46 protein-coding genes and 1 tRNA gene (1 of these 47 only partly in view) are annotated in these 57,671 nt (G+C 38.4%); 13 read left to right on the forward strand and 34 right to left on the reverse strand.

Translation table 11 applies throughout. The features are described 5' to 3' along the window. Positions 1 to 68 precede the first annotated feature (68 nt). Entirely contained in the window at positions 69 to 911 is an 843-nt protein-coding gene (locus T8I65_RS00315; protein WP_322301537.1) for a DUF4437 domain-containing protein, read from the forward strand. An 80-nt stretch (positions 912 to 991) separates the two neighbouring features. Here T8I65_RS00315 and T8I65_RS00320 read toward each other — a convergent pair whose 3' ends face one another. The 9 genes from T8I65_RS00320 to T8I65_RS00360 form a co-directional block, all read right to left on the reverse strand. Continuing rightward, positions 992 to 1,477 (reverse strand): helix-turn-helix domain-containing protein, encoded by a 486-nt coding sequence (locus T8I65_RS00320; RefSeq protein WP_322301538.1) that lies wholly within the window; start codon positions 1,475 to 1,477, stop codon positions 992 to 994. After that, the gene (locus tag T8I65_RS00325) at positions 1,452 to 2,156 is read right to left on the reverse strand and encodes a sulfite exporter TauE/SafE family protein (protein ID WP_322301539.1); all 705 of its coding nucleotides are present in this window, start codon (positions 2,154 to 2,156) and stop codon (positions 1,452 to 1,454) included. Before T8I65_RS00325 ends, T8I65_RS00320 begins: the two co-directional genes overlap by 26 nt. Then, on the reverse strand, positions 2,157 to 2,606 hold the full coding sequence (locus tag T8I65_RS00330; protein WP_322301540.1) for a FixH family protein: 450 nt from the start codon (positions 2,604 to 2,606) through the stop codon (positions 2,157 to 2,159). It abuts the gene before it with no gap. Positions 2,607 to 2,618: 12 nt separating this feature from the next. Further along, positions 2,619 to 4,040: a cytochrome c oxidase accessory protein CcoG gene (gene ccoG / locus T8I65_RS00335; RefSeq protein WP_322301541.1), complete on the reverse strand. Its 1,422-nt coding sequence runs from the start codon at positions 4,038 to 4,040 to the stop codon at positions 2,619 to 2,621. A 12-nt stretch (positions 4,041 to 4,052) separates the two neighbouring features. Continuing rightward, positions 4,053 to 5,009, reverse strand: coding sequence for a cbb3-type cytochrome c oxidase N-terminal domain-containing protein (locus T8I65_RS00340; RefSeq protein WP_322301542.1), 957 nt, complete (start codon positions 5,007 to 5,009; stop codon positions 4,053 to 4,055). Then, entirely contained in the window at positions 5,006 to 5,218 is a 213-nt protein-coding gene (locus T8I65_RS00345) for a cytochrome c oxidase subunit IV (protein ID WP_026913726.1), read from the reverse strand. The genes T8I65_RS00340 and T8I65_RS00345 overlap by 4 nt, the downstream gene beginning before the upstream one ends. Before the next feature lie 11 nt (positions 5,219 to 5,229). After that, positions 5,230 to 7,425: a cytochrome-c oxidase, cbb3-type subunit I gene (gene ccoN / locus T8I65_RS00350; protein ID WP_322301543.1), complete on the reverse strand. Its 2,196-nt coding sequence runs from the start codon at positions 7,423 to 7,425 to the stop codon at positions 5,230 to 5,232. 2 nt (positions 7,426 to 7,427) lie between these two features. After that, positions 7,428 to 7,622, reverse strand: coding sequence for a cbb3-type cytochrome oxidase assembly protein CcoS (gene ccoS, locus T8I65_RS00355; protein WP_026913724.1), 195 nt, complete (start codon positions 7,620 to 7,622; stop codon positions 7,428 to 7,430). 78 nt (positions 7,623 to 7,700) lie between these two features. Next, positions 7,701 to 10,085 (reverse strand): heavy metal translocating P-type ATPase, encoded by a 2,385-nt coding sequence (locus tag T8I65_RS00360; protein WP_322301544.1) that lies wholly within the window; start codon positions 10,083 to 10,085, stop codon positions 7,701 to 7,703. 200 nt (positions 10,086 to 10,285) lie between these two features. Between T8I65_RS00360 and T8I65_RS00365 the strand changes: the two genes are divergently transcribed. The 6 genes from T8I65_RS00365 (at position 10,286) to T8I65_RS00390 (ending at position 15,053) form a co-directional block, all read left to right on the forward strand. Beyond that, complete coding sequence (locus T8I65_RS00365; RefSeq protein ID WP_322301545.1) at positions 10,286 to 10,864, forward strand: YceI family protein; 579 nt, start codon at positions 10,286 to 10,288, stop codon at positions 10,862 to 10,864. Positions 10,865 to 10,888: 24 nt separating this feature from the next. Beyond that, a complete protein-coding gene (locus tag T8I65_RS00370) occupies positions 10,889 to 12,187 on the forward strand; it encodes a hypothetical protein (RefSeq protein ID WP_322301546.1) in 1,299 nt (432 codons plus the stop codon). 95 nt (positions 12,188 to 12,282) lie between these two features. Further along, a complete protein-coding gene (locus tag T8I65_RS00375) occupies positions 12,283 to 12,852 on the forward strand; it encodes a YceI family protein (RefSeq protein WP_322301547.1) in 570 nt (189 codons plus the stop codon). Positions 12,853 to 12,898: 46 nt separating this feature from the next. After that, complete coding sequence (locus T8I65_RS00380) at positions 12,899 to 14,176, forward strand: acetyl-CoA hydrolase/transferase family protein (RefSeq protein ID WP_322301548.1); 1,278 nt, start codon at positions 12,899 to 12,901, stop codon at positions 14,174 to 14,176. Positions 14,177 to 14,375: 199 nt separating this feature from the next. Then, positions 14,376 to 14,660 (forward strand): hypothetical protein, encoded by a 285-nt coding sequence (locus tag T8I65_RS00385; protein WP_322301549.1) that lies wholly within the window; start codon positions 14,376 to 14,378, stop codon positions 14,658 to 14,660. Then, positions 14,661 to 15,053, forward strand: coding sequence for a group III truncated hemoglobin (locus tag T8I65_RS00390; protein ID WP_322301550.1), 393 nt, complete (start codon positions 14,661 to 14,663; stop codon positions 15,051 to 15,053). 130 nt (positions 15,054 to 15,183) lie between these two features. On the opposite strand, the gene T8I65_RS00395 is transcribed toward T8I65_RS00390, so the two are convergent. The 4 genes from T8I65_RS00395 to T8I65_RS00410 form a co-directional block, all read right to left on the reverse strand. Then, positions 15,184 to 15,951, reverse strand: a complete 768-nt coding sequence (locus T8I65_RS00395; protein ID WP_322301551.1) for a universal stress protein — start codon at positions 15,949 to 15,951, stop codon at positions 15,184 to 15,186. Between the two features lie 89 nt (positions 15,952 to 16,040). After that, entirely contained in the window at positions 16,041 to 17,081 is a 1,041-nt protein-coding gene (locus T8I65_RS00400; protein ID WP_322301552.1) for a response regulator, read from the reverse strand. A 24-nt stretch (positions 17,082 to 17,105) separates the two neighbouring features. Continuing rightward, positions 17,106 to 18,356 carry a PAS domain-containing sensor histidine kinase gene (locus T8I65_RS00405; RefSeq protein ID WP_322301553.1) on the reverse strand — a complete coding sequence of 417 codons (1,251 nt, stop codon included), beginning with the start codon at positions 18,354 to 18,356 and terminating at the stop codon, positions 17,106 to 17,108. 64 nt (positions 18,357 to 18,420) lie between these two features. After that, positions 18,421 to 18,645, reverse strand: coding sequence for a hypothetical protein (locus tag T8I65_RS00410; RefSeq protein ID WP_322301554.1), 225 nt, complete (start codon positions 18,643 to 18,645; stop codon positions 18,421 to 18,423). 152 nt (positions 18,646 to 18,797) lie between these two features. Here T8I65_RS00410 and T8I65_RS00415 point away from each other — a divergent pair, with 152 nt between their 5' ends. Further along, positions 18,798 to 19,097, forward strand: coding sequence for an HPF/RaiA family ribosome-associated protein (locus T8I65_RS00415; RefSeq protein ID WP_322301555.1), 300 nt, complete (start codon positions 18,798 to 18,800; stop codon positions 19,095 to 19,097). A 16-nt stretch (positions 19,098 to 19,113) separates the two neighbouring features. After that, positions 19,114 to 19,947: a universal stress protein gene (locus T8I65_RS00420; RefSeq protein ID WP_322301556.1), complete on the forward strand. Its 834-nt coding sequence runs from the start codon at positions 19,114 to 19,116 to the stop codon at positions 19,945 to 19,947. Between the two features lie 60 nt (positions 19,948 to 20,007). Here T8I65_RS00420 and deoD read toward each other — a convergent pair whose 3' ends face one another. The 15 genes from deoD to mce form a co-directional block, all read right to left on the reverse strand. After that, positions 20,008 to 20,706: a purine-nucleoside phosphorylase gene (gene deoD / locus T8I65_RS00425; RefSeq protein WP_322301557.1), complete on the reverse strand. Its 699-nt coding sequence runs from the start codon at positions 20,704 to 20,706 to the stop codon at positions 20,008 to 20,010. 113 nt (positions 20,707 to 20,819) lie between these two features. Next, positions 20,820 to 22,187, reverse strand: a complete 1,368-nt coding sequence (gene hemN, locus T8I65_RS00430; RefSeq protein WP_322301558.1) for an oxygen-independent coproporphyrinogen III oxidase — start codon at positions 22,185 to 22,187, stop codon at positions 20,820 to 20,822. 278 nt (positions 22,188 to 22,465) lie between these two features. Then, a complete protein-coding gene (locus tag T8I65_RS00435; protein ID WP_322301559.1) occupies positions 22,466 to 22,813 on the reverse strand; it encodes a hypothetical protein in 348 nt (115 codons plus the stop codon). Positions 22,814 to 23,106: 293 nt separating this feature from the next. Beyond that, a complete protein-coding gene (locus T8I65_RS00440) occupies positions 23,107 to 23,994 on the reverse strand; it encodes a carbohydrate kinase family protein (RefSeq protein ID WP_322301560.1) in 888 nt (295 codons plus the stop codon). A 15-nt stretch (positions 23,995 to 24,009) separates the two neighbouring features. After that, entirely contained in the window at positions 24,010 to 26,256 is a 2,247-nt protein-coding gene (locus tag T8I65_RS00445; RefSeq protein ID WP_322301561.1) for a GH32 C-terminal domain-containing protein, read from the reverse strand. A gap of 60 nt (positions 26,257 to 26,316) precedes the next feature. Continuing rightward, a complete protein-coding gene (locus tag T8I65_RS00450) occupies positions 26,317 to 27,474 on the reverse strand; it encodes a DUF4960 domain-containing protein (RefSeq protein ID WP_322301562.1) in 1,158 nt (385 codons plus the stop codon). A gap of 12 nt (positions 27,475 to 27,486) precedes the next feature. Then, the gene (locus tag T8I65_RS00455) at positions 27,487 to 29,316 is read right to left on the reverse strand and encodes a hypothetical protein (protein WP_322301563.1); all 1,830 of its coding nucleotides are present in this window, start codon (positions 29,314 to 29,316) and stop codon (positions 27,487 to 27,489) included. A 32-nt stretch (positions 29,317 to 29,348) separates the two neighbouring features. Then, positions 29,349 to 31,061, reverse strand: coding sequence for a RagB/SusD family nutrient uptake outer membrane protein (locus T8I65_RS00460; protein WP_322301564.1), 1,713 nt, complete (start codon positions 31,059 to 31,061; stop codon positions 29,349 to 29,351). Positions 31,062 to 31,070: 9 nt separating this feature from the next. Beyond that, positions 31,071 to 34,112 (reverse strand): TonB-dependent receptor, encoded by a 3,042-nt coding sequence (locus tag T8I65_RS00465; RefSeq protein WP_322301565.1) that lies wholly within the window; start codon positions 34,110 to 34,112, stop codon positions 31,071 to 31,073. Between the two features lie 19 nt (positions 34,113 to 34,131). After that, positions 34,132 to 36,324 (reverse strand): GH32 C-terminal domain-containing protein, encoded by a 2,193-nt coding sequence (locus T8I65_RS00470; RefSeq protein WP_322301566.1) that lies wholly within the window; start codon positions 36,322 to 36,324, stop codon positions 34,132 to 34,134. A gap of 33 nt (positions 36,325 to 36,357) precedes the next feature. Beyond that, on the reverse strand, positions 36,358 to 37,923 hold the full coding sequence (locus T8I65_RS00475) for a glycoside hydrolase family 32 protein (protein ID WP_322301567.1): 1,566 nt from the start codon (positions 37,921 to 37,923) through the stop codon (positions 36,358 to 36,360). Further along, positions 37,920 to 39,275 carry a sugar porter family MFS transporter gene (locus T8I65_RS00480; RefSeq protein ID WP_322301568.1) on the reverse strand — a complete coding sequence of 452 codons (1,356 nt, stop codon included), beginning with the start codon at positions 39,273 to 39,275 and terminating at the stop codon, positions 37,920 to 37,922. Before T8I65_RS00480 ends, T8I65_RS00475 begins: the two co-directional genes overlap by 4 nt. A 274-nt stretch (positions 39,276 to 39,549) precedes the next feature. Continuing rightward, complete coding sequence (locus T8I65_RS00485) at positions 39,550 to 42,141, reverse strand: substrate-binding domain-containing protein (protein ID WP_322301569.1); 2,592 nt, start codon at positions 42,139 to 42,141, stop codon at positions 39,550 to 39,552. Positions 42,142 to 43,591: 1,450 nt separating this feature from the next. After that, a tRNA-Ile gene (locus tag T8I65_RS00490) sits at positions 43,592 to 43,665 on the reverse strand. A 66-nt stretch (positions 43,666 to 43,731) separates the two neighbouring features. Next, a complete protein-coding gene (mce, locus tag T8I65_RS00495; protein WP_322301570.1) occupies positions 43,732 to 44,130 on the reverse strand; it encodes a methylmalonyl-CoA epimerase in 399 nt (132 codons plus the stop codon). A 100-nt stretch (positions 44,131 to 44,230) separates the two neighbouring features. Here mce and rbfA point away from each other — a divergent pair, with 100 nt between their 5' ends. Together rbfA and T8I65_RS00505 are read left to right on the forward strand one after the other, a co-directional pair. Continuing rightward, on the forward strand, positions 44,231 to 44,626 hold the full coding sequence (rbfA, locus tag T8I65_RS00500; protein WP_322301571.1) for a 30S ribosome-binding factor RbfA: 396 nt from the start codon (positions 44,231 to 44,233) through the stop codon (positions 44,624 to 44,626). 1 nt (position 44,627) lies between these two features. Further along, positions 44,628 to 45,830: an ABC transporter permease gene (locus T8I65_RS00505; RefSeq protein ID WP_322301572.1), complete on the forward strand. Its 1,203-nt coding sequence runs from the start codon at positions 44,628 to 44,630 to the stop codon at positions 45,828 to 45,830. On the opposite strand, the gene dusB is transcribed toward T8I65_RS00505, so the two are convergent. The 5 genes from dusB to murQ form a co-directional block, all read right to left on the reverse strand. Further along, positions 45,831 to 46,823, reverse strand: a complete 993-nt coding sequence (gene dusB, locus T8I65_RS00510; protein WP_322301573.1) for a tRNA dihydrouridine synthase DusB — start codon at positions 46,821 to 46,823, stop codon at positions 45,831 to 45,833. It lies immediately after the preceding gene. 50 nt (positions 46,824 to 46,873) lie between these two features. Further along, on the reverse strand, positions 46,874 to 49,279 hold the full coding sequence (locus T8I65_RS00515; protein ID WP_322301574.1) for an outer membrane beta-barrel family protein: 2,406 nt from the start codon (positions 49,277 to 49,279) through the stop codon (positions 46,874 to 46,876). A 157-nt stretch (positions 49,280 to 49,436) separates the two neighbouring features. Continuing rightward, positions 49,437 to 50,642, reverse strand: a complete 1,206-nt coding sequence (locus tag T8I65_RS00520) for an NlpC/P60 family protein (RefSeq protein ID WP_322301575.1) — start codon at positions 50,640 to 50,642, stop codon at positions 49,437 to 49,439. 2 nt (positions 50,643 to 50,644) lie between these two features. Next, positions 50,645 to 52,252 (reverse strand): glycoside hydrolase family 10 protein, encoded by a 1,608-nt coding sequence (locus tag T8I65_RS00525; protein ID WP_322301576.1) that lies wholly within the window; start codon positions 52,250 to 52,252, stop codon positions 50,645 to 50,647. Continuing rightward, entirely contained in the window at positions 52,252 to 53,073 is an 822-nt protein-coding gene (gene murQ, locus T8I65_RS00530) for an N-acetylmuramic acid 6-phosphate etherase (protein WP_322301577.1), read from the reverse strand. The genes T8I65_RS00525 and murQ overlap by 1 nt, the downstream gene beginning before the upstream one ends. A gap of 197 nt (positions 53,074 to 53,270) precedes the next feature. Here murQ and lepA point away from each other — a divergent pair, with 197 nt between their 5' ends. After that, on the forward strand, positions 53,271 to 55,067 hold the full coding sequence (lepA, locus tag T8I65_RS00535; protein ID WP_298527014.1) for a translation elongation factor 4: 1,797 nt from the start codon (positions 53,271 to 53,273) through the stop codon (positions 55,065 to 55,067). 261 nt (positions 55,068 to 55,328) lie between these two features. Beyond that, complete coding sequence (locus tag T8I65_RS00540) at positions 55,329 to 56,087, forward strand: YebC/PmpR family DNA-binding transcriptional regulator (RefSeq protein ID WP_322301578.1); 759 nt, start codon at positions 55,329 to 55,331, stop codon at positions 56,085 to 56,087. Here T8I65_RS00540 and T8I65_RS00545 read toward each other — a convergent pair whose 3' ends face one another. Next, a protein-coding gene (locus tag T8I65_RS00545) for a sodium:proton antiporter (protein WP_322301579.1) crosses the window boundary here: on the reverse strand, positions 56,088 to 57,671 show its 3' portion. Its footprint extends 288 nt past the window's final position; the window shows 1,584 of its 1,872 coding nt (coding positions 289–1,872); its start codon lies beyond the right edge, outside the window — the gene reads right to left on this strand; it ends in the stop codon at positions 56,088 to 56,090. It lies immediately after the preceding gene.

The following is a 57,671-nucleotide window of genomic DNA, read 5'->3' on the forward strand; positions in this document are numbered from 1 at the left end:
ATAGCTAACTTCAGAATTGAACTAACACTTCCCACTTAATGAAATCGATCACAATAAAATCATATACAATGACAAAAATTTTTATACTCATAGCTACTATCTTATTTGGGTTTTCGAGCTATGCCTATCAAACGACGCAAGAAAAGAATAGAGCTGAATCTGACGGACTTACAAATAAAATCACACTAAGTTCAGAAATTAAATGGGAAAAGATGAACCCTGCGCGAGGTGATCAGAGTCCATTAGCAGGAACCATCTGGGGAGACAGGAAAGCTGATGTCGCTACAGGCTATATTGGGAAATTTACGGATGGTTTTTCTTCTCCACCACATATTCACAATGTAACGTATCGAGCTATTGTAATGAACGGACTCATTCATAACGATGATCCGGAGGCTGAAAAAACGTGGATGCCTACAGGTTCATTCTGGACTCAGCCTGCTGGCGCCTCACATATTACTGCTGCTAAAGGAAAAGCGACCATGGCATATATTGAAATAGATCAAGGCCCGTACCTTGTTAAGCCTGTGGAAGAATCTTTTCAGAATAAAGAACGACCTCTTAACCTCGATATTTCTAATGTCGTTTGGCTTGATCATACTACAACAAACTGGATCTCTGAAAATAGTCTTGCCCAGCTAAGTTTCCTATGGAAAAACTCACAAAACGTTCAGGGCATCTTAATCCATTTACCTGAAAACTATCACGGAGAAATTCTAAGTGATGGAGATGTTTTTACAGGAATCGTGATTTCGGGGAATATTGAATATCAAATGCAAGGAGAAAATACGACGACACAACTGGATCAAGGAAGTTCTTTCAGTTCTACAACTAGAAGTTCTCATATAGTAAGTACTAGTGATGAAGTATTGATCTACATTAGAACCAATGCAAAATTTATGATTCTGTAGTTCAGAATCTTTAAGCATACCAGGATCTAGCAATTATCAGGTTTGAAGTTAAATGCCGAATGCATTCAGCGTTTAACTAATTAGTTCATTTTGTATTTCTCCCTGTACGCGGAAGGGCTAATGCCTTCTTTCTTCTTAAATAATCTGGAGAAGTAAGGTGGGTACTCAAATCCCAGTTCATATGCAACTTCAGAAATTGACTTCTCTGGATTCAGCAGAATATTCTTTGCCTCATCAATAAGATATAATTGTATATGCTCTGTGGAAGTTTTTCCTGTCTCTTTCTTTAATGTATCGCTTAGATAGCGTTTTGAAACCGAAAGTTTATCTGCAATATGCTGAATACTTGGAATCCCGTTCTCCTTTAGTTGTCCAGATTCAAAATAATTCGATAACTGCTCGTTAAATTGTTCTAACAGGTCGTGTGAAAGTTCTTTACGATTCAAAAATTGTCTTTCATAAAATCGATTCGCATACTTAAGAAGAACGCTCAATTGTGAAATAATGATCTCCTTACTGAATTCATCCTGATTCAGTGTTTCAAGGTTGGCACTCCATGACAGCACCAATTTTCATGATAGGTTCTCCAGGGGAGAGATAAGGAATACCTAGCCCCATTCCTCTAATAATGAATAGTACGGCGATAATGGCTATAAACACAGGGATTAGCTTACGAATGTATATCCTGTTTTTTACAGAAATCACGTTACTCAACCAGATCGCAATGGTCATCAACGGGATGGTTCCAATTCCAAAAATGACCATATATAAACTACCATATATTGCGCTACCACCGGCAACTGCTCCAAAAACTGCCATATACACGAGTCCGCAGGGTAAAAAACCATTCAAAAAACCAACGGTAAAGTAGGTGTCTGGATTCTTCTTTCTCAATTCCTTCCCAAGGTAATTTTTCAGGTCTTTCACTACTTTGAAATTAGCATTTTCAGGATTGAATCTACCTAGTTTTTTCTTCGGAAGAAATACAAGAAACAGCATAATGATCCCGATGATGATAGATAATTGCTGTTGGAGCCCAAAAAGAGACAGGCTTCTCCCGGCAACTCCGAACACCAGCCCTATAATTCCGTAGGAAAAAAGACGGCCGGAGTGATATAAAAAGATCTGCAGGAATTTTCTGAATTTATTTTCCCGGTCTAGTGGAAGCAAAAATGCAATAGGCCCGCACATACCAATACAATGGAAGCTTCCAAGTAATCCAAATATGAGCGCAGAAAACAGCATTTAGTAGACTATTTCAGTTTTATACATGAATTCCTTTTCATCATTCTTCCAGGTGACCTTTACATTCCATCTGCCATTCACAAGTTTATCTGCTGGGATCTCAAATTCAGAACTTTTAATTTCAGAAAAGGGAATACTAAAATCAAGTTTCTTGTTGGAAGGCCTATACAGGCTTACCATACCCATCGTGTTTTCCAGGTCAATCCCTTCAGGGAAAATTATTATCAAACTTTCACCCCTTCTTTCAAGGCTGATCTGTTCGTTGAGCGCAAAGGCATTTTCCTGCGCATCTATATCCTGTTGATAATGCAATTCTGCCTTATAATAATCCTCTACCACAAGATCATGGTCATAGTCTGAACTGCTCATCATAGTGACGACAAAGTACATGATGAAGCTAATGAATGCGAGCATTCCAATTACAATTCCGGTTCCCCAGTTTATCTTCATAATTTCTAGTGATTAATGGTAACTCCTTGGTCCCAGAAAAGTAGTACCGGTAGTTTCTAATAATTGTTCGCCGTTATAAACTTCGATAACGATCTTATCTTTTTCGTTTTCCAGTGCTGCCTGGTTAATTTCGACGAACAATGTTCCCTCGGCCATGCCGTTCGCAGGAATGCTAATGGATTTCCCTTTCACAGTATTTATAGTTCCGGGATGCGACTTGATTTCAAACCTCACATTATCGTAATCCACAGAAGTTTTATTAATAAGTTTAAAAGTGTACACATTGCTAATAATATTGCCATCCTTATGTTCATAAAGCTGGCCGGGTAGCCTGAGAATATTGGCTTCCACATCACTTCTCAAAAACAACATGCCACTTAATACCGTAACGAGGATAAACAAAACTGCAGCATAGCCCTTAATACGCGGGGTAAACCTGAATTTCTTTTGCTTCTCAATATTCTCTTCACTCGCATATCTTATCAATCCCTGCGGAAGATCCACCGCATCCATCATATGATTGCAAGCATCTATACAAGCTGTACAATTCACACATTCCAGCTGGGTTCCATTTCGAATATCTATTCCAGTAGGGCAAACCTGCACACATTGAAAACAGTCGATACAATCACCTTTCCCGCTAGCTTCTCGATCTTCATTTTTTCTGAATTTCGCTCTACCTTCTTCCTTTTCTCCACGTTTATGATCGTAGGCAACAACAATAGATTTATTGTCCAGCAGAACACCCTGAAGCCTACCATATGGACAGGCTATGATACAAACCTGTTCTCTAAACCAGGCGAATACAAAATAGAAGATTCCGGTAAAAAGCAGCAAGGAGATCAAGGTGCTAAGATGTGCCTGCGGTCCTTCCTGAACATAAAGAAGCAACCTGTCGCTGCCAATAAGATAGGCCAGGAAAACATTTGCAATTAGAAAGGAGATCACAAAGAAAATGAACCATTTTATAACCTTCTTCCTGATCTTTTCAGCATTCCACTGCTGCTTGTCCAGTCGTATCTGTTTGCCCCTGTCTCCTTCAATCCAATATTCGATTCTTCGGAAAACCATTTCCATAAAGATCGTTTGGGGACATATCCAGCCACAAAATATTCTTCCGAAGGCTACCGTAAATAAAACAACGAAAACCACTCCTATCAACATCATCAAAACGAAAAGATAGAAATCCTGCGGCCAAAAGATTGTTCCGAAGATATTGAAGCGGCGTTCCAGTACATTGAACATGAGAAATTGATTCCCATTGATCTTTAAAAAAGGAGCTGTAAAAAGTATCGCCAGTAAAAAATAACTTACCCACTGCCGATATTTATATAATCTACCATCAGGTTTTTTGGGATACACCCAGGAACGTTTACCTTCTGGAGTAACCGTGCCTATACTATCCCTAAACCTTTCGTGCTCCTCTTTTTCCAAAATATGTAGATTTTACTCTTCCTCGTAACTCATTTCTATTTCAATAGAAGCTGAATCTATTGCTTCTACCTTAACCTCATCCACTCTCGCATCTGGATCTACCCATAGTTCACCTTCAGGTTCTTTTGGGTCTAAAGGAGTTGTGGAATGCAAACTCAACACGTAACTGGCAACCTGGGCAATTTCTTCAGGTTGTAGATCGGTTTTCCAGGATACCATCCCTTTTCCAGCACGTCCTCCTTCAGAAATTGTATTAAAAACATTCTTGATACCACCACCCAGAATCCAGTAAGAGTCGGTTAGGTTAGGACCAATTCCACCTCCACCATCAATTTTGTGACAGGCAGCACAGTTTCCTGAGAAAATTGCTTTCCCGGCATTGATATCTTCAGTACCTGTAAGCAACTCCACAGTATTAGCATCAATAAGGCCTTTGGCGTTTTCTTTATAGGCTTCCACCGCTGCCTTAGCTTCTGCAACCTCAGCCAGGTATTCGTCTTTTTGAGTAGCACCATCGAAAACATGGTATCTTGCCAGATAAATTCCGGCGAAAATTATACTGGCGTAAAATCCATAAAGCCACCAGGGTGGAAGATTATTATCCAGCTCTTTGATGCCGTCATAATTATGATCAAGAATGATCTCATCTTCATTTTCAATTGGCTTTTTGTCCAGTAACTTGTCGTAAGTTTCTTTGAACCAGGCAAAACGATTCTTTTCCCTTACCGCCACGGCTGCATCATAAGCTGCACGATCATCGGGCTTTAAAGACATATATAAGGTCTTGTCCAGGGCTGCAACCGAAACTTCGATGGCAATCGCTAGAAGCAGGATCACTCCAAGAACAAGCCAGAAAATTGGATAGACTTCGAAAACAGATTTATCACCGGTATCAATGGTGAGTTCTGCCAGTATGATCGCCAGGGCGATTAGTCCGCTAATTCTTAATACTGAAAACGTATTTTTCATGATTTGTTATCTTTTACGATGATAGGCATCATTAGTTCATCTTCCTGGTCTAATGGAATGTCGCTCACTTTCCTGATATAATCCTTTTTAGCTGTAAACACCCACCAGAAGAGCGCAGTGAAAAAGATGAAGAATATAAGCAGTGAGATAATGGGATAGATCGCTACCCCTTCTATACTTTCCAGTGGACCTTTTACGAATTTCAACATGGTCTCAGGTTTTAGTTAGTTGATACTTGTTTTAAATCTTCGGCTTTGATATCTGTTCCCAGTCGCTGCAAGTATGCAATAAGAGCTACGATCTCACGATCTCTCATTTCTGTGAACTCCTCGCCATTCTCTACAGCAAACTTTTTATCTGCCTCATAACTCTTAACAAAATCTGGATCCTGATAAAGGTTCTTTTCAATTTCAGTTCCCTGTTCTGTCATCCACTGCTGGGCTCTTTCAATCTCCTCATCTGTATAAGGCACTCCTAGAGTTTGCATCGCACGCATTTTATCTTCAGTATCAGATTTGTCAAGTTCATCCTGAATTAGCCAGGTATAAGAAGGCATAATAGAACCTGAAGAAGTACTTTGAGGATCGTACATATGATTAAGGTGCCAGTTATCTGAATATTTCATACCCACCCTATGAAGATCTGGTCCGGTTCTTTTACTTCCCCAAAGAAATGGGAAGTCATACCTGTATTCACCAGCTTTCGAATATTCTCCATAGCGTTCCACTTCACTTCTAAAAGGTCGTACCATCTGAGAATGACAGGAAACACAACCTTCGCGGATATAAAGATCCCGGCCTTCCAATTCCAGAGGTGTGTATGGTTTTACACTGGAAATTACCGGCACATATTCATCTACCATTAATGATGGAACTATTTGCACAATACCTCCAATAAGAATAGCGATAGTAGCAAAAATGGTAAGTTTTACAGGTCTTCTTTCAAGCCAGCTGTGGTAAGCTTCACCGGCAGTTCTTTTACTGGTTACCGGTTGCAATGCAGCAGCTTCAGCAAGTTCATCTTCCACGGCACTACCCTGGCGTATCGTTTTTACAATATTATAAAGCATTACGAAAGCACCTACGATGTATAAACTTCCACCAATAGCTCTCATCCAGTACATTGGAATGATCTGCGTAACTGTTTCCAGAAAGTTACCGTAGGTTAGGGTTCCATCTGGATTGAACTGTTTCCACATAGAAGCCTGTACGAATCCCGCAACATACATTGGCAATGCGTAAATGATAATTCCCAGCGTTCCTATCCAGAAATGTGTGTTCGCCAGTTTAATTGAATATAGTTTTGTTTTGAACAATCTTGGTACCAGCCAGTAGATCATCCCGAAGGTCATAAAACCATTCCATGCCAGTGCTCCAACATGTACGTGCGCAATGATCCAGTCACTAAAATGTGCGATGGCATTTACATTTTTAAGGGAAAGCATGGGACCTTCAAAAGTTGCCATTCCATACCCGGTAATTGCCACCACCATAAATTTCAATACAGGGTCTACTCTAACTTTATCCCAGGCTCCACGAAGCGTTAGCAAACCATTGATCATTCCACCCCATGATGGGAATAGTAGCATTACAGAAAAGGCAACTCCAAGATTCTGTGCCCAGTCTGGTAACGAAGTATATAGTAAATGGTGAGGTCCAGCCCAGATATAGATAAATATCAGCGACCAGAAGTGAATGATCGAAAGTCGGTAAGAATATACGGGACGATTTGCAGCCTTTGGAACAAAATAATACATCAATCCAAGGAAAGGCGTGGTTAGGAAGAATGCCACGGCATTATGACCATACCACCATTGTACAAGGGCATCCTGAACACCTGAATAAAAAGAATAACTTTTCAAAGCGCTTACAGGAATTTCAATATTATTAACGATATGGAGTACAGCAACGGTTACGAACGTGGCAAGGTAAAACCAGATCGCCACATACAGGTGGCGTTGTCTCCTTTTAATCATCGTACCAATAAGATTGGCACCAAAGGCTACCCAGATCACGGCGATCGCAATATCAAAAGGCCATTCCAGTTCTGCATACTCTTTAGAGGAAGTATACCCTAATGGCAGAGTGATCGCTGCTCCAATGATTATAAGCTGCCATCCCCAAAAGTTGATATTACTAAGGGCATCGCTCCACATCCTCGCCTTCAAAAGACGCTGGGTAGAATAGTATACCCCGGCGAAGATCGCATTCCCTACAAATGCGAAGATTACCGCGTTGGTATGCAGCGGCCTTAATCTACCAAAGCTAAGCCAGGGTATACCTTCGGTTATATTTGGAAAAATGAACATAAAAGCGAGCAGTAAGCCAACGCTCATACCAATAATGCCCCAGAACATGGTGGCAATGATAAATTTCTTTACGATCTTATTATCGTAATAGAATTGCTGTAGATCCATAATTAATTAAATTTCTCTTTATTGACGGGTTGATTTTCTTTCGCTGGAGATTTAACAAGTTCATCTTCAAAAAGCATTCGTACAGAGGGTGTATACACATCATCATACTGGCCTTTCCTGACTGAAACTATAAAGGCTACGAAAAAGATGATGGCCACCACAACACTAATAGCCAGTAACATGTAGATAATGCTCATTATTCTGTTAATCTGGGTGTAAAAGTATTTCGCGGAAAGGCTCTAAAAAATGACGATTGTCAGCTTTGAGATTTTATTTTATTTTTTAAGCTTTTTTGATAGAATTTGAGTGGCCAGCGTTGTAAAGATCACGATGCTTATGGAGCTTAGCGGCATAAGGATCGCAGCGACCACGGGCATAAGATTCCCGGTGACTGCAAAGGCAAGTCCGGTAATATTATACACGAGAGATAGTATAAAGCTCGCCTGGATGATACTGACTCCCTTTTTAGCCAGATCAAAATAATCGGCTAAATTCGATAATATGGAGGCATCCATCACGCCATCACAGGCAGGAGAAAATACATTGATATTTTCTGAAACTGCAATTCCAATTTCACTTTGCGCAAGGGCTCCGGCATCATTCAGGCCATCTCCAACCATCATTACCTTGCGGCCTCCATGCTGTAGTTGTCTAATGAACTCAAGTTTATCACCGGGCTTCTGGTTAAAGTGTATTCCCGATTCCACAGGAAGTAAACTTTGCAAACGATCGCGCTCCCCCTCATTATCTCCGGAAAGTACAATGATGTATTTGTCCCTGGAAAGTTGCTGGAACAGGCCAGACATTCCTTTTCTATAAGTATTTCTAAAACTGAAGCAACCTTTATATTGCTCATTCGAACTTATATGAACTGCAGTTTTCCCATTACTAATTTCTTCGGAATCACTTTCTCCGGTAAATCTTGCTGAGCCGATTTTTATACGATTTCCTTCGAAATCGCATTCAATTCCTGCGCCCACATATTCTTTATAGCTATCGGGCGTTCGTATACCGTGATGCTGAAGGATCGAATACAATGATCTACTTAAAGGATGTGAAGAGGCTTTTAGACTACCACCCAGCATTTGAAGTTCTTTATCACTTAGTTCAAGTCCCTCATATTCAGCAGTGGTTTGTCCCGTCGTGGTGATCGTTCCAGTTTTATCAAAAACTACTGTATCAATTGCCGCCATTCTTTCTATTACTGAAGCGTCCTTTAGATAGATTCCTTTCTTTCCGAAAATTCTAAGCAGGTTACCAAGAGTAAAAGGCGCAGCAAGGGCGATCGCACAGGGACAGGCAATAATTAATACCGCGGTGAATACGTTCCATGCTTTTGATGGATCTGCGAACAGCCAGAAAGTGGTAGCCAGGACTGCAATACTTAGCACGGCAATGGTAAAATTTTTACTAATCCTGTTGGTAAGCGACTGGAAACCGAAAGATCTGTCCTTCTGGAACACCTCATTACTCCACAATTCGGTTAAATAGCTCTGCTCTACCGGCTTGAGAACCTTCAGTTTAATTATGCTGCCTTTTTGCCTTCCTCCTGCGTAGACTTTATCTCCTTCAGCTTTATTCACAAGGTCTGCTTCCCCGGTGACAAAACTATAGTCAATGTTCGCCTGTCCTTCCAGAATTTCAGCGTCCATTGGGATAAGTTCTTCATTTCTAATGAGCACAGTATCACCTTTCCTGATCTTATAAACCTGAACCTGTTCTTCAATTTGTTCTTCTTCAGAAGAGATACGGGTAACAGCAATAGGAAAATATGATTTATAATCTCTTTCAAAAGAAAGAAACGAATAGGTTTTTTGTTGAAAGAACTTTCCGAAAAGAAGGAAAAATACGAGTCCGCTAAGGCTATCGAAAAATCCCGTTCCCAGGTCGAGTACGATTTCTGCGGTACTTCTCACGAATAGCACGAAAATTCCCAGGGCAATAGGAACATCAATATTCAGCATTCCAGATCTAAGTCCTTTATAGGCAGAAATGAAATAATCCTTACCCGAATAAAAAACCACCGGCAGTGAAAAACTGAACATCAACCAGCGAAACAAATATTTGAACTGATCCAGCCAGAATTCATTGATTTCAAAATATTCAGGAAACGAAAGAAACATGATATTTCCAAAAGCAAAACCAGCAACCCCGAGTTTATAGATCAGGCTTCGATCATGCTCAGATTCTTTTTTCTCGAAATTGTCCAGAGAAATATTCGGTTCGTATCCAATCCTGCTAAGTAGGATTACCAGGTTTTTCAGGCTGATCTCTTCAGCAGTAAAACTCAGCCTGATCGTTTTCTTCGGAAAGTCGACCTGGGAGCTTTTCACTCCGTCATGAAGTTTATGAAGGTTTTCAAGGATCCAGATACAGGAACTACAATGTATAGATGGAATGCTGAATGATACTATTTGTGTTTTCTCATGATCGAATTCCAGAAGCCTGTCTACAATCTCTGCATTTTCGAGGTATTCATATTTATCATCTTTTAGCTTTGGAGAAATTCCGGGCGCTTCCTGCAGGTCATAATAATAGGAGAGATCATTACTATTTAAGATCTCGAAAACAGTTTTACAACCAGCACAGCAAAATGATTTCTTCTCAAAGGTGATCAATTCCTCCAGGCAATCCTCGCCGCAATGAAAACATGATTCCATATATCACATATAAAATTAAGGCTACAAAACTGCCCAATTTGATCTCCTTAAAATATGACGGGCGTCATCGAATACATTCTTTAACACTATAAGGTTTTCGCTAGCTCACGAGGTTTTAAAATATTCCAAAACCTGACATTCATCATAATTTACGTCCTATCCCTACAGCATCTTTGTACAGATTTAAAAATGTAAATGATATGAGACCTTACCAAACCATTAAGATGTTTACAGCTTTACTACTTATTAGCCTGGGAGTAAATGCTCAATCTTATCAATTAAATAATCGGGCTTCAACTTTATTTATTAATGGGACCTCCAATATCCATGACTGGACGATCGAAGCTGAAAATACCAGCGGACTTCTAATTACTGAATTTGACGATGGTTCACTGGAGGATATAGAACAACTCGAATTAAATGTGATCGCAGAAAGCCTGGTAAGTGGAAAAAGCGGAATGGATAAGAACACCTACAAGGCTTTAAACACTAATAAGTTTAAGGAAATCAACTTTAAACTGAAAAAGGTAGATCATATAGAAAAGCTCTCAAATAACACATATAACGTAAAGGCTACTGGAAACCTGATGATCGCTGGCTCTAAGAAGGACATCCAGCTACAGTTTTCTTTAAAAGCCGACTCTAATAAGTTGCTATTAAGTGGCCTTCACGAAATCAATATGACAAATTTCGGGATTGAAGCACCAACTGCCATGTTCGGGACCATTAAGACCGGCGATAAAGTGACCATAAAATTTGAAACTCAATTTAATAAGTAGACCTAACCTTAATCATTAGAAATCATGAAAAATTCAATTAAATATCTCGTAATACTGCTCGTAGCCACTTTTGGACTACAAATGCAGGCCCAGGATAATAGTTTCTTCAAAAAATCACTTTTTGACCGTGACTTTGAGAACTTCAGGCATCCAGATCAAAGAGGAATTAATGACTTTGAAGCTGCGAAAGATACCCTCACCAGTTTTGATGGGATCAATGTAAGAGTAGGTGGAGCTTTTGCACTACAATTTCAGGAAATAGATCATGAAAACTCTGGAAACGAAGCGACACCTGCATTACAGGATATAGGAGGAAATTTTAACCTGGCAACTGCCAACCTGGATTTTGATGTACGACTGTATGATGGAGTGCAATTGCACTTAAGAACTTATCTCTCTTCTCAAAATCATGAAGATACCTGGGTGAAAGGTGGATACCTTCAAATAGACAAGCTGGACTTTATTAGCGAAGGTTTTGCTGAAGACCTTATGAAGCACATGAGAATTAAAATAGGTCACATGGAGAATAACTACGGGGATGCTCATTTTAGACGGTCTGATAACGCAATGGCGCTTTACAACCCGTTTGTTGGTAACTACTTGATGGATAGTTTTACTACAGAGGTTGGTGCTGAGGTGTACTATTTTGACAAAGGATTTTTGGCCATGGTAGGTGCTACCAATGGTAAACTTAACCAATCTGTGACCAATCCAGAAAATACGAGCCCATCTCTACTTGCTAAAGTTGGTTATGACAGCTATTTAAAAGAAGACCTGAGGTTTAGATTAACAGGTTCTGTATACCATACCAACCAGACTGCCAGTGCTTACTTATATAGTGGTGACCGCGCAGGATCACGTTACTACAACATATTTACAGATGTAAATGGCGCGGGAGACGGTTTTAGAGCTGCCCGGGTAAACCCAAACCTTAAAAATGAATTGACCTCTTTTATGATCAACCCATTTGTAAAATATGGCGGACTCGAATTCTTCGGGATCTACGAAAGAGCTACCGGGAAAGCAGCTGAAGAAAGCGATACTAGAGCATGGAATCAATATGCCGGAGAACTGCTATACAGGTTTGGTAATAAAGAGCAACTCTATGTTGGAGGAAGATACAATTATGTGGATGGAGAATTAGCCACTGGAGAAAATGTAAGTGTAGATAGATTTAACCTTGGTGCCGGCTGGTTTATGACTAAAAATATCCTGGCGAAGATCGAATACATGAACCAGACTTACGACGACTATCCGGTATTTGATGTTCATAACGATGGTGATGCTCATGGAATCGTATTCGAAGCCGTGATTAGTTTCTAGCATTGCTATAGTGATTTCGGGTAGTAAACTAAAGTTCATCTTAAGATTTTAGTCTACTGCCCGAAATTTTTTATAAACCCCCTAATTGGCAAATCATGATACGTTCTTACATAATGGGTCTAGCATTAATGATCTCCAGCAACCTTATGGTAGCACAGGATTCCTATAGAAATGAGATCATCTCGATCCAACCTCATAGCGAATTGATCATTGCTGGTAGTACTAACGTTAATAAGTTTGATTGTACGTTTGATATCGAACTCATATCCTCTCCAATAGCGATCGCTTACCAGAGGAAAGAGGATCTTGTAAAGCTCAAGGATCTCAAGCTTTCCTTACGAACCAGTGGCTTTGATTGCGGTAATAAACGCATGAATGCAGATTTTCAGGATCTACTCATGTCCCATAAATATCCTGCAATAGAGATCGAAGTGAAACAACTGGAGCTTATCGCAGGAGACTATCAAAAAGCCTTCCTCCAGGTAACAATGGCTGGAAAAAGTAAACAGTATGAGCTACCGGTCCTGGTGAAAGATGACTTTTATAAAGGGAAACTTAGATTGAACATTAGAGACTTTGGACTGGAGCCACCACGCAAAGCACTTGGTCTAATTGAAGTGAATGAAATAATAAAAGTACAATTCGATCTTAAAGTTGCTCGCTAGAATAAGTCTGTGATTTTTATTAAATTCTGAAATTAAATAACATAGTATGCATCATCTCAAAGTAGTTTCAGCTCTGGAAGCTGTAGAACCTGTAAAAAGCAACCAAAGGATTTTTATCCAGGGCGCCGCCATGACACCTAATGTACTCATAGATGCTCTTTGCCATCGTTACCAGGATCTCAAAAACGTAGAGATCATACAAATCCATACTGAAGGGAAAGCACTTTATACAGAAGCTCCGTACCATGACTCCTTTAAAACCAATAGTTGTTTTGTAGGTGGAAATGTAAGGAAAGCGGTCAATTCAAATTATGGGGCGTACATTCCAATTTTTCTAAGTGAGATCCATGTACTCTTCCGAAGAAATATATTACCGTTGGATTTTGCTTTTATCCAGGTATCTCCACCAGATAAGCACGGGTATTGTTCCCTGGGAGTTTCAGTAGACATCACGCTGCCCGCCATCCAAAACGCAAAAAAGGTCATTGCTCAGGTTAACCCTCAGGTACCAAGAACTCATGGTGATGGTATTATTCACATGAGCCAGATAGATGCTGTTGTAGAGGTAGACCAGCCAATACATGCTGCTCATTTAGCAACTCCTACAGAGATAGAAAAAAAGATAGGAAGCCATGTAGCGGGTCTGGTAGAAGATGGGGCTACCCTGCAAATGGGTATTGGTGGTATTCCCAATGTGGTGCTTAGCAATCTTACCAATCATAAAAGACTGGGGATTCATACCGAAATGTTCTCTGATGGAATTCTACCTTTAATTGAAAAAGGTGTGATCACTGGCGAAGAAAAAGAGATTAAAACCGGCAAACTGGTTACCTGTTTTGCGGTTGGTTCCCCGAAGTTATATGATTTCGTAGATGATAATCCACTGGTGCATTTTAAGGAAGCTGCTTACACCAATGATACGGCCATCATTAGAAGGAATCCAAAGGTGACCGCGATCAACTCGGCGATAGAAATTGACCTAACAGGCCAGGTTTGTGCAGATACCATCGGGAAAATACAATATTCTGGAGTGGGTGGACAAATGGACTTTATAAGAGGCGCTTCATTATCTCATGGAGGAAAAGCGATTTTTGCGATGCCCTCTGTAACCAGAAATGGAGTTTCCAAGATCGTTCCGTATCTAAAAGAAGGTGCCGGAGTGACCACCACCCGTGCTCATGTACATTACATTGCTACTGAATATGGAGTGGTTGATCTTTTCGGAAAGAATCTAAAACAACGAGCCGAGGCATTGATCTCGATAGCACATCCAGATCACCAGGATGAATTAGCAAAACAGGCTTTTGAGCGGTTGAACGCCTAAAGCTTAATTAATTTTTATACCGAAAGCGGAACGAATTTATACTGAAAGCGTTCCGTTTCTTATTTTATATCTGTTTATAACTGAAGATCAATTACTTCAGAAATAATATTTCAGGGATAGAAGAGCTGTTTAATGACTGTGGTCATATTTTAGAAGAATGCCTGAGGCTATTTTTACACCATCATTAAAACTAGAAATCATGACTTTTTATCAAAAACAACTTTCAGAATTTACAAGAGATTTTTACGCAGGAGCATCTACAGGGATTATCGTTTCAAGTTGTCTTGGATCTATTGCAGCCATGCTTATACTAATGAATGGTCACGCACTGGCAGATATGATCCAGCTTGGAATGATCGTAGTGGCCTGTATGTGGTACAATGCTTCAGTCCTGGCACAGTTAAAAGCAAAATTCGTTTTTAATTCTTTAATTATTAGCATATTAATGAGTACTACCTTCATTCTTATCAATATCTTTCAGTAGATGCAGAAAGATGTAAAGAATCGTGAGGATATTTATAAACTGGTACTGGAATTTTACAGAAAAGTTCGAGAGAATGAGGAAATAGGTTACTTTTTCAATACGACCATCCAGGATTGGGAATCGCACCTGGAAAAGATCACAGATTTTTGGGAAAGTAACCTCTTTTTTACCGGTAGTTTTCAAGGAAATCCTGCTATTGCCCACGTAAAAGTTGACATGGCACATCAACATACCATTACCGAATATCACTTTGGTATCTGGCTCAACCTCTGGTTCCAAACTATAGATAAGCTTTTTAAAGGAGAAATGGCCTCCCGCCTTAAAAATAATGCTCGCAAGATGTCTACACACCTATTCCTTAGGATCTACCAGGGCAGACATTTAAAAAATTAAATATCTAATTTTTTATCTTAAAGGCTGGATTATTCAGTTCCTGCTGAGTCTATCGGCTTCATTCTTTTATACGCTGTGTAGAATACTAAGCAATTTGAAGCAGATTCATCAAGAAATGACTTTAGAAGTTTTAACCGTGGTACACGAAAATAGGGATCTCCACATTCATCTCTGACGAAAATCCATGCCTGGAATGAAGCAGTCTATCACAGATGCTCAAATTTTTCCCAACCACGAATATAATATGAAACTGTCTCTGAATTTCTCTGAATAGATCACGGGTAAATGGAACAGGAGTTTTAAAAGGAATATCCCTGTTATCCTCATTTGGATATTTAATATCCCCATCTTTAATCTCAAGCAGTGTAAATTGAGAAGATTGTAAGAATTGAAGTTTGTCCAGAATATTGTTCTGTTCCTGCACTGCTAAGACTGCGGGGTCTACTGGAAAAACCGTCTTTTCAGGTTTCTCATACGTACATCCTCCAGGTACGGCAATAATGTTGCACTTAATCTTTCTAACTACCTCATAGGCATGATCCCCAAGAATTGGATGGGCATGCTCATTCTGGCTTACTGCGCCAATAAAGATCAAGTCAATCTTCTTATCTATGAGTGCTTTTCTAATAGCACCTATAAGATTTTCTGAAGACAGAATAAGATCGAATTTATGCAATTTTGGTTTAGAATACTCGCCAAGAGAATCCACGGTGCTCTGTAGCGCATCGAGCGTGGAAACCAATTCCTTTTCCAGGCCTTTACTAGCAGATCTCTCAAAATTAAAGTTATGAATATTCAGAATATGAAAATTCACTTCCTTATCATGAAGGAAATCTACCGCATATTTACCTGCATTGGTCGAGGTTTCTGAAAAATCGGTTAGTATTAGAACATTCATCTATCTTCACTTAATACAGCGAAATTAGGCGAAGTCCTTCTGCAAAAAAATGATTAAAATCAGTTCTTACAAATTTAATGAGCTAGTGATCATTTTACCATTTTCAATGCCTGTGAATCCAGTAATTTTATATTCCTACCCTCGATCTCAATAAGTCCTTCTTTTTTAAATTCTGAAAGAGTTCTTATTAAACTTTCCGGAGCCATTCCTGCAACTCCAGCCAGGTCTGCTCTTGAAATTCTGATACTTTTCAGCGGATGTTTTTCGATCCTTTCAGCAAATAAAAGAATAGTGTTGGCCGTTTTCTTTCTTACTGAGCCGTAGGCCATATCCATTAATTGCTTTTTTAGCTCAGACAGGTTGTTGTTCAAAACCTCAACCAGTTGCATCGTGATCCTGGGGTTTCCAGCAAGGATCTTTTGAAATTCCTCTCTCGAAACCGTATACAACTGAGTCTCTTCCATAGCGGTGGCATAATCTTCATAGGATGACTGAGGATCATTTGCGTGGTTTCCGAAAAAATCATCTTCCTTATACAGCTCGGTGATCAACTCCTTTCCCTGGTTATCCAGGCGATGAGCCTTTACAATCCCACGTTTAACGAGATAGAAATAATTCGCGTGTTTATCTTTCTCATAAATGGTTTCTCCCTTTTTAAAATACTGGAGTTCCTGTTTTGAGAATAGCTCCCTGAGATCGTTCAGGTCCTTCAGCTTCTCCTCATCCTCAGGGGTTTCCTCTTTGATATAAGATTTTAGAATTGCCACTTTTGCGAGCCTGCTTTCAATAGCACTTAACAACTCTTCTTCTTCAAAAGGTTTGGTCAAATAATCATCTGCGCCCAGGTCCATTCCTTTGCGAATATCCTTATGTTCGGTTTTTGCTGAAAGAAATATAAATGGAATATTTAGAGTTGAAGGATTTTTACTGAGAGCTTCTAAAACTCCATAACCGTCGATCTCTGGCATCATGATATCACAAATAATGATATCAGGAATTTCCTGCTGCGCGGTCTCGATTCCAAGTTTTCCATTAGACGCGGTGATCACATCGTAATTGGAAAGTTCTAGCAATTCTGCCGTATTTTCCCGCACTGTGACATCATCCTCTATTAGCAACAATTTTTTCATAAGTCGGCTTAAAATTTTATCAGGTTAGGACTTATCCATAGGAACTTCTATGGTAAAAGTGGTTCCTTTATTTTCTTCGCTTTCAAACTGGATCGTTCCTCCCAGGTTTTCAAGATGAGTTTTCGCAATGTTCAATCCAATTCCTGTTCCCTGGTCCAGCAAAGCATTTTCTGCTCTAAAATATCGCTCAAAAATATGTTTTTGATCTTTCTTCGGAATCCCTCTCCCCTGATCTTTAATTTTGAAAACGATTAGATCATCATGGAAATCTACCATGAATTGAATGGAAGTATTTTCAGGAGAATATTTGATCGCGTTGCCTAATAGATTGGAAAGAATCAATTCAAGGATCTTTTCATCCATAAAAAGCTCTACATCTTCGATATCTTTTGGGTAAGAGATCTCCTGACCATCCTTGAGGGTAATATTTGCATTGTAAATGACTTCGTTAATAAGTCGCTTTAACCTGAATTTTGAAAATTTGTACTGTCCTCTTCCGCTGTCCAGACGTTCAATGGAAAGGAAATCATTCAGAATATTATTGAGGTAATGAACCTTATTCCTAATGGTCACGAGATGCTTCTCGCGCTTAGGCTGTTGTTCTTCTTTGGTATATTTTTCAGCAAGAGTAGCAGAAGTGAGGATTCCGCTCAAGGGAGTTTTAAATTCGTGAGATACCAGTGAAAGGAACTTGGTTTTTAGTTCATTAAGCTCTTTTTCTTTCTGAAGAGCATCTTTGATCTTTTCTTCAGCTTCTTTTCTACGATTGATCTCTTCGCCAAGTTCGACGTTCAGGTTTTTAAGATCTTCTACACTTTCACTTAGTTCCCGGGTTCTAAGTTCAATTTTCTCTTCCAGCTCAGTATTTAGCTCTCTAATTTGCCTTTGGGTCTCCTTACGGATCGTGATATCGATAATTAGCGACATCACATACTTTTCACCATCGATCTCAAATGGATTAAGACCTGCTTCCACAGGAAATAGTGAACCATCCTTTCGTACACCATAAAGATCACGGCCATGACCCATCTGGCGTTTTTCACTATTATCAATAAACTGATCTACGTGTTTATGATGCACATGATGGTAGTCTTTGGGTACCAGACGATCAAGATGTTGACTCAATAATTCCCCTTGCTTATAACCAAACATTTCTTCAGCAGCAAGATTAGCTGCAACTACGATCTGCCTAGAGTCGACTACAATGATACCTTCAGAAGCTGCCTGGAACAGTAAATTAAGAATGTTCTTATTATCGAAAAAGTTTTCCTGCAAAGTGGGTTTCGTTTAAGATCACTAAGTTAAAATCTTTTTTATGATCCCCCATAAACTTGAGGCCTTATTCGTCTAGACCTGGAGTATGATCCTGATATCCATCCTTGAATGTTTTGCTGGTTTTATAATCATCGGTAAGGACTTTATAAACTGTAATGAGAAACAGTGCCTGACCTGCGATCATGAGGTAAAAAACCGGTGCGAAACCAGTTCCTGTAGAAGCCAGTATGGTGAGAAGCAATAGCATCACACTGGTAATGATCAAAAAAGTTATTCCTGTAATTTTCATTGTTTTCTATTTAATTTACAGAAAATTAGAAGGAACGATTCATAATATTTATCTAAAATAGTTGAAGATAGATCAATATTTTCATGATTTCTGTCATATTTTTTCACGCATGTATCTTTTAGCTTTACGTATCGACCAAAAATTGTGATATTATGCTCAACCAGATACACTATGTGAAAATTCCTGAAAGTCCCGCACTGAGCAACTTTACGAACCGGAAATTAGATCTGCTTCGTCGAAGATATGATACCATACAGAATTTGCATGTTCATTTTAAGCTGGAAAACACCAGGCAGGGAAATGCTAAAGTTTGCGCGATAGAATGCACAACTCCGGGCTTCAGGATTCATGCCAGCGCTACCAGGGAATATTTTGAACACGCATTAAAGACGGCTATGAACGAGTTGATAAAACAGCTTGAAAAGAGAAATGCCGTATTACAGATTGTCTAATTAAAAGCTAAGTATCATGAAAACTATATTCGTACCCGTAGACTTTTCAAAATATTCTGAAAACGCCCTCGAAGTGGCCGCCGACTTGGCGAAAAAACATGGTTCCCGGATCATTCTCGCACATATGCTTGAAATAGCTAACTCCTACCTCACCAAGGATCAACAGCAGGAAGTATTTAACGTGATGTATTATATAAAGATCGCAGACCAGCATTTCAAAGAACTTCGGAAGAAGGAATACCTTAAAGGGATTGAAGTAGTGGAAGTGATGAAGCCCTATCGAATTTTCTCTGAAATTAATACCATCGCTGCGGAACATGATAGCGATTTAATCGTGATGGGATCTCATGGAGCGACGGGTATAAAAGAGGTTTTTATCGGTTCCAATACCGAAAAAGTGGTGCGCACAGCAGATATTCCCGTACTCGTTATCAAGGAAAGAAGTCCAGACTTCCATATTGATAAAGCAGTGTTCGTAACCGATTTTGATGATAGCAACCAGGATACTTTTAAAAAGGCCAGGAAGTTCTTTAGTTATTTTGACGTTGAGCCTAAGTTGCTATATATTAATATTCCTGAAAAATTTATGAGCACAGCCGAAATAAAACGTAACGCACATAATTTTATGAGTACTGCAGGTATTGATCCTTCAGACTTCGACAAACACGTAGTATTTTATGCTGATTATACCGCTGAAAGAGGTGTCTTCAATTATTGTGAAGAAGCGAAAATTGATGCTATCGCTATTTCAACGCATGGTAGAAAAGGTCTGGGGCATTTCTTCTATGGCAGTGTAGGAGAAGATGTTGCAAATCATGCTAATGTTCCAGTCATCACCTTTAAGATCTGAAAAATGAAGAAGGGAGCTACAAGTTATTGGCTCCCTTTTTTATTCTGAAACTAGAATATACTAGAAAGAATTCAGTGCTATGTTCACCATATCGCTGAGTTTTTGCTCTCTCATTTCTGCGGAAATTTCTTCAGTAGTTACCAGTGAATCAGAAATAGTTAAAATGGATAATGCTTTCACTCCAAATTTGGCAGCCAGCGTGTATATTGCCGCAGTTTCCATTTCAGCACAAAGCACTCCATAATTAGCCCATTGTTTAAAATAATCAGGGTTCTCATCATAAAAGAAGTCAGATGAGAGAACGTTACCGGCATGAAACGTAATAGTGCTTTTTTCCGCAAAATTTATGGCCTTTAGTAAAAGGTCGATATTGGCGGTTGGAGCAAAGTCGGCACTACCAAATACAGCTCTGTTCAAGGAAGAATTTGTAGAAGCCGACATGGCGATCACAATATCCATCAATTTTAGCTCTGGCTGGAAAGCACCGGCGCTACCAACCCGGATAAGGTTTTGAACCTTATAGGTCTCCAGCAATTCCTGACAATAAATGAGCGTAGATGGAATGCCCATTCCCGTTCCCTGTACCGACACCCTTTTTCCCCGGTAAGTTCCTGTAAAGCCCAGCATCCCCCGAATATTATTATAGCAAAAACTATCTTCGAGAAAGGTTTCAGCGATCCACTTTGCCCGTAAAGGATCCCCGGGAAGTAAGACCGTTTCGGATATATCACCTTTTTTCGCTTCTAAATGTATACTCATTTTGTTTGTATTGCTTTAGTTTCTGATGTGATTCAGAGATCGATCAATTCCTCTTTTTAGTAATCTATGTTGTAAAAACTGTCGAATAGTGGAATAAAAGTATCGCTTAATATCTATACTGTCATTGAAAATAATTTCGCATCAGGTTTTTTCCTGATTAACCTGAGATCAAAAGCCATACACACATTTCTAACAAATGGCCTTCCTTTCTCGGTAACAATGATATAATTTGAATCTCTTTCTATGAGTCCGTCATCTGCCATCTCCTGTAAACTAATAAGGACATCAGGTAATTCCTGGAAAGTTTGATCTGCCGTATACCAGGAAGTTTTCAGTTTACACATTATATTGAGAACATGTTTTCTAATAATCAGATCTTCTTCGTTTAAAATATGTCCTCTTAATAAAGGGAGCATCCCATTATTCACCAGATTTTGATATTCTTCCACACCCTTAACATTCTGGGCGAAACCATACCAGCTATCACTAATCGCAGAAACACCAAGCCCTAACATAGCCTGAGTTTTCGAAGCCGTGTAGCCCATAAAATTTCTATGAAGCGTTTTATTATCTAATGCCATACTGAGAGTATCAGATTTGAGGGCGAAGTGATCCATCCCAATTTCCACATAACCGGCATTTAATAACATTTGTTTACCAGTTTCATACTGCACGCGTTTTTCAGCCGCTGTTGGAACATCCTTCTCGTTAAAACCTCTCTGCCCGCTACCTTTGATCCATGGAACATGGGCGTAACTATAAAATGCGATCCTGTCTGGCATAAGATCAAGGGTACGTTGCATGGTATAAATGATATCGTTTCTGGTCTGAAATGGCAATCCAAAGATAATATCATGACCTACTGAAGTAAATCCAGCTTCCCTTGCATTTTGCGTTGCAAGTAGGACATTTTCATACGACTGAACTCTATGAATAGCTTTCTGTACTTCTGGGTTATAATCCTGAACTCCATAGCTTACCCGGGTAAATCCAAACTTTGCAAACAGCTCGAGATGTTCCCTACTGGTATTATTGGGATGCCCTTCAAAACTAAATTCGGAAGCTTTAGATCTTTTAGCGCGTTTAAATATTCCTTCCAGTAGATAGCCCAGGTTTTCAGCAGAAAAGAAAGTGGGAGTTCCTCCCCCCAGGTGCAGTTCCCTGATGACCGGTTTTTCCGGAAATAAAGTACAGTACATCTCCCATTCTTTTAGAACCGAATTGATATAGGGAACCTCCATTCCATGGTTTTTTGTAATTCTTTTGTTACAACCACAAAAAGTGCAAAGACTTTCACAGAATGGCAGATGTATGTAAAGACTTATACCTTCAGAAGAATTCGATTCTCTAAAACTTTGAAGTAGCGATGATTTCCAGGCACTTTCTGAAAAGCTGTCCTGATCCCAGTAAGGCACGGTTGGATAGCTGGTATACCTTGGACCCTGGATATTATACTTCTGAACTAAGGCTGAATGAGTCATAGTAAAATTTTGAATTCAAAACTATGAACAGGTTCAAAAAGGAAATATGACAACCGTCAGCTAAGAGGAAATCTTCTCTTCTGAAGTAACTTCAGAATCAATGAAAAATCGAGTCATCATAGTAAAAAGGTTTAGCAACTAAAGTGTTGAAATATAATAGGATACGAAAAGTTCTATAGCACTAAAATGCTTGTAGTTCTAAAATAGAATAGCACCTAATACTAAAAATCCTGCACGATTATATGCAGGATTTAAAACTTTAATATATCTGAACTTGACTATTTAGCCTGAATCAATTGATAAGCTTCTCTAACCTGGCCTTTGATCATTTCCGGCATCTGGCTTTGATCCAGTTTTTCGAATTGCTCAAGATCAAGGTCGGGACCTACCAGATATTGATACTTACGATCTTCGTTTACTAGTATAGACACAATAGCAAAATGATCTCTTTGGGAGGTATTTATGGCTACCTGATCTGGAATTACTTCAAATTCTATATTGAAATTTTGAAGGTTTTCATCGATCTCTGTTTTATCCATATTAAGATAAAGATCGTCCAGGATCTTCTGGCCACTATTATATTCAACTATTTCGCCATTATCATTTTTTAATTTCATATTCTCCATTTCTTCTAAGTTTATGAAAGCTAAGATATCATCACTTTCAGATTTTTTTCAAAAATAAAAACCAAAACCCTGGTAAAATTATCTAAAAGTTGGTTCTGGAATTGCTCTAAACGTATATCAGAGCTTTTCACCGACTTTTCTACTACTATGGAGTATGTAAACAACCTCAAGCGTTGAATTGCAGTGCTGAAAGAGTTTGAGATAATAGATTTTATAGAAAACCTTGTCCAAATAATATGATTATAGACTAATTAGAGAGAAAAGGTTTATTTATATTAAAAGACAGGTATGATCTATCCTCGCCAGAGTAAGTCATTTATCTCCTCCTGGGAAACAATGGAATTCGCTCCAGCTTTAGAAGCTACCAATCCCGCTAGAGCACAAGCAAAATCTAAGGCCAAATTGGGTCTTTTTCCTTGAATTAATTGGGATATGTAACCCGCTAGAAAAGAGTCTCCCGCACCAACGGTATCTTTTACTTTTACCAAAAAACCCGTGTTATGATAGAATTTTCCATCGTAAAATAAAGTTACACCACATGCTCCCAGGGTAACGCAAATATGATCTGTTTGAGTATGTTCAGAAACCAATTTGAGCATATCTGTCACTGAGGTGGCACTATCACCTTTCAAATAATTGCAAACCTCTTCAAGCTCATCTCGGTTAAGCTTGATGAAGTCGGCATAGGACATTAAATCAACTAAAGTGGCCATATCATAATGTGGCTTTCGCAGGTTTACATCCAGCACCTTATAATTGGCTGCTTCGAGAAGTTCAAATAAGGTTTTTCGAGAAACTTCATTTCTATTTACCAGACTTCCGTAAATGAAATAATCAGCATCTGAGACCTTTTTCTTTAACACCTGGGTAGGTTCAATGAAATCCCAGGCTGCTGGAAACCTGATGTCATAGGACGCATTCCCATTCGTATCTACATCGACGTTTACAACACCCGTTTCGCAATTCTTATCTTCCTGGATAATATGACTTTGTCCGTTCTCTCTCAAAAATTCTACAAGTTTTTCTCCATATTGATCATTACCAACTTTACTGATTATCGTTGAATCTACTTTCAGGGAATTCAGCCTTAAAGCCACATTTAAGGGTGCTCCTCCAATTTTTTCTCCTGTAGGCAGTAAGTCCCAAAGGACTTCTCCAAAACAAACTACATTTTTAGACATAATCTACCTTAAAAGTTATTCAACGTATTTCCAGTCAATTGCATTCATTTGCCAGATAGTTAAACTCTTTATCTTTTTATTGTCTGGACTTATTATCTTCAAACCTTCTGCATCTTCCTTTTGAAAATAAATTCTATCAGTGATAGAAACTTTATCGTTAATATAAATTTCAACCATAGAGCGATCCAGGAATACACGAATATTTAGTTCCGAAATATCATCACCAACGGGTGCTTTCAAAGCTTTAAAAGCGCGCTCGGGATTTTCCTGCTTTTTATCAAAAACAACAGACTTTGTATCGGGATCGTAATAGATCATAGCTTTGGTATAACCATCACTGGTACGGCGTACTTCTATGCCCTGCTTAGAATCTGAAGCTTCAAGATTCATTTCAATTTCAAACTGATCTCCTTTTACCTCAATAAGCTTAGCGTTAAGGGTTTCTATGCTACAATCATCGCAGGATACCAGTTCCTCTCCTCTTAAACTTTTAATTTCTTCAATAGGAGCAAATCTTAGTTCGTTGGAGTCATTTAACCATAACTCTATGGGCAGTCCGGCATTATGTGCCCATCCCATATTATATGTATCTAAGTTTCCATATTTCCCCTGTGCGATGGAGAATACAATAGTTCTTCCAGTTTTTGGATCAACAAATCCGCTGGGACCTGTAAAACCAAAATCTCCATAATCCATTAATTTCGGTTCAGGATCATCCGGTACAAATTGCTTTTTATCCTGATCGAATTCTCCTATCCAATAGAAGACCTCTACATCAGCTTCATTTCTAAGTGGTAGGACGAGGAGTGCATACTTTTCTGTCTTAGAACCGTCTTCTCGGCTCAAAGGAAGAAATATTGGTAACTCCCATACACCTCCCAGAAAAGGATACTTTTCAATATCTGAAATATAAAATGGCTTCACATAACTCCAATTTATAGCATCTTCAGACTCAAATAAAGGAGCGCTTCCTCCTTTTCCCTCGATCCCGGAACCAACAATCATATAATATTTATCTTCGATCTGGAAAACAAAAGGATCACGAAATTCATTTTTTTTGTATTCGTCAGGTTTGTCGACTATAATATTCGTTTTCTCCCATGCCTGAAGGTTTTTATCTGTAGTATCCAATGGGATCGCAATGGATGTATATTGATTCTGATCCTTAGATAGATTGCCTGCGGTATAAAATAACATAGGTGTGTTATTGGGTCCTACATAGGCAGAACCAGACCAGATACCATCAGGTGCGATGAGACCCTTTTCGGGAGCTAAAGCAATTTTAATATGTTTCCAGTTAATCATATCATCACTAACCCAATGTCCCCAATGAATTTGCCCCCAATAAGGTCCAAATGGATTATGCTGGTAGAACAAATGATACTTGCCATTGTAATACATGGGCGCATGTGGTTCATTCATCCAGTGAGCCGGAGCTGTAGCATGATAGGCTGGTTTAAAGCGCTCGCCAGAATACTTTGAATAATCCAGTCGCAAAGCTTTCTCCAGATCCGTGTTTCTTAATCTGGTTAATTTGCTTCGATCAATATTATCAGGTTCTGCCAAGCTAGATATTTCCACCTCGTCGAGCAATCCACTGATCATATTAAATTTAAATTTTTCACTAAATCCACCTGCATCTGAATTTCGACCTATCCTCAAATTCAGCTTTTTTTTATAAAAATCCTGAAAGTTTATTTTAAACGACTCTTCCAGAATAGCTTTATCATTTATTCTAAGCTTTACCTCATGTCCGTTTTTAATTAACGAAACATAATTCCAACTATTTTTGTCTAAAAATGAATTCTCATTTGTTATTCTTTCAGAAGTTGCACCTTGCTGAATCTCTACAGCTAACTGGCCATGCTTAAGCATTCCTATTCTAAAAGCGGTAGTATCCTCATGGCTATAGAAATCAAGAATTGATGAAAGTTTATTTCCGATAGCACTGTCAAATGCTCTTGGTGCAATCCAAAAACTAATTGCAAAGTCATTTTTTAATTCAACTTCTTTTATCTCAAGATAAGTGGAATAACCGTCAAAGAGCAGACTACCATTTTTAACCCCTTGCTCTTTCCATAGGTATTGAGGTTTTACCTCATGCATAGAATAAGAGGAATTGAAAAGTTGGACCTGATGATCCTCCTGAAATTCTTCCCACCATTCACTCCCGTCAAAACTCAAGGCAAGTTGAGTCTCTTGCGATCTTCCATACACCGTGAAAAGAGAAATTATACAAAATAAGAAAGCTGATCTAAACATAAGAATAATTAAAAACTGGCTAAAGGAATTAAAGACCTTCAGCCAGTAAGTGGCTAATTTCTATAAAGTAGATAGGTAGTCAATCGAGTTCTTATACATTCCTTCTATATTATCTCGATATTCGTTTGTACGGCCATCATTCATATTCCACTCAATACCTCCAATACCTATAGCGATAATAGTACCACTATAAGGTGATTTTGGTTGAAATTCTATAATCCCTGGACAACATTCATCTGCAACACCGCCCCAAACAGCAAGAACAACTCCATTATATAATCTTTCAAACTCTCCAAATTGTCCTAATTGATGTCCTGCGGCTAAAAGAGGAGAAGCATCCCATAGATTATTATGGTCTTCTCTATATCCAGCATCGATAACTGGGATGAATCCATTTTCATCAAATTCAATAAGCCCAGGATTAAAGGAATAAATGGGGTGATTAAGCTTTGAGTTTGCGAAATTCACTCCGCCATCAATTGTCCAGGTATCAGGAGAGTCAAACCCTTCCCCATTACCTTGAATGGTTTGCATGCCGCTTTTATCCCTACCGATCGTCTCAGCAAAGCTAGTGGCCATACCGCCTAAAAGCATCTTACCACCTTCAACTACATATTGTATGAAAGCAGATTTACTATTACCTTCTGTAAATACTGCAGGAAGTTCTGAGGAGCCAACCTGGTCGTAATAAAAAACTACTACATTAAATTCTTCCAGCTCATCATAAGTGACTTCTGAAGCATTTATATATTCAAAGTCTTCAGGATAAGTCTCATTTACCCATTGAGCCGCAGCGACAATATCATCATCAGCATTAGCAATTAATTCGTCGTAACTTTCGGCCGCTCCAAGAAATCCTATTTTACTAGGTAGTACTCTTGTAATTAACTGATAATTACGCGTCGAATTTCCATAGATCGCAGAAATTTCCTGTCGCTGTGAAAGATCTAAAACTGTACCGCTTGGGGGATCAATCTGGACGCCATCAGGAGCTTCTATTTCCAATTCTACATTTGTAACATCGGTTCGGGGTGGAAGCACCAGGTTTATTGTACTCTGTAGATTATTTACAGTTGCTTTGGTTCCGTTTCCTGATAGTTCAGTGACTATATTGAGCACGGGATCTAAGTCCTCATCAAAATTTTCTCTTTCGTCACATGATACAAACATGGTTATGGAAAGGAAACAAAGAATATAATATTCAAACTTCTTTATCATAGTGCGTGATTTTTAATCTTCTAAATTATATAGGTAGTCTAAAATATTACCGGTAAATGTTTCAATATTGGACTGGTAATCGTTTACAGTTCCATTAGAATCCCACTCATATCCAACAATAGTATTCTGGATACTAAAAATAGAACCTTTAAAATCTGTGGAAATTTGATCATCGAACATTTCATGGTTATTAATATCAGTTCTGTTCCATAAAACTGCTCCATATCCGAAGGCATCTCCAATATGTCTCAGCGTTCCAAATTTTGTTGCAGCTAGAGTTTGTTCAAATGTTGTTGCCGCATCTTGTCCACAACAACTTGGATCTAGAATCCCGTCAAAATGTTGCCACCAGATCAAACGTACTTCTCGTGTTGCTGAATTTTGAAGCGCCAGGTACTCTCCATTTTCAAAACTTAATCCTTCAAATACCGGATGTCCCTGTCTATCCAGCGAATTATTGGTAGGACGCATCCCAAGCCCCCAAATATCGTCTGCTGGTTTTCCTGTATCAACACAACCTCCAGATTCAGCACATCCAAATTCCGAGTAAACATAATTTCCTGGCTCTCTAGGAGCTGAAAAGTCCGCTGGAACACGATCTAAAGAGAAAATCAAAGGATTTGCATCTCCGGCAATTAACATATCTCCTCCGTTCTGAACCCAGTTCTTCAATACCTGGGCTTTAGCTCCTTCAGGTCTTAAACTTGGAGGTAATAAAGTTGAAGCATTATCAGGAGTAGCGCTATAACCTAAATCTTCAGCGGGGGATAGATAATAAATCATGGCTACCTTGATTTCAGCCATGGTTTGTGGAGAAATCTCACTGAACTGGATATAATCAAAATCATCTCCATATGTATTTTGCATCCATGTAGCTGCAGCTTTAGCGTCATCATCAACAAGAGATTCTATATCCGCTTGCTCGCCTAAAAATGCATACTTAGTAGGATTTGCCTGTTGAGTCTCCACTGTCACGGTGTAAGTTTTAGTTACATTCTCTGTATTGGTAACTGTATATTCAACCGGTTCTGTAAAATCAGTTTCAACTTCTGATGCAGGATCTATAGATTGTCCTTCTGGCAGATCAATTATCGGACTAAGGTTAGTAAGATCTGTTCCTGCAGGCATGGAAACATAAATAGTGTTTTCCTCATTATCGATTACTCCCGAAGATTCTTCTATCGTAAATGAATTGATTTTTGGTCCTTCAATTTGATTTACGACTACAGTATATTCGCTAGCACTAAATCCGTCATTAGAAAGTACAGTATAAGTAACCGGGCTTGTAAAATTCCTGGAAACTCCAGAAGCCACATCAACACTAGTACCATCTGCAATCACAAAGTTAGGTGCGAGATTAGCAATATCACCATCCTGGCTTCCTATTTCTACATTGATAGTATTATTATCTTCATCAATTACACCTGTATTTTCGCCTATAGTAAAGCTTAGAATTTTTGGATCTCCAAATGCACCAACCATGGCTGTATATTCTCTATTCGCACCATTTTCAGCCATTGTTTGAAAAACTACCGGTCCACTCGAAAAATCGATAGTTGAACCAGATTCGGGCGTTACTGTTGTTCCTTCAGGAACGCTTAACATTACATTAATTGAGGAGAGATCTGTTCCTGCGGGTAAAGTCATCGTAATTGTTGCAGATGAATGTTCTATTTGAGCGAACTCTCCATTCACCTCGAAAGACCTAATTATCGCCTGAGCGAAATCTGGCACAACATCGTCAAAATTATCATCATCATCACTACAGGAATTCAGTAGGAAAAATGGTAATAAAAGTAACATACCAGCGGCATATCTTACTATATTTTTCAATGATTTCATTTTATAAAGTTTTAATTGATTTCGATTAGTTTTTAATATCCGGAACGTTGAGTATATGTTCCACCACTGGCATCTATTTCAACCTGCGGAATTGGTAAATAATACTCATGAGGTTCAAGATTGGCGCCTGTTAAATAAGGTCTTCTAACTTGTTCACTTGATACATATTGATCGATATAACTGTCTGCAATTCCCCATCTTACAAGATCAAAAAACCTGTGTCCTTCATTAGCAAGTTCCAATCTGCGTTCAAATCTAAGTGCCTGAATTGCCATTTCCTGAGACATGCCCATTGGATAAGTTTCTATAAGATAGTTAGCTGCATCTTCAGAAGGATTTTCAAAATCCTTGACATAAGGTGAATTTTTTGCTCTTGATCGAATCTGATTTATTATCTCAATACCTGTAGCTACATCACCAGTCTCTATTGAAGCCTCTGCTTTCCAAAGAAGTAAGTCTCCGTATTTAATCAACGGAAAATCTAAATTTCCTAAGGCCCATGGAAAACCGTTCGGGTTGGACGCCATACCATCAGAAGTGGGATAAATCATATTCTTCTTTCGAACATATAATCCGTAGGTGCCACTATCTCTACTCCAATTTTCCTGTTGTGCCATAGGTTCCCAATCCTTCCAGGTGATTCCAGGTCTCCCAATTGTATGATCAAGCCTTGGATCTACAAAATCTTGATCATCGACATTGCTGGAATTATAAGAGTTAAACAAAGGCAATCCGTTTTCTCCAACTTTATATGCATTGGCTAAATTCTGACTAGGTTTATGAAAGTCATCACCATTCAAATAAGGATGGTTAGGATTATCGCTAGGACTGTCAGGAGAATTTAAAAGATCTCCAAAATTTAAATTACCATATTGCGATCCGTCATTAATAGAAAACTGGATAGCGAAAATATTTTCAGGATTTCCATACCCTGGCTCTGAGTATAATCTTTCAATATCCTCTACAAGTCTATATTGACCTGAGTTAATTACTATATTAGTTTGATTTATTACCTCCTGCCATTCTTCCTGAAATAAATGAGCTTTGGCCAAATAAGATCTGGCTACCATTTCATTTACCCTTCCAAGATCAGGTTGCATTTCTGGTAATAGTTCAATTGCTCTGTTTAGATCACCTTCAATTTTTTCCCAGATAAAGGCTTCATCAAAGGTGTTGGGAATTTTGGTTAAATCAGTTACAGGTGTATTTTCATCATACCAAACTATTGAACCGAAATTCTTCATTGCTTCGAAGTAGAAATGAGCTCGAAGGGTATATAATTCACCTAATCTTACATCTCTATTTTCAAATTCACCATCATCCAGGTTAACCAAAAATCTAATTCCTGTATCCACTCTTTTTAGTCCAAAATAAATTGATCTCCAAAGATTATATACGTTGTCACTTGAAGGAAAAAGATTATGAGTTTCCATCTGATGCATTCCGCCACCTGGGTTGTCTCCGGTACCTCCCCCGCCTTTGTAAGCGTCTCCAGATCTAATATCTGATGTTGGCCAGTTCGAAGGAGCATGATCAAAAGGATACAAATCTCTAAATTCACCTGTATTATACCTATAATCCAAAGCACTATATGCTGCAATCACAAGTTCTTCAGGCTCTAAATTGTCCTCAGAAATCGTATTATATTCGGTTACGTTCAGATCATCCTCTGAAACACAGCCGACGATCAATGTTATTCCAAAAAGGAATAGTGCCATTATTGATTTGTTCATTGTTCTTTTCATAAGATGTTTTTAAAATTTTGTTGAAACTCCGAAAGTGATTGACTTTGTATGAGGGATACCATAACCGGCGACTCCGATACCTCCAGCCCCAAGACCGGATACTTCATAATCAAATCCAGTAAAAGAAGTAAAGTTTAATAAGTTCTGACCAGACATATATAGCCTTAATTCATTTAGACCAATACCCTCCGCCGTTTGCTGAGGAAATGTATACCCCACAGTAATGTTCTTCATTCTAAAATAAGATCCATCCTCAATAAAATAACTTGATGGTTGAGTTTCGTTATTTACATTACTAGTACTAAGTGCCGGAATATTGGAATTTGCATTCTCGGGTGACCAGGCATCTAAAGTATTTTCTCCAAAATTGAAGCTGAAGTAAGTGAAATCTCCCAGGTTTCTTTGTGTATTATACAAGTCATGTCCTTGTTTACCATCAAAATAGGCACTAAGATTGAAACCTTTATATCCCAAGTTTAAACTTACCCCATAGATAAAGTCTGGATGAGGATTCCCAATAATAGTCCTATCATCAGAGTTAATAACTCCATCATTATTTAAATCTCTATATCTTATTCTACCTAATCCCTTACCCGGTTGTTGAGCATGAACAGCGACCTCTTCAGGTGTTCTGAAAAGTCCATCTGCTATTAGACCGTAAAATGAGGCAATAGGATCTCCGGCTCTGGTGATCGATACTCCATTAAGAAGGAAATTATTATCTGTATCAAGTGACTCTACATTGTTCTCATATTTAGAGAAATTAAGATCAACGCCATAATACCAGTCACCTTCAGCCTTATTCTGATAACTCAAAACTGCTTCAAAACCGATATTGGAAACTTCTCCTGCATTGATAAATGGAGGTTGTGCTTCTCCATTAATAGACTGGGGAATAGGTTGTAGAAGTAAATCTGTGGTGCGTTTGTCAAAGAAATCTGTGCTAAGAGTAAGACGATTTCTTAAAAACCCAATATCAAATCCTACATTGGTTTGGGCTGTTTGTTCCCATTGAATATCCGGATTAGCTTGTCTTGCCTGCACAATACCTTCTGACACTCCAATACCATCTCCATCGATATCATAATTTAAGAATTCAATGGCATTTCCAATAGAGCTATTGTAAAAAGTACTTAGATATAGGAAATTGGGTATTTGGTCATTCCCGTTTATACCGTAAGATGCACGAAGCTTTAAATTGGAAATTAAATCAGAGTCTTCGAGAAAACTTTCGTTTGAAACATTCCACGCGAAAGATCCTGCTGGATAAATGGCAAATTTATTATTAGGACCGAATCTGGAGGATCCATCCCTTCTCATACTACCTGATAAAATGTATCTGTCGTCATATACATATTTCAGGGATCCAAAGAATGATTGTTTTCTGTATTGGATTTCATTTTCAATAGTCCTGAATTCTGCATCGCTTTGAATAATATAGGATGGGTATTCAGTGATATCAACTCCATTTGTTAATTCTACTGTGGATTCAAAGTCTTCTTTTGTAAACTCTACTCCTCCTAGTAAATTAAATCTATGTTTGTTTATTTCGAAATCATAGGTTAATAGATTTGTCCAGATCGTTCTTAAAGAATTGTTTCTATCCTTTGAAACAGTAATATTGTTAAACACACTTGGAATTCTACCAACCTGAACAAAAGGTTGAGTTCTGGTATCAAATGCAAACTCGGTATAATCGAAATTCAATGAAGTATCGAAAGTTAAACCATCTAGTATATCAATTTTCGCAAAAACATTTCCTAACAAACGATTATTTCGTTGTTCATTTTTTCTGTTGGACCAAAGATTAGCGAGAGAGTTTGCTTTATCCTGAATTGTGGGTGCTGTATAATCGCCGTCTACTGTATATACTGGTATAAGTGGATTCTGAAGAATAGCATTTTCAAACTCATTAGCCTGTACTTCATTAAAATTTGAATACAGGAAATTCTCACCTATTATTATTCTATCATCCCAGAAATCAAAGCTTGTGTTCAGCCTCGCATTATATCTTTCATAATGGGTGTACTTCTGGATTCCATTATCTCTAGTGTAGTTGAGACTTGCAAATAGTTGCATGTCTTCCTTCCCATATCGATAACTGAAATCTGTATTGTAGGAAATTGATTCATCAATTATTACATCTAACCAATTTGTATCTGATGATCTGATTAATTCATCCACATCTAAAAATTCAGGAATATCGAACCCATTACCGTTATCAGTTAGTACATTAAAATCTCCTGATATACCGTCATTTGCTCTAGCCTCATAATAGACATCTGCCCACTGCCGTGCATTTAGAATATCGACTTTATCTCTTAGCATATTAACCGTAGCCTCGGATTTCACAGCAAACTCTGATACTCCTGCTTTACCTTTTTTAGTGGTAACTACAATAACCCCATTTGCAGCTGAAGTACCATATAAAGCAGTTGAGGCACCATCTTTTAGAACCTGAATACTAGCAATCTCATCTGGATTCAGAGAAGAAGGATTGAAAGTTTGAACTCCATCGATTACCCATAATGGACTCGATCCAGCGGTGATAGTAGTCAAACCGCGAATGGCAATTTGAGAATCATTCCCACCAGGAGTTCCACCAGAATTAATTTGAAGACCCGGCACTCTTCCCTGTAGACTAGTAATAATATTGGGACTAAATTCCTGAGATAATTCCTCAACGTCAACCACACTTATTGCTCCAGCTATATCCGATTTTTTCTCGGAAGTATAACCCGTCACTACCACTTCATCGAGTTGTGCTACATCTTCTGTCAAAGTAATCTCATAATTAGAAGATTGGTCTACGGCTACTTCCTTTGTCCTATATCCTATAAAGGATATCACTAGAGTTTCACCTGTACTAACTTCAAGTTCAAAGTTTCCATCAAAGTCAGTCATTGTCCCACGATTAGCATCCTTTACTGCTACGGTAGCACCCGCCACAGGTATTCCTTCTTCAGAAGTAATGATACCTGTGATGGTCTTGTTTTGTCCAAACAAGCCGACAGTAAATAACATGAGGGATATCACAATTAGATTTTTCATAATTGGCTATTGGTTGTTTTTAATTATTTTCAATTTCATAAATAGTAACTTCCGCGGAAGCTGAACCACCCTCCGTGAATAGATCAACACCGTTTGCATCATTACTCTCGGGGAAGAATCTACCTGTGAAATGTGATTCTCCGTTGATAAATACTTCTAATACAGAGCCATCAACGAAAACTCTTAGCTCAACAGAATTTCCCTGGTTAATACTGAAATCCCCTCTTTGAACATCTCTTCTTACTAGATCTGAAGTTGAGGAATCTGATGCATCCACAACCCATTCCTGAGCTCCAAAATCATAGTATACCCTATACTCTTCTCCACTAGGTTCAGCCTGTCCTAATACGAAACCGAAACGATCAGCGGTTCCTGTATTGATTGTTGTTTCCATTTCGAAGTGCCTACCAGTAAAATCAATGTTATCAGTGCTTCCAGGATTGATATCTACCGTTCCAAAACTTATCTCTTCCCCTCTATAGTTTTCCAGATTTGGATGTGGCTCAATTAAAATTGTACCGTCTTCATCCAGGGTCCATACTTGGGCAAGACTAAAAAGGTTTGCATAACCTTGTTGTTGTTGAAACTCTGGAGCTACCTCATCTGGGATAATTCCGATTGCCGTAGTTCTACCCTGATCGTCCAGGGTAACGGCTGGAGATAAAAATCCGTTTACTACTTCGAGATACTTAGGATCTTCAAAGTCTGGAGTAAATACTCCATTTTCAAAACTACCAGTCCAATAGAACGTAATGGCCGGAGTAGTATCAGGAGTTTTTTGAACTAATAGAATAAATCTACCATCTTCAAATTCATGGAGAACTGGCATCTCCCAGAAGCTTCCTTCTCCTTGATTGCTTTGTCCCTGGAAAAGAATTCCTTTGTAATCCCAGTTTTCAAAATCTTCACTAGTATAATAAACTACGTTACCACCAATAGAAGAGATTCCGCTACCTATTATCATATGGTATAATCCATCTTTATAGATGACATAAGGATCACGAAAATCCAGGTCGACCTCTGGTGGTGCAGCTGGTATTACCGGGTTACCATCAAATTTATCAAGGGTTTGATAATTATCATCTGAAAATGCGGTTCCAATTCCTGCCTTTATTCCATCTACACCGGTATAAACAACAGCAGGTGTTCCATCTTCAAGTATAATAGCATCACCAGACCAGATCCCAAAATTATCCCAACCTGTCGAGGGCCATAACACAGCATCTTGCTCTTCCCAATCTACCAGATCTGAACTAGTAAAATGTCCCCAATTCTGATTCGCTATCCCTAGAAAAACTTCATTTTTCTGATAGAACATATGGTAAGTTCCATCTAAACCAACCAGACCATAAGATTCATTAGCCCATCCAAAATCGGGTATTGGATGATATAGAGGTCTGTTATTATCTCCTGAGTAGTCCAGACCTAAATTATAATCCGGTACTGCAGGAGATCCGTACTGGCTGGATATAAATTCTGCCACAGCAGGTGAAGAGAATCCAGAGTAAATTTGAATTTCATCGAGCGCTCCAGAATAATAATCTATATCAAATATACCCATCATTTCACCCATAGTATTTTTACCAATACTAATTGGAGTAGAACCCGTAGGCCAGGTGATTGAACCAGATGGAATATTAGCTGTAGTTAACAGCTCCTCATTCATATATATTGCAATACTTTGGGATGCTGGACTTATTCCTACCAAAATATGATTCCACTGATTTCTAGGAATTATTTCATTAGTTACAGTTTGAGAAAAAGAACCATCAATAAAATATTGTACAACGATGTGGCCGAATTTGTTTAGACCAACCATAATTCCAGTACTTGAACCCTCTGAAGTCATAGCCAGCATGGCAGCCGTACCTACTGGATAAGATCTTGGTGAGGCCCATAGTGAGATCGTTAGTTCATCTTCTGGAAGAAGATTTGTCTCAATTTCTCCATCGATTTCGTTAGTTAACCCATCAAAGAAGATGGCGCTCTCTGAAACCCCGGCCATACGGCTTACTGCTTTCCCTTCAATTTCAAAAGTGTTCCCGGTTTCTGACTCCGTAGTAGTATTTCCAGAGGCTTCATCGAATTTAAATTCAAGAAGTTTATTGATACGAAGATTATCAGTTTCATCTACAAACACCACATCATCATCATAACAGGAAGTCAACAGACTTACTGCAAAGAGTAGCTTTAAGAATATCATTTTTTTCATTGGTCTGGTTTGTGTTATTAATATGTACTTTTTTTACTTCTTATCTAAAAGCTCAAGATTTACTTTTCTAATCTTTACATTATTAATTCTGGTATCTTCATTAGTTACTATTTTCAGCACTTGCCATGGCGTTTCCGGATAAACCAGATTAGTCATTGCATAATTGCCATCATTCAGAAAAATCTCAACTGAAGACTTGTCTATAAATAGTTTAACCTTAAGGGTATCAAGATTCCCTATCTGAACTTTTTGAGGTTCCGTGTTGGTGAATTTCTCGTTAAAGTCTACCAATCCTGAATTGGTTCGGTTAGTATAAAAGTTATTCCCTTTATATCCCATGGTGAATTTATTTCCCGCACTATTATTTAGGCTGAATTCCACTCCATCAGGGCTTACTATCTCAAAACTTACAATACTATTGGAAAGTTCGTCAGAATTAATGGACATAACATTATCTGATTTTTCTGTATCCATTGCGATACTTTCAGAAACCCTTGCAATTTCATCTATTACATTAGTGTTTAAGTTATATCCATCTTCAGTTTGAACTAAGTATAATTCTCTTGGTAAAGTCATAGCACTACGCCATCCCTTTGTGGGAGTTGTTGTTGCATAGTTCCAGTTACTCATCCAGCCTATGAGTATCCTTCTTCCTTCTGGTGTATTATTGAAAGTGACCCCTGCATAGTTATCGGTACCATAATCAAGCCACTGGCTTTCATCCTGATCCGTTGTAAATTTCTGGCCATCAAATTCTCCAACGAAATACCTGGTCCCTGAACCTCCATTTGGTGAGCTTTCCCCTCCATGACTAACGATCATCACCCATTTTTTTTCGCCTGTGCCCTGAACTTGAAGTTCAAAGAGATCAGGACATTCCCATACGCCTAGTTCAGGATTATCTGGGAAATTAAAATCACTAAGTTTTTGCCAATCTTTTAAATCTTCAGATTGAAATATTTCAATATGATCTTTTGCAGCCAAAAGCATCTGCCACTTTTGAAGGTCTTCATTCCAGAAAACTTTTGGATCTCTAAAATCTCTAATCCCTGGGTTTTCTATAACAGGGTTGCCTTTATATTTTGTCCAGGTTTTTCCTTCATCTAAGCTATAGGCTATTCCCTGCGTTTGAAATTTATCACTTTTAGCTTTTTCGCCTTCAGGATCATGGTAGGTAAAAATGGCGATCATGGCATCTTCTCCAAAACCTGCAGTATTATTTTTGTCAATTACTGCACTTCCAGAGAAAATATAACCGAGACTATCAGGGTATAATGCTATAGGTTTTTCTTCCCAGGTTAGTAAGTCTTTACTAACAGCGTGTCCCCAATGCATTGGTCCCCAAACAGTACTATCGGGGTAATGCTGAAAGAATAAATGATACTTTCCATTTTGATAAACTAGCCCATTTGGGTCATTCATCCATTTTTCCTTTGGGGTGAAGTGAAAATTAGGTCGAAATGGATCATTAGATAGAGTATCGTTTTCCTCATTGGAAACCACATCTGAGTTTTCATCCTGAGAATTCATATTATCGCAGGAAACAACAAATGAAATAAGAATCAGGCCTAAAGCCAGTTTTAAGGAAGTTTTGATCATTTTGTGTTGATTTCTAAAATTGTTGAATTGTTCAAATTGTCTGGTAAATGAAGTTCTATATCCTCTAAGGATTTTCCTTTGGTTTCTGGCATGATGAAAATGACAAATAGCAATTGTAAAACCATCATAAAGGCGAAAAAGGCAAAGACATAGCCAGGCCCAATGGTAGAAAAAAGTAATGGTACCAGTGACGGGATTATTGCTGCAAGCACCCAATGAGTTGAACTTCCAAATGCCTGACCTGAAGCTCGTAGTTTGTTTGGAAATATTTCTGATATAAAGACCCAGATTACAGCTCCTTGGCCAATGGCGTGCGAGGCAATAAAAAGGAAAAGGAAAATTGGCACCCACATTCCACCCCAATTAAGGAAAAACGCTGCAGCAACCAGGTTTAAAGAAATTATATATCCTATGGAACCAAAAAGCATGAGTTTTTTACGTCCAACCTTATCTATAAGAAAAACACCAAATAACGTAAAAACTAAATTTACAGCCCCTACTCCAATACTACTCAACAAGGCTGTGCTTTCGCCAAGTCCAGCGGTTTCAAAAATTCTAGGTGCATAATACAGAAATGCATTAATTCCAGATAATTGATTAAAAAAGGCTATTAAAAATGCCAACATAAGAGGAAATCGATATTTCTTCATGAAAATATTTTCATTGACTTCTTCGACTTCTGCCTGAGCCCTTAGTTCCTTTAGAGTTTTATCAAGTTCTATAGAATTTGGCTGAATTATTTGTAACACCTTTTTTGCTTTCGCTTCCTTACCTTTTGAAAACAACCATCTTGGACTCTTTGGAATAAAGAATACTAATATTAAATATAATACCGCAGGTACCGCTTCGGCTCCTATCATCCATCTCCAGGGCTGATTGCCAAAGTCTCTTAATAGATAATTGGATAGAAAAGCGATTAATATCCCGAATACAATATTGAACTGGTATAGCGAAACTAGTTTACCGCGACTTTTGGAAGGAGCGATTTCTGAGACGTAAGCCGGGGCTGCAATGGTAGAAGCTCCTACTCCCAGACCCCCCAAAAATCTGAATATCGCAAACGTTATAGGGTCTGTAGCTAATGAAGAACCTAAGGCAGAGACTAAATATAAAACACCAATGCCTATTAGAGTATTACGTCTTCCATATGAATTGGTAGGTATACCTCCCAAAATAGCACCAACTACGGTCCCCCATAATGCCATCGCCATTACAATCGAACCATGAAATGCATCGGAAGTATTCCATAATTCTTGCAATTGTTTATCTGCTCCAGATATTACCACTGTATCAAATCCGAATAAAAAACCGGCTAGTGCAGCTACTAAAGACCAAACCCAAATATTTCTCATTATCACAATTTTTATTGGATTTGACTAAACTATTCTAATTTTTCAGGGGATGTTTTTGATAATGTTGCAATAGGGTTTGGAATTGTTATCGAAATGTAAAAAAATGGTTAACACGTTTATTTACAGATTGTTACGATGATGGGGAATTTTTAACTAAAACGTTATAGTTACAGTTTCGTTACAATTTCTTACGAAATTGTAACAGTTTCATTGTATCACAAGGTAAAAGAAGGGTGTAAAGGATAAACAGACTTTAAAGCCATGTTAATTCCAGTTAACCTTTATAACTTTTTCGATAAAAAGCCGGACTGGAACCATATTTATTTTTAAAGCTGGTAGAGAAATAATTGGGGGTAGAGAACCCGCATTTATAAGCAATTTCACTAACAGAAAGATCAGTATCCTCTAGCATCATCTTAGCGCTCTCTAATTTATAGTTATTGATGTAATCGCTAATGTTCAATCCTAATAGCGCTTTTACTTTTCTGTAAAGCTGAACTCTGGAAACATTCAATTCCTCAGCTAGCCTTTCTACTGTAAAATCTGAATGATCCAAACGCTCTTTTATCAAGTGGTTGAGGCGAGAAATAAAATCCTGCTCACTATTACTAAATTTATTCTCCTTTTCAAGTTTAAATAAGTTATTGGTATAATAATACCTAAGTTTCTCCCGATTGTATAAAAGAGATTTTAATGATTGTACCAATATTGCAAAACTGAATGGTTTAGTTAAATAAAGGTCAGCACCACTTTCAAGACCTTTTAAATATGACTCTCTGTCTCCAAGTGCTGTTAATATTATTGTTGGTATGTGAGAAGTTCTCAAATCGTTCTTAAGAGTTTCGCAAATTTCAAATCCATCTTTTTCCGGCAAATTAATATCACAAATTATAATGTCTGGAATATGTTCAAAGGCCTTTTCGAGGGCATCAGATCCATCTGATAAATAAGTCCTGTAGTGTTTACCTAGTTTTTTATTTAGAAATCGTGATAAATCATAATTATCTTCTATGATTAAGATTGAATACTGATCCTGGTCCCCTGCTACTAACGTCGGTATTAATCCCTCATTTTCTTCTAATCCAAAGTCAGCCTCAAAATATGATGGTTGCGGGTCATCTGTAGAGGAAATTATTTGTCCCGAAGAAAATTGATTTTTAGTAGTTGGAAGGCTAATTACAACTTCGGTTCCCTGATGTGATTTTACTTCAATATCTCCTTTATGTAGCTCCACAAACTGTTTAGTAATATTTAAACCTATACCAGAACTATTCTTATTGTTATTAGATGCTTTAAAAAAAGGTTTAAAAAGTTGTTCTTTTTCATTTTCGGGTATTCCAATCCCAGAATCCTTGAAGTAGATTTTTACTAAATTTCCTTTTCTTAAATGATCAATTTTAATTTTTATTGAACCATGGTCAGGAGTAAATTTAAAGGCATTGGATAGTAAATTAAAATAAACTTTGTCCATTAAATAACGGTCCATATAGATAGCCAATTCTTTATCATTAGATTCAATTTCAAAATTGATACTTCTCTTTTTTGCCTCTTTTTTAAAGTCCATTGAGACTTTCTCTGTGAAGTCTAAGAGATTTATTTTGTTCACTTTCAAATTAAATTTCTCATCTTCAATTCTCCTAAAATCAAGCAGGTTATTAATTAGCCTGAGTAATCGCTTTGAATTTCTGGATATTACATCTAAATCAGATTGATGTTTGGATTTATTCCCTTTTAATTCAATATAAATTGATTCAAGAGAGCTCATTATTAAAGTGAGTGGTGTTTTAAATTCGTGAGATACTCCAGTAAAAAAGTTAATTTTTGCTTTATTAACTCTCTTAATTTCTTCAGCAATAGATTTTATTTTGTTACGTTGTTTTATAACCTTTTCATTAGTAAGTTGTAGCTCCCTATTTTTTCTCCTAATTATACGGATAGAATAAATAGAATATATGGCCAAACTAAGAATGATCGCTAAAAGGGCCATGGCAATTTTGAGCAGGTTGTTTTGGACGTAATACTTCTCTTCCTGTTCTTCAATCGCCTGTAATTGTTTCTCAAGTTCCAGTTGCTGTTCATTGATCTTCTCATACTGATTCTTCATGATATCAGCATTTAACCTATCAATCAATGTTATATTTAAGGAATTATTTTTTGGAACCTGTTCACCGGCGTATACTCGTCTTGCTAGTTTAATCGCTTCGGCACCTCCAGTGGGATAAAGCACGGTAGCCTGTAATCTACCATCCAATACCATATTTATTCCTCCATCGGGTCCCACAAGTCCATCAACCCCTACAAATTTGAGATCATCTGCTAAACTTTTATTCTCAGCTACCTGCCAGGCAGATCGAGCCAGTATATCATTAAAGGAGAAAACATAATCGATTTTAGAAGCATCCAGCGTATCCAGTATTCTCGAGAATTGATCATCAGTATAATTTTCAATTGTGTAAACATTTGAGATATTATCTAAACGATCCGCTACCTGGTTAAAACCAAGACTTCTTTCAAGAGTTGGTGACGAATTATCCGTCCCTTTTATCTCCAGTACTTTTATATTGCTATCTGCAGAAGAGGCAATATAACTAGCGGCCATTCTCCCTACGGCTATATTATCCGCACCTACAAAGGCCGTATATTTATCGGAATCAATTTTTCGGTCTATAAGAATTACTGGTATACCCTTATTATATGCTCTTTCAATAACAGGAACTATTTTCTCAGTCTCTAACGGAGAAACCAAAAGCACATCCACATCTTCTTCAATAAAATCTACAATTTGAGCAATCTGTTTTTCAACGCTCCTATTTGCTTCGCTAATTTTTAGATTAATATTTGGATATAGTGAGGTCTGAACCATCATAGAATGATTCATGTCCTTCCTCCATTGATCAGAACTTATACATTGTGAGAATCCAATGTAGATCTCATCTTCATTCTTATTGGTATCACAGGAACTATAAAATGTTAGTAAAAGAACAATTAGTAAGAATATAGGTTGTTTCTGTTGTATCACAGTTTTACTCTTTTTTTACAATACTATGAAAAAGATTAGTTTCTTAACATTATTTTATGGTTCGTATATCTACTACGACCAAAGAAAAACCAAGGAAAAACTATCTATCAGTTTTGAACCTACTAAGCTTTTATTTCTTTTTATGTGTTTCTGGAAAGTCTGAATTAGTATTGAATTAATTACTTTTTAGCCACTCGTCATACAATATACTCCCTCATTTTCGATAAGCAACTTTCTGACAAGATTCTCAGCATGCTCCTTCCTTCTATCGAAAGCGTTCTCTTCCAGTTCCTGTAAAAAATCAATTTTGGTGATAGTCTTATTTACACAAATTGTGTTTAACCTCTGAAGTATTGCAAATTCTCTTAGTATCTCCTGGATTATCACTAACCAAATGCTGGTTGAATACAATCTTCGCATCTTTTTCTTGATTACATCCATATTAAATAAATGCCTTGGTGCGAGATAGACTTAAGGCTTTACTTATCATTTATAGAAATTTATAGGTATTCTTCATATCATTCCTTATTACTAACCTTATCGCTTAGAAAAGACCTTTTTCGAATAATATTCTCAATCCACGAATAGTTGTAATGGACTTTTGCAGGGACATGGTATATGAATATCTTCTAATCTGTAAGTCGACGAACTACTTCCTTGTTAAGGCAGATCTTCGGCAATATTCACTGACATTTGAATCCGATTAGTTGCGAGTATACGAATAAGCAAAAAAGTTTTCTAAGGTTAGGTAGACTAGGATTTTTTGCAGTAAACTTCCAATCAATTTTTAGATCTACTATCTCAAAAAAAGAAGATGAAATTGCCGACTTTATTTTTCATCAAATTGAAAAAATAAATTTCCATCAGATATAAATGCAGTTCATCGAACTTGACATTTAAATTTTCATCTTGTTTAATATCATAGTAATTCAAGAAGGTATCTACATCATGAACTAAAAGCTAAATTGCAGGAAAAATCAATAACAGTAGCAATAGCTCATCTATAAATAAATGCTAACAGCAACGTCAGAATAAAAAGATAGAGGTACAATAGCCGGAAATAGAATTGAAATTAGAATATAAATTTTCCTCCTATTTGAAATTTGATACTTAATCCTAAATTGGTAATCAAGCTGCTAATGAAAATTATAAAGTTTATTAGCAATGTTCTTAGATAGGCTATCCATGGTTAAAAGAGTTAGAGATAATAAATCTAACCAAAAGAAAATTAGCTTATTGTACCCAGCCTAAAACAAAAAAGCCTTCCAGTTTCCTGAAAGGCTTTCCATCACTATCGTGGTCCCACTTGGGCTCGAACCAAGGACCACCTGATTATGAGTCAGGTGCTCTAACCAACTGAGCTATGGGACCTGATACGTATTCGTATCGCGAGCGCAAATTTAGATAATTGCCTCTTACGCACCAAACAAATTAATTCTATTTTTCCTGGCAAAGCTCAACCAGGACTCCGTTACCATCTTTAGGATGCATAAATGCTACTATTTTATTATCGGCTCCTTGCTTTGGAATTTCATTTAGCAACCTGAAACCTTCAGATTTTAAACGGGTTATCTCCTTTTTAATATCGTCTACCAGAAAGGCCATGTGATGTATCCCCTCTCCTCGTTTCTCCAGAAATTTCGCAATCGGACTATCATCCCTGGTTGCCGCAAGCAATTCTATCTTACTATCACCAATCTTAAAAAAAGAAGTATTTACACCTTCCCTATCTACCTCTTCGGTTTTGTAATGCTCTGCTCCTAAAATCGCTTTGTAGGTTCGGTTAGCAGCTTCCAGATCTTTTACAGCAATACCTATATGTTCTATCTTTTTCATGAATTTATATTTTGCGATACAAATATCTATATTTCAGCTTAGACTATTCAAATTCATACGAATGAAGAAGAATCACAGTTAAAAATTTTACTTTTGTAGCATGGAAGAAACAAATAGACAGAAGAAGATAGGTGGATTGTTGCAGAAGGACCTGGCAGACATTCTGCAAAACTCACTAAGAGAAAGCGGGCGTACAGGAATTTTGATCTCAGTTTCAAAAGTTCGGGTAACTACAGATCTCTCGATCGCCAAAGCATACGTTAGCATTTTCCCTTCTAAACATCAGGAGGAAGTCATTGAGGAAGTCAATGAAAACAAGTATAAGATCAAGCATGAAATGGCTCAGCGAACCAGGCATCAGCTAAGAAAAATGCCCGATCTTAGTTTCTTTGTAGACGATTCTCTGGAATATATCGACGGAATTGAGAAATCTATCAAGGGAAAAGAGGATCCTGTATCCAATCCAGATCTTTTAGACAAGAGGAAAAAATCTTAAGTTGAAGTTCCCACTCTACATTGCCAAACGCTACCTGTTCACTAAGAGCAAGAGCAATGCGATCAATATTATTACCATTATCGCGGCAATTGGAGTATTTGCAGGAGCATTTTCATTATTTATCGTATTAAGCGGATTCTCAGGACTACGCGATTTCAGCCTTTCCTTTTCGAATGAATTCGATCCCGATCTTAAAGCCTTACCAGATACTGGAAAAATTATTCAGCTATCTGAAGAGCAGGAAGACAGGTTATTGAAAATTAAAGGAATCGAAGAGCTAACTCAGGTTATTGAGGAACGTGTCATTCTTAGCTACAAACAGAAGTCAAACCCTGCATATATCAAAGGCGTTGATGCCAATTACCAGCAGGTCAACAAGATCGATAGTGCAATTGTTTTTGGCACCTGGCTAACTAAAAGCGAGCCGCAGGTGGTTATTGGAAACGGACTCTCCCGCCTGCTTGATATTGGCACTTTCAATTATCAGAATTTACTGAAGATCATGGTGCCCAAACCAGGAAAGGGACAGGTAACCATGACCAATATCCAGAATGCTTTTTCCACCCGGCAGACCATTGTTAGTGGGGTTTACAGCATTAATGAAGAGCTGGATTCAAAGTATGTTTTTACCAATATCAATTTTGCCCGTGATCTGCTAAGCATGCAGCCTGATGAGGTGACAGGCGTAGAATTTAAGATTTCTTCGGAAGCAGATCTCGATAGAATTTCAGAAGAAATCATTACAGTTCTGGGCGATAATGTACAGATCAAAACCCGTGAAGAACTGAATGATGCACTGAACAAAATGCTAAATTCTGAAAACCTCTTTGTTTATCTAATTTTCACACTAGTACTCACAATCGCACTATTTAACGTAGTAGGTTCTATAATCGTTATGATCCTGGATAAACGGGAAAATATGAAGACCCTGCATAGTCTTGGTGCTACTACCAGACAAATAAGAAATATCTTTTTTTACCAGGGAATGTTGATGACCGTTCTGGGCGGACTTTTAGGCCTTAGTTTTGCCATTGTCCTTATACTTTTACAAATGCAATTTGATTTGGTCATGATCACTCCCAGCCTGCCCTATCCTGTGCAAATGCGTGCAAAAAATGTAATTATCGTAGTAGCCACGATCTTTACTCTCGGTTTTATTGCTTCCTATATCGCTGCAGGAACTACCAGGAAAGCTTTAAAGTAATTAAGCGAATTCGTAACCTGCGAACTCCTTCTCTACCTCGTCGAAAGCTTTAAATACATCTACAGAATCATCACTGGTTACCATTTTCATACGATACTCCTTAAAGTGCGGAATTCCTTTGAAATAGTTCGTATAATGACGACGGGTTTCGAAAACACCCAGACGTTCTCCTTTCCAGTCGATAGACATCTGTAAATGTCGTCTGGCCGCGTCTACGCGCTCTTCCAGTGTTGGCGGCGCCATGTGTTTTCCGGTCTCAAAATAATGCTTCACTTCCCGAAAGAACCATGGATAGCCAATACTTGCACGACCAATCATTGCACCATCAAGTCCAAATTCATCACGCATAAGCATGGCTTTCTCTGGAGAATCCACATCACCATTTCCAAAAACCGGAATATGCATACGAGGATTATTCTTTACCTGCGCGATTGGCTTCCAGTCGGCTTCGCCCTTGTACATCTGTGCTCTGGTTCGACCATGAATGGAAATAGCCTTGCAGCCAACATCCTGTAATCTTTCAGCAACCTCAAGGATCTTTATAGAATCGTGATCCCAACCTAAACGTGTCTTTACCGTGATTGGTAAGTTTGTGTGCTTTACCATCGCTTCGGTCAAAGAAACCATTAAATCTACATCTTTCAGAATTCCCGCTCCGGCGCCTTTAGAAACCACTTTTTTCACCGGGCATCCAAAGTTGATATCTATAATATCAGGACCAGACTTTTCAACAATCTCAACAGACTGTAACATCGACTCCAGGTTAGCCCCGAATATCTGGATCCCAACAGGTCGTTCTTTTTCGTAAATATCAAGTTTCATGGTACTTTTCGCGGCATCGCGAATAAGTCCTTCAGAAGAAATAAATTCAGTATACACCACATCTGCACCCTGTTCCTTACATAATGCTCGAAATGGTGGATCACTCACGTCTTCCATCGGTGCCAACAGCAACGGGAAGTCTCCTACATCTATATTTCCAATTTTAGCCAAAGCCTTTCAGTTTTATGCTGCAAAATTAAGAAATAAACCGGAAGTAAAAATTATGGTCTTAATCGTTCTCTTTCGGCTTCATCTATTGTACGCTGATTGTCACTCAGCCTGAAGTTTCCGAAGTTATATTTAAAACCTATCTGGACATTCCTGTTTTCAGCAAAAGAAAAGAAACTGTTACTCTGGTTTAAATATTCTGAAGTAAGGCGGGTGTTCGTAGAATTAAATATATCATTCACATTCAAACTTAGCTCTGCTCTATTATCCCATAAGGTCTTTCTTAAACCAATACTTACAGTGGTCATTGGCTCCAGATTGTAAGATCCGGATAAATAATCTGAAAGATATTGTGCAAACAAAGTTCCCTCAAAAGTACCATCCTGGGACAACGTAAAGATATTATAGACGTATGCCTGAACACCTTCAGCTTCTATCGTTACCTCAGCATTATTACTCTCCAGGGCAAGCAACGTATTTTCCATACGGAATAGCGATGTAAAAAATTGTGCATACCAGAAATCTGTGATAGAAGTTCCATGAAAAATATCAATTCCATAGGATTTAGAATCCAGCAGATTCTGATTCACATTACGAATGGTAAGGTTTTGATTATCCTGAAATACTAGGACTTCCGGAGCTTCCCCAAGATCCTTGTAATAGAAGTCAAAGAACCATGCATTATTTAAAGTATAGTTCAGATTCAAATTGTTACTAATGGACGCGATAAGATTTGGGTTTCCAGCGTTGAAATTCGTCTCATTCAGAAAGTATCTGAATGGATTCAGACTTTCATATCGTGGTCGTTGAATTCTACGGCTGTAATCCAGCGTAAAACTATGATTCTCTGAAGCTCGATATTGCAGGTATGCCGTTGGAAACAATTCAAAGTATTCACGATCATTGATAGTTTCAACACTCATGCTCTCCCCTGTTCTATCGGTATATTCCCCACGAAGTCCTAATTTACCACTCCATTTCGTCCAGTCGTGACTTATAGAAAGATATGCTGCGTAGATATTTTCATCATATAAAAATACATCTCCTAGTTCATCATACAGCGATTCCAAACGTCGCTCGTTCATGTACTCGATCCCACTTTCAGATTCTATGGACGAAAATTTAAGTCCGCTTTCAAAAGCAGATTCCCCGATCGTCCTGGAATAATCTGCCTGCGCTGTGTATATATCGATCTCCTGGCTGGCATCGGTTTCAAATTCAAGTGCATCCAGACGTTGACCCTGAGGATTAAAATATTGAGAAAAGACAGTTTGCTCACGATCCTGGTCAAACCTTGTATAATGTGCTTTTAAGGAAAGATCGCCACCATTTTCAAAAGATGTTGTGTAATCAAGGTTCAATGCAACGTTATTTTGATCTGTAAAAACCCCGGAATCTGTTACCAGTGTTGAATCAAGTCCTCCGGAAGCATTTCTCATCTCCGTCGTTACATCATTATCGAATTCACGGTTTGGTGAAAAGTTGGCATTTACAGAAAAGTTTAGATTGCTCTTTTCTGAAAGTTCAAAATCTATGATAGCGTTGGCGTTATGAGCCTGGCTTGTAGTTTCCCTTGTAAAATCTGTGTCCCACCTGGAAAATGGCTGCCCATCCTGAATGAAATTGATATAAGAATCGTCATTCTTATAATCCTTACGCGGACTAAAATTATAATTCGCAAACACGTTCACCTTATCACCCTGGAAATAATGACTGGTTCCAATCTTATATTTCGAATAGATCGCCTGGGTATAAGTTCCTTCTACGCTTCCCTTGTAACCCGGGGTAATGGATTTACTAGTGGTAATATTAAGGATCGCTCCGCCTTCAGCATCATATTTTGCTGGAGGATTCGTAATGATCTCAATAGATTTTATGTTTTCTGCGGAATAAGATTCCAGTAAGGTCTGCAATTCTGAAGCAGATAAATAGATCTTGCGATCATTTAAATAGACCTGCACTGCCGCATTTCGAACCATCAATTGTCCCTGGTTATCGATAACTCCAGGTGATTTCTTTAATATTTCCCAGGTATTTCCAGAGGATAAAGTAGAATTCTCCACATCAAATACGATACGATCCACTTCCCTGCTAATTCTTGGTTTCCTGGCTTGAATCGTTATCTCCTCCAGATCTCCTGAAGATGGTGCAACTTTCAAGGTTTTAAGGTTAGTGTCTCCTTTTACCCTGATCTTCTTCAGCAGGTCGTCATAACCTACATAAGTAATTTTTAGTACGTAATTATCATCTTTAATATCCTTCAGCAAGAAGCTCCCATCCTCTTCACTCACCGTTCCTTTGACGACAGATACTGAATCCTGGGCGCTCAAAAGAATGACATTCGCGTAAGCAAGTGGATCGTTATTAAGGTCGGTTAACTTTCCTGAAAGTTCATTTTGTGAAAATACCAGCGTACTTAAAAAGCAAAGAAAAATGCTTAGAGATGTTCTAATATTCATGTTTGGTTAGTTCGGTTTGTTTGGTAACAAGGGCAAATATAGCTTTTATGTGATTTTTAGCAAGAAAAAGCTTTTATATCGACCTGAAGCTAAATTAATTAGCAATTGATAAACAATCCCTGCAAAATCAACGCTTAAAGCACTGTTTCGCCTAAAATTAATGAGTATTACCGCTATAAAAATCCTGCTGTTGCAAGTATTTGAGTCCACTTGATTGTTGATCCAGATATCTTTTAGTTCTTAAATATCGGCTTTTGTTGAATTCATCAAAATTTTCAGCGTTATCATCTACACTACTAATATGAACATCTCCCGAAGAATGAATAAATTCATTATTACCAATCCACATTCCTACGTGTACAACTTTTTCCGAAGTAGAATCTGTTGCCGGTCTACCAAAGAACAGTAGATCCCCTACTTCCAGTTTGCTGAAATCTGATTCGTCGTCCACGAGCGTACCCTCTTTGATCTGTTGAGAAGCATCCCTGGGAATGACCACGCCATTCATGAAATAGATCGTTTTGGTGAATCCGCTACAATCTACTCCTTTCGCAGAAGTCCCTCCCCATAGATAAGGTAACCCCATCAACTTTTCAGAAACCCTCGTTAGACTTTCGCCATCAGGTTCCAAATTCTGTAACCATTCCCGGTAGTTCTTCGCATCGTCTTTAGAAACGTAGGCTTCACGAGCGTCAGGATATCTAACCTTATAAAAATCTCCTGAATCTTCCAGCAATTCCAGGACTGCCCCGGTTACCAGATCTGTAACTGGATTAGAATTTAAATCAGCCTTAGCATAGGAGTTCCCATAGGCTCTCGTGAAAATGATCTTTTCTGAAGTTTTCCAATTATTAAATTCACTTTCGTTCATGGTCGTAATTCCTCCGTGGTCCACCCACGAAAGATAATCGTCTGGAGTTTGAATATAATACCATTCTTCGGTTCGTTTCCAGATCTTTACAGGAGTTCCGAGTGTGGCCTGAGTGACAAGTTCAGATGAATGCATGCTATCTCCTCTTAGGTTAGCCACAGAAACATCAATGATCCCGTAAAGTTTTTCTCCCAATTCTTCGGAAGGCAAAACCTGAATACTGTCTTTATAATTAATCCCAGCCGAATCAAGATCTGATAAAAGTCTTTTTTTTGCTTCTTCTGAATTGGTTTCACCTTTAAGAATGATTCCGTTCTCATCTTCTTCCGCAGAAATATCAAAAAGCGCTACCCGTTTGTCTGGAGCAAATTCAGTTCTGGTTTGTTCTACAATTTCTTCGATCTGACCAGTTTTAGCCGATTCCTTTTTAGATTCTCCACAGGAAAGGAAGAAAATTGCTGCTACAAAATATATTATAGATCTGGTTTTCATAATTAAGATTTTATAAGGTCAAGGATTTGAAGATCATATTGCTGGAAACTACTCTGGGCTCCAGTACGATCTACCGCAGTAATCCCTATTTTGATCAATTTATTATTGTCTTTATTCTGAATTGGGAGTGAATGTGAATCCTGTTCCTGATTCAAAATTTTGTAGTTCCAGCCACTATTTTCATACTGATAATAAACCACCCACCTGAAGTGCTCATCTAAACTGGAATTCTTTATAGTATATTCTGAAGCTGTTTTAGCTAGTTCAATGCTGGGAATTTCAGGAACCTCAGTAGATAACCATGGACTTGCAGGCACCAAAGCATTATGTTGATAAGGTCCGTTTTTCAATGAATTTCTTAGTTTCTCACTTTTCATCAGCGGTCCAATATTCCAGTGAACCGCGCCAGGGCTATCTGGAAGAATTCCACGAGAGATCATGATCTGTGAGGCAATTTCACCTGGTGTTTCTTCGTCCAGAGCAAGATTAATTCCCGGCCATAAATGTCTTCCAACTACATTTTCAGATTCCCACCAACCCAATAAAACCGGAAAGCTTTGCCCTACTTTTGCCGTGGGCCAGTATAGTTGCGGTGTGAAATAATCGATCCAGCCTTTATTCAGCCATAATTTTGCATCAGCATATAATTCTTCATACTGGTCCATTCCTTTAATACTTGCAGGAAAACCAGGTCTCCAAATCCCAAACGGACTAATTCCGAATTTTACGAAAGACTTTTCAGCTTTGATTTCAGCAGCAATCCTTTCGATAAAATCATTAACATTCTTACGCCTCCAATCGGCTCTGGAAAGTTTACCTCCACTACTTTGGTATTTCTGGTAACTTATATCATCCGGGAATCCGCTTTTACCATTATAAGATGCATACGGATAGAAATAGTCATCAAAATGAACGCCATCTATATCGTAGCGTTCCACAATATCCATGACTACTGCAGCCGAATGTTCCTGCACCTTTTCACTTCCTGGATCCATCCACCACATCCCATTTTTCAGTTCCATTACGAGTTCAGGATTGGTCTTAACAATAGACTTTTCACCAATTTCTTTACCAGTGGTATGATGCGCCCGGTATGGATTGAGCCAGACATGGAGCTCCAGTCCTCTTATATGAGCCTGGTCTATCCAGAATTCCAGCGGATCGTAAAAAGGTTCTGGAGCCTTTCCACTTTTGCCGGTAAGAAAATAAGACCATGGTTCCAGTTCGCTTTGATATAATGCATCAGCCTGTGGCCGAACCTGTAAAATGACCGCGTTGAAATTATTATCTTCAAGAAAATCAAGCATTTCCAGGGCTTCCTTTTTCTGTACTTCAGTAGATAAACCTGCTTTACTAGGCCAGTTGATATTTGCAACCGTGGCGATCCAGGCTGCTCTAAATTCTGCTATTTCAAGCGGTGGTTGAATAAATGTATTTTCTGTAATTTCTTTTGAAACCTCAGGTTTATCAATCTCCTTCTGAACCAAAGTATCTATGGTATCAGGTTGTTTTTCAGCTACTGAAACATTTTTAGTGGATTTACAGGAATATGCGAAAAACACCAGAAGAACCAGCGATAATAATTTGTAGTATTTTAATGATTTAATCATTAACTATTCTGTTGAAAATTAGCGATTGCCAGTCTCACACTGCCATGCTCTAATAACAAAGCTTTAGCCTGCTGTTCCTCGATATGCAATTCATCCATGATCATCTGGGTTCCACGTCCCACCAGCTTTTTGTTGGATAACTGCATATCTACCATCTTATTTCCTTTGATTTTACCTAACCTGATCATGGTAGACGTTGTGATCATATTCAACACCATTTTCTGCGCTGTTCCTGCTTTCATACGTGTGCTACCCGTTACAAATTCTGGTCCGGTGATTACTTCCACCGGATATTCTGAAGCTTGGGCCAGTGGACTTCCGGAGCTACAGGTAACACATCCCGTGATTATATTATTCTCTCTGGCTTTTTCAATTCCTCCAATCACGTAAGGCGTGGTTCCAGATGCAGCGATGCCTACCAGGACATCTCTTGAAGAGATCTTATATTGTTGAAGATCTTTCCATGCCTGCTCCGTATCATCTTCTGCATTTTCAACAGCATTCCTCAAAGCAGTATCACCGCCGGCAATTAGACCAATTACGATTCCAGGCTCAACCCCAAATGTGGGCGGACATTCTGAAGCGTCCAGAACCCCAAGCCGGCCGCTTGTACCAGCTCCAATATAAAAAAGCCTTCCTCCTGTTCCTAATTTTTCCACGATGCTGTCCACCAGAACTTCAATTGCAGGAATTACTTTCTGCACACTTTCAGCCACCGTTTGATCTTCCTTGTTGATATTCTTCAGAAGTTCTGCAGTATTCATCTTTTCAAGATGATCATAATTTGATGCCTTTTCAGTATCAGGTTTCAGGAAATCCATAGTCAGTTTTTTGATGCAATGCCTTTGTAGTATAGACTTCAGCAAAGAAATTTACAAGCTCTAAAATAGCATTATCGAATGCTTTCACACAGCGAAACAAACATAAACTTGAAATTTTATATAAGACTATTAATTCAATTATATTTGTAGTCTTAAAATTACCTGAATTTTTAGGCCTAAGGATACAAATACTGGAGATGAAGAACATTCGAAATTTTTGCATAATCGCGCATATCGATCACGGGAAAAGTACACTGGCAGATCGCCTGCTGGATTTTACCGGGACCGTAACCGAGCGTGAAAAACAGGAACAACTGCTGGACAGTATGGACCTGGAACGGGAACGCGGGATTACTATTAAGTCTCATGCGATACAAATGGATTATGTTCATGAAGGTGAAGAATACACACTAAACCTTATCGACACTCCCGGCCACGTGGATTTTTCATATGAAGTATCCCGTTCTATTGCTGCTTGTGAAGGTGCTTTACTGGTAGTAGATGCAGCTCAAAGTATTCAGGCTCAAACTATTTCGAATCTTTATCTTGCTCTTGAAAACGATCTTGAGATCATTCCGGTACTGAATAAAGTGGATCTTCCCAGTGCAAATCCGGAAGTGGTAACAGATGACATTGTGGATCTTTTAGGTTGCGATGCATCAGATGTTATCCCGGCAAGTGCAAAAACTGGTATCGGGATCAAAGAGATTCTTGATGCTATTATTTCCAGAATTCCTGCTCCAACAGGAAAAGTTGATGCTCCACTTCGAGCATTGATCTTTGACTCTGTTTACAACCCATTTCGAGGTGTTGAAACTTATTTCAGAGTTATTAATGGATCTATTAAAAAAGGTGAAAAGATCAAGTTCGTTGCGACGAATAAAACATATGATGCCGATGAAGTGGGAACACTTCGTTTAAAACAATTTCCTCGAAAAGAGATCAAAACCGGTGATGTTGGTTACCTCATCACGGGTATTAAGGATGCTCGCGAGGTGAAAGTAGGTGATACTATTACCAGCGCCGTAAATCCAACTACGGAAGCTGTAGCAGGTTTTGAAGACGTAAAACCAATGGTTTTCGCCGGAATTTATCCTGTAGATACTGAAGATTACGAAGAATTGAGAGCTTCCATGGAGAAACTACAGCTAAACGATGCTTCGCTGGTTTTTACTCCTGAAAGTTCTGCAGCTTTAGGCTTTGGATTCCGTTGTGGATTCCTTGGAATGTTACACCTGGAAATTATTCAGGAAAGACTGGAACGTGAGTTCGATATGACCGTGATTACTACGGTTCCTAACGTTTCTTACCAGGCTTACACCAATAAGAATCCAGATGAAGCTTTACTGGTAAATAACCCGTCTGACCTTCCTGAACCATCTACATTAAACAGGGTTGAAGAGCCATTTATTAAGGCTACGATCATTACAAAATCAGATTATGTTGGGAATGTAATGTCTCTATGTATTGAAAAGCGTGGAGAAATTACTAATCAGACTTATCTTACTACAGAACGTGTTGAACTAACTTTTGACATGCCTTTAGCGGAGATTGTTTTCGACTTCTACGACAGGTTGAAAACCGTTTCCAGAGGTTATGCTTCTTTCGATTATTCTCCAATTGGAATGCGCCAGTCAAAACTTGTAAAAGTTGATGTACTTCTTAATGCGAATACGGTAGATGCACTTTCTGCACTATTGCACGTGGATAACGCGTATGATATTGGAAAGAAAATGTGCGAGAAACTGAAGGAATTGATCCCAAGACAACAATTTGATATTCCAATCCAAGCCGCAATTGGTGCGAAGATCATTGCCCGTGAAACTGTAAAAGCTTTACGTAAAGATGTTACCGCGAAATGTTATGGTGGTGATATTTCCCGTAAACGTAAACTTCTTGAAAAGCAGAAAAAAGGTAAAAAGAGAATGAGACAGGTTGGAAATGTTGAAATTCCGCAGGAAGCATTTATGGCGGTTCTTAAACTGAACGATTAGTCATAGCTTTCTTATAGTTTTATTAGGGCGTTTCGCCTCCCAGGGTCGGCGGCGGGCTATCCGTTCTAGTTTTTGGTAGCTAAGGCTTCCAAAAAGCTGCCACTACTATCCCTAACGCAAAAATTAAATAGACCTCACAGGTTTCAAAAACTTGTGAGGTCTTCTTATTCAGCTTAATTCCACGACATTTTTTTACTTTTGTGATAATGAGTTACTCGGTAGAAAATCTATCGACTACAAACCAAAATCTACAGACTAGAAATGGCTGGACATAGTAAATGGGCGAATATCAAGCATCGTAAAGGAGCTCAGGACAAGAAAAGAGCGAAGCAGTTCACCAGGGCGATCAAAGAGATTACAGTTGCCGTAAAAGAAGGCGGTGGACCAGATCCTGAAGCTAATCCCGCCTTGCGTAATGCCATCCAGAATGCCAAAGGGGTAAATATGCCCAAGGATACCATTGAACGCGCGATCAAGAAGGCTAGTGGTGCAGATGCCGATAATTATGAAATGGTCACTTTTGAAGGTTATGGTCCAAATGGGATAGCCATTTTCGTAGAAGCTACTACAGATAATACTAATAGAACTGTGGCTTCAGTTCGTTCCATTTTCAGCAAAAATGGTGGAAGTCTTGGGACCAATGGTTCTCTGGAATTCCTTTTCGATAAAAAAGGGGTTTTTGTACTAGAAAAGGAAAATATCGAAATAGAACTTGAAGAACTGGAATTAGAGCTTATTGAAGGTGGTGCATCAAGTTTTGATAAGGAAGACGATTATTTGACAGTTTATACAGATTTCAATGATTTTGGAATGATGTCATCGAAACTTGAAGAACTAAAAATAGAGCCAAAAAATTCTGAAGTACAGCGTATACCCTTAAATACAACTGAATTGCCTTTGGAAGACGCTATAAAGATCCTGAACCTCATCGAAAAATTTGAAGATGACGATGATGTTCAGAACGTATATCATACACTGGAGGTGACCGATGAACTAATTGAGAAAATGGAGGAGGAGTGATTAATCTTCCTCCTGAATATTCTTTTCAATGTTCTCTTTTTCTTCGCTGTCTCCGGTTTCCAGTTCTTTTCCAAGATAAACCATCATAAAACCTTCTTCAATTTCTACTTCAAGACTGTTTGAAGGAATAATACTAAGCTCCCCTTCCTCATCTTTTACAAAAAGTGGAATGATATCAGAATCGGTTTTACTAATTTCTATGAGACCTTCGTAGTGCTCCTTGGAATTCAGTTCAATTTCATGAATAGAAGGATACTTTCTGGCAAGGTTCGTTAACTTGATATAATCGTCGGTTTGCGAGAACAGTCCCTCTTTAGGATTGTTTTCAGGATCATACATTTCATCTGAAGAAACTACTCTAAAAGATCCATTTTCTCCAAAATGTTTTCTGAACTTTTCGATGGCATTCAGGTTTACTTCCGTATTTCCAGTCATTGCCATTAAATAACCGATATCACTTAATTCAATATTATTGATAAGATCATCTGAATAAACATTTTCCTGGATCGCATCCAATCCAAGTTCCTGTGCTTTTTTAATATTTGTTCCATTACTATCAACCAAGACCACATGTCGATTGTTCTTCTTCAGATAACTACCAATCAATCTTGAGATTGTAGATGCTCCAATGATTAAGATTCCCTGAGAATTCTTCAGAAATACTCCTACCAATTGAGCGAATAACCTTGCTGTGGTGGCATTGAGAAGAACAGTTCCCAGTACGATCATGAATACAAGCGGAGTGATATATTCTGCTCCGGGAACGCCTTGATTAGAAAGTTCAATTCCGAATAGAGAAGCGATACCTGCGGCTACGATACCACGAGGTCCAACCCAGCTTATAAATAGTTTTTCGTTGAATTTTAGTGATGAGCCTATACTACTCACAAATACACCCAGTGGTCTAACGATGAGTACCACGGTAGCAAACAGGATCAAAGCTTTGACGTCATACACCAGCATCAGGTCTTCTACATTGATATTCGCAGCGAGAAGTATGAACAGGATCGAAATAAGCAGTACGCTTAGAGATTCTTTAAAATAAAGTAATTCTTTCAGGTTTGGAAGGTTGATGTTTCCCATCACCATTCCCATCACTACCACGGCTAAAAGTCCGCTTTCATGAGCGAAAAGATCTGCCAGTACAAAAACTCCCAGCACGGTTGCCAGCGTTAGTACATTCAGTAAATAATGAGGGATCACGTTCTTTTTGATGGCAAAGGCCAGAGCATGAGCAAAGGTGAATCCAAAGGTAAATCCAAAAAGAACGATCTTTCCAAATTCTATCAATGCTGTTTCTGTAAATTCGGTTCCAGTACCAGCGCTTATAAATTCAAACATCAATACCGCTACCAGGGCACCAATAGGATCGATAAGGATCCCTTCCCATTTCAGAATAGTTGAGATATCAGATTTTAAAGGAATATTCCGAAGAATAGGGGTAATTACGGTAGGACCGGTTACAATAATAAGTGCCGCGAATAAGAACGATATCTGCCAGCTAAGGTCAAATATCAGGTATGCTGCTACACCGGCTCCAAAGAAAGTAACGATCACGGCTATGGTTATCAACTTGATGATCAC

Origin of the sequence: Christiangramia sp. OXR-203, assembly GCF_034372165.1 — a bacterium.
Classification (GTDB): Bacteria; Bacteroidota; Bacteroidia; order Flavobacteriales; family Flavobacteriaceae; genus Christiangramia.

Bases quoted from the DNA above. Each gene is read 5' to 3' on its own strand.
- T8I65_RS00315 (WP_322301537.1), top strand. From the start codon at position 69: ATGACAAAAATTTTTATACTCATAGCTACTATCTTATTTGGGTTTTCG.
- T8I65_RS00325 (WP_322301539.1), bottom strand. From the start codon at position 2,156: ATGCTGTTTTCTGCGCTCATATTTGGATTACTTGGAAGCTTCCATTGT.
- T8I65_RS00330 (WP_322301540.1), bottom strand. From the start codon at position 2,606: ATGAAGATAAACTGGGGAACCGGAATTGTAATTGGAATGCTCGCATTC.
- T8I65_RS00340 (WP_322301542.1), bottom strand. From the start codon at position 5,009: ATGAAAAATACGTTTTCAGTATTAAGAATTAGCGGACTAATCGCCCTG.
- T8I65_RS00345 (WP_026913726.1), bottom strand. From the start codon at position 5,218: ATGTTGAAATTCGTAAAAGGTCCACTGGAAAGTATAGAAGGGGTAGCG.
- ccoN (WP_322301543.1), bottom strand. From the start codon at position 7,425: ATGGATCTACAGCAATTCTATTACGATAATAAGATCGTAAAGAAATTT.
- ccoS (WP_026913724.1), bottom strand. From the start codon at position 7,622: ATGAGCATTATCTACATGTTACTGGCTATTAGTGTTGTGGTGGCCATC.
- T8I65_RS00360 (WP_322301544.1), bottom strand. From the start codon at position 10,085: ATGGAATCATGTTTTCATTGCGGCGAGGATTGCCTGGAGGAATTGATC.
- T8I65_RS00365 (WP_322301545.1), top strand. From the start codon at position 10,286: ATGAGACCTTACCAAACCATTAAGATGTTTACAGCTTTACTACTTATT.
- T8I65_RS00370 (WP_322301546.1), top strand. From the start codon at position 10,889: ATGAAAAATTCAATTAAATATCTCGTAATACTGCTCGTAGCCACTTTT.
- T8I65_RS00375 (WP_322301547.1), top strand. From the start codon at position 12,283: ATGATACGTTCTTACATAATGGGTCTAGCATTAATGATCTCCAGCAAC.
- T8I65_RS00380 (WP_322301548.1), top strand. From the start codon at position 12,899: ATGCATCATCTCAAAGTAGTTTCAGCTCTGGAAGCTGTAGAACCTGTA.
- T8I65_RS00385 (WP_322301549.1), top strand. From the start codon at position 14,376: ATGACTTTTTATCAAAAACAACTTTCAGAATTTACAAGAGATTTTTAC.
- T8I65_RS00390 (WP_322301550.1), top strand. From the start codon at position 14,661: ATGCAGAAAGATGTAAAGAATCGTGAGGATATTTATAAACTGGTACTG.
- T8I65_RS00395 (WP_322301551.1), bottom strand. From the start codon at position 15,951: ATGAATGTTCTAATACTAACCGATTTTTCAGAAACCTCGACCAATGCA.
- T8I65_RS00400 (WP_322301552.1), bottom strand. From the start codon at position 17,081: ATGAAAAAATTGTTGCTAATAGAGGATGATGTCACAGTGCGGGAAAAT.
- T8I65_RS00410 (WP_322301554.1), bottom strand. From the start codon at position 18,645: ATGAAAATTACAGGAATAACTTTTTTGATCATTACCAGTGTGATGCTA.
- T8I65_RS00415 (WP_322301555.1), top strand. From the start codon at position 18,798: ATGCTCAACCAGATACACTATGTGAAAATTCCTGAAAGTCCCGCACTG.
- T8I65_RS00420 (WP_322301556.1), top strand. From the start codon at position 19,114: ATGAAAACTATATTCGTACCCGTAGACTTTTCAAAATATTCTGAAAAC.
- deoD (WP_322301557.1), bottom strand. From the start codon at position 20,706: ATGAGTATACATTTAGAAGCGAAAAAAGGTGATATATCCGAAACGGTC.
- hemN (WP_322301558.1), bottom strand. From the start codon at position 22,187: ATGACTCATTCAGCCTTAGTTCAGAAGTATAATATCCAGGGTCCAAGG.
- T8I65_RS00435 (WP_322301559.1), bottom strand. From the start codon at position 22,813: ATGGAGAATATGAAATTAAAAAATGATAATGGCGAAATAGTTGAATAT.
- T8I65_RS00440 (WP_322301560.1), bottom strand. From the start codon at position 23,994: ATGTCTAAAAATGTAGTTTGTTTTGGAGAAGTCCTTTGGGACTTACTG.
- T8I65_RS00445 (WP_322301561.1), bottom strand. From the start codon at position 26,256: ATGTTTAGATCAGCTTTCTTATTTTGTATAATTTCTCTTTTCACGGTG.
- T8I65_RS00450 (WP_322301562.1), bottom strand. From the start codon at position 27,474: ATGATAAAGAAGTTTGAATATTATATTCTTTGTTTCCTTTCCATAACC.
- T8I65_RS00455 (WP_322301563.1), bottom strand. From the start codon at position 29,316: ATGAAATCATTGAAAAATATAGTAAGATATGCCGCTGGTATGTTACTT.
- T8I65_RS00460 (WP_322301564.1), bottom strand. From the start codon at position 31,061: ATGAAAAGAACAATGAACAAATCAATAATGGCACTATTCCTTTTTGGA.
- T8I65_RS00465 (WP_322301565.1), bottom strand. From the start codon at position 34,112: ATGAAAAATCTAATTGTGATATCCCTCATGTTATTTACTGTCGGCTTG.
- T8I65_RS00470 (WP_322301566.1), bottom strand. From the start codon at position 36,324: ATGAAAAAAATGATATTCTTAAAGCTACTCTTTGCAGTAAGTCTGTTG.
- T8I65_RS00475 (WP_322301567.1), bottom strand. From the start codon at position 37,923: ATGATCAAAACTTCCTTAAAACTGGCTTTAGGCCTGATTCTTATTTCA.
- T8I65_RS00480 (WP_322301568.1), bottom strand. From the start codon at position 39,275: ATGAGAAATATTTGGGTTTGGTCTTTAGTAGCTGCACTAGCCGGTTTT.
- T8I65_RS00485 (WP_322301569.1), bottom strand. From the start codon at position 42,141: ATGATGGTTCAGACCTCACTATATCCAAATATTAATCTAAAAATTAGC.
- mce (WP_322301570.1), bottom strand. From the start codon at position 44,130: ATGAAAAAGATAGAACATATAGGTATTGCTGTAAAAGATCTGGAAGCT.
- rbfA (WP_322301571.1), top strand. From the start codon at position 44,231: ATGGAAGAAACAAATAGACAGAAGAAGATAGGTGGATTGTTGCAGAAG.
- T8I65_RS00515 (WP_322301574.1), bottom strand. From the start codon at position 49,279: ATGAATATTAGAACATCTCTAAGCATTTTTCTTTGCTTTTTAAGTACG.
- T8I65_RS00520 (WP_322301575.1), bottom strand. From the start codon at position 50,642: ATGAAAACCAGATCTATAATATATTTTGTAGCAGCAATTTTCTTCCTT.
- T8I65_RS00525 (WP_322301576.1), bottom strand. From the start codon at position 52,252: ATGATTAAATCATTAAAATACTACAAATTATTATCGCTGGTTCTTCTG.
- murQ (WP_322301577.1), bottom strand. From the start codon at position 53,073: ATGGATTTCCTGAAACCTGATACTGAAAAGGCATCAAATTATGATCAT.
- lepA (WP_298527014.1), top strand. From the start codon at position 53,271: ATGAAGAACATTCGAAATTTTTGCATAATCGCGCATATCGATCACGGG.
- T8I65_RS00540 (WP_322301578.1), top strand. From the start codon at position 55,329: ATGGCTGGACATAGTAAATGGGCGAATATCAAGCATCGTAAAGGAGCT.